We start from the raw sequence: 56,132 nt of genomic DNA on the forward strand, positions 1-56,132 counted from the left end.
GGTACGGCGGTAGTAGGACCATCCGGCCAGTGGCAGCGCGACCGTCCAGGCCAGCAGGAGCGGGAGGCCGATCAGGACACCCGTCGGGGTGAAGATGTCCTGCTCGCTGGTTTGCGACAGCTCGGCGGCGAACTGCCACGGCAGGGTCGCCGAGTAGCCGATCATCAGGGCCGACCCCAGCACCGTCGGCGTCAGCGGCAACCACGGTGGCACCCGGCGTCCGCGCAGCCGCGGCACCCAGCGGGGGAACGTCACCCCCCAGTCACTGACGAGCCCGAGCGCCAGGACCCCGCCGAGCCCGGCGAGGGCGCACAGCAGGCCCAGGTAGAACGCGCCGGCCGGCAGGCCCAGGAAGCCGTCGACCGGGTGGTCCCCGACGCCGGGCCCGCGACCGTGGTACCACTCGCGGAACGGGCCGGGGTTGGCGAACATCGGGATGCCGAGGATCCAGGGGATGTGCAGCGGGATGAACCCCAGTACGGGGGCGACCCACGCCACGAGACCGGCGCGGCGTGCCCAGGGCGGCGGTGGCGGCGTACGGGGCGCTTCGACTGCTTCGGCGGACGTGCTCGGCGCAGGTGGCGTTCGCGTCACGGTGGGAACTCCCCTATCGGTGGTGACCCTCGGGTCTTTCCGGGATCACGCTGCCCGCACGGCGTAACGGGCGGATCCCCGCACCGAGGGAACCGCCTCCCCGCACACGGGTGAACCGCCGCTAGACGATCGCGAAGAGACGGTCGACCGGGTCCACGACGACGGCCAGCACGGCACCGGGCACCAGGGCCGGGTCGTCCGCGCGGATCGTGTCTGCCTCGAACGCCGCGAACCCGGGGCCGCTGATGCGCAGGCGGAGTTCCAGGCCGGGGTCCTCGCCGCCCAGGTGGTGGGCCACCGTGAGAATCTCCGCCGTCGCGGCGACACCAGCCGCGGACAGCCGACGCGCGTCGCGGCGCGAGCGGGTGACCAGCCGCCAGCCGAAGACGCCGAACCCGACGCCGACGATCGTCGCCAGCACGCCCCCGGCGATCAGGCCCCAGAAGTCCGTGGACGATGGCGGCGGGTCCAGCGTCGCGGCGGCGGCGAACAGGACCGGCCCGGGGAGGCAGATGGCCAGGAACACCAGTCGGGAGAGCAGCGCGCCGATCGGGCCGACTCGCGCTTCGGCTTCCCGGGGAGCACTCGTCACCCTGGCACCGTAGTGCAGCGACCACCGCGAATGACAGAGCCGCGGTCGACGTCGACGTCACCGTCGGGCGGTCACTCCACCGTCCAGGCGACGCCGGGCGGCCGGACGCACGCGCTGATTGGCCCGCCTGCGGGGTCGGTCAAGCCGACCCGGCCGACCAGAGTCCCGTTGCCCTCGTGCGCGGCGCGCAGCACCTCGGTCGGGATGTCGGTGAACATCAGCTTCGCTCGCCGGAACATGGCGAAGCCGTCCTCGCTCACCGCGCCCCAGCTCAGATACAGAAACCGTGCTCCGGGGCGCCCGTGCACCCAGGGGCCACCGACGTCGAGCATCCCGTCGATCTCGCGGCTGGACACCTCGAAGCACCAGGTCGCCGTCTCCGCGTCGGCCGGCACCCGATCGACCACCTCGGCCTTGCGCTGGACCCCGACGTGCACGTTGCCGAGCCGCAACGCGTCGGCCTCCGCGCCGACGCGCCGCCCCGGGAGGTCGCTGCCGTCGATCCGGATCCGCACTCGACCGACTCTCGTTGTTCGGCCGGCTCGGGTGCGCCGCCCGTGGTGTCATCGCCCGTGGTGGGGCCGGCCGAGGTGCGCGGCGGCCAGGCGGGTCACCGCACCGCCCAGGACGACAAAAAGCAAAGGCAAGGAGATAACTCTCCCTGCCACTTCTAACGTATATCGCACCCGGGGGCTTGCGGCAAGACCCTGGTCCTGGCGCAGAATCTGCGGCCGGACCAGCATCAAGACGTAACGGGGGCACGACGTGGGTGTGTTGTCGATGGACGGGGACCGCGGCGACCTCGTACCGCTGGTGGACCTTCGAGAGGTTGACGAGACGCAGGTCGCGGTCGTCGGGGGCAAGGCCGCGCACCTGGGCGGGCTGTCGCGGATCGACGGCATCCGGGTGCCGGCCGGGTTCTGCGTGACGACGGCCGCCTTCCGGCGGGTCAGGTCGGAGACACCGTCGATCGACGACCGGCTCGATCAGCTGTCGCGCCTGGGCCCGGACGACCGGGAGGCGATCGGCACGCTCAGCGCCGAGATCCGCCGGAGCATCGAGACGACCGCGATCCCGGACGAGCTGGCAGGCGCGATCACCCGAGCGCTCGCCCGGTTCGGCGACGAGGCCGCCTACGCCGTCCGGTCCAGCGCGACGGCAGAGGACACCCCCACGGCTTCCTTCGCGGGCCAGCAGGACACCTACCTGAATGTGGTGGGGCCGGAGGCGGTCCTGCGGCACGTCAGCCGATGCTGGGCGTCGCTGTTCACCGAGCGGGCCGTCGTCTACCGCCTGCGCAACGGCATCGACCACCGCACGGCGGAGATGGCTGTCGTCGTACAGCAGATGGTTTTTCCGGATGCGGCCGGAATCCTGTTCACGGCCGACCCCGTCTCGGGCAACCGGAAGGTCGCGACCGTGGACGCGAGCTTCGGTCTCGGCGAGGCCCTGGTGTCCGGCCTGGTGAACCCGGACGTCTTCACGGTGCGCGACGGGAAGGTCGTCACCAGGGCGGTCGCCGCCAAACACCGTGCCGTCGCTGCCCTGCCGGGCGGCGGTACGCAGGACGTGGCGGTCGACCCGCAGCGGCAGGAGCAGCCGGCGCTGACCGACGCGCAGGTCGTACGGCTGGTGCGGCTCGGACGACGGATCGAGGCGCATTTCGGCCGCCCGCAGGACATCGAGTGGTGCCTGGTCGACGACGACTTCCAGATCGTGCAGAGCCGTCCGATCACCACGCTGTTCCCCGTCCCGGCGGCCGGTGACGAGGGCAACCACGTCTACCTGTCGGTCGGTCACCAGCAGATGATGACCGACGCGATGAGGCCGTTGGGGCTGTCGATGTGGCAGTTGACGGCCATGGCCCCGATGCTGGCGGCCGGGGGGAGGTTGTTCGTCGACGCCACCCGGCTGCTGGCCTCCCCCGCGAGCCGCGCCGGCTTCCTGACGATGGCGGGGCGCGACGATCCGCTGATGAGGGACGCGCTGGAAACCCTGATCGACCGCGGGGACTTCGTTCCGACGCTCCCGGACAACGGTGGTCCCGGCCGGCCGACGACCGGCGGCGCGTCCACCTCGATCGAGACCGACCCGGCCATCGTGACCGAGTTGATCGAGCGCAGCGAGGCCTCCGTCGCCGCACTGAGGCGCGACATCGCGACGATGACCGGTCCGGCGCTGTTCGACTTCCTGCTGGAGGCCTTCCAGGAGCACAAGCGGATCCTCGGTGAGCCGCTGAACATGCAGGCGATCATGGCCGGCATGGAGGCCACCTGGTGGCTCAACGACCGGTTGCACGAGTGGCTGGGCGAGAAGAACGCCGCGGACACCCTCACCCTGTCCGCTCCCGGCAACATCACCTCGGAGATGGGCCTGGCGCTGCTCGACGTCGCCGACGAGATCCGTCCGCATCCGGAGGTGGTGGCGTTCCTGCACACCGTCGAGGACGACGGCTTCCTCGACGAGCTGCCGAAGCTCGCGGGCGGGGCCGAGGCACGCGCCGTCATCGAGGCGTACCTCGACCGGTACGGCATGCGCGGCGTCGGCGAGATCGACATCACCAGGCCGCGGTGGAGCGAACGCCCCAGCACCCTCGTGCCCGTGATCCTCGACAACGTCCGGCTCTTCGAGCCGGGCGCCGCCCGGCGGCGCTTCGAGCAGGGGCAGCAGCAGGCGCGACAGAAGGCCAAGGAGGTGTTGACGCGCCTGCGGGCGCTGCCGGACGGGCAGCAGAAGGCCGACGAGACCGGGCGGATGATCGACCGGGTGAGGACCTTCGTCGGCTATCGGGAGTACCCGAAGTACGGCATCGTCAGCCGCTACCTCGTCTACAAGCAGGCCCTGCTGGGCGAGGCCGAACGCCTCGTGCGCGCCGGCGTGCTCACCGACGAGGAAGACGTCTTCTATCTCACGTTCGGGGAGTTCCACGAGGTCGTGCGCTCACACCGGGTGGACGACGAGCTGATCCGGCAGCGCAGGGACGCGTTCCGGTCGGACCAGGCGCTCACCCCTCCCCGGGTGCTGACCTCGGACGGCGAGGTCGTCACCGGGGCGTACCGACGCGACGACGTGCCGGCCGGCGCCCTGATCGGTGTGCCGGTGTCCGCCGGGACCATCGACGGACGCGCCCGCGTCATCCTCGACATGGCACAGGCTGATCTCGAAGCGGGTGACATCCTCGTCACGACCCACACGGACCCGAGTTGGACGCCGCTGTTCGTCGGCATCGCCGGCCTGGTGACGGAGGTCGGCGGGTTGATGACGCACGGCGCGGTGATCGCACGGGAGTATGGCCTGCCGGCTGTCGTCAGCGTGCTCGACGCGACCCGGCTGATCCGCGACGGGCAGCGGATCCGCGTGCACGGCAGCGACGGGTACGTCGAGATTCTGCCCGGCTCGCCGGCACACGAGGAGGAACGACGATGAGGATCCCGGGCCGACGTCTGGCGGCGGTCGTGGCGACGGCGTCGACAGTGGTGTCGCTGGCGGGGTGCGGCACCGGCGACGCACCCGGGGCGCGCACGACAACGAGCCCCGCAGCGAGCACGCCGCCGAGCCCCGAGGTGACAGCGTCGCCGGCCGCCGAGCAGGAGTTCCGGCGGCTGGAGCAGACCTTCCAGGCACGACTGGGCGTCTACGCCGTCGACACGGGCACCGGCCGCACGGTGGAACACCGACCCGACGAGCGCTTCGCGTACGCCTCGACGTGGAAGGCGTTGGCCGCCGCCGAGGTGCTGGACGGCACCACCGACGCCGAGCTGGATCGGGTGGTGCGCTATTCGGCGCGGGACCTGGTGTCGCACGCACCGGTCACCGAGAAGCACGTCGCCGAGGGCATGAGCCTGCGTGCCCTCGCCGACGCCGCCGTGCGCTACAGCGACAACACCGCCGGCAACCTGCTGCTGCGTCACCTCGGCGGCCCGCAGGGGTTCGAGAAGGAGTTGCGCGGGATCGGCGACACGGTCACCGACCCGGCCCGCTACGAGACCGCCCTCAACGAGGCGACGCCGGGCGACCGGCGGGACACCAGCACCGCGCGGGCCCTGGCGGGCGACCTGCGGGCGTACACCGTGGGGGATGCCCTGACGCCCGCGGACCGCGACGTGCTGTGCGGCTGGCTGAAGGCCAACACCACCGGCGCGGCGCTGGTCCGCGCCGGGGTGCCCGCCGGCTGGGTCGTCGGGGACAAGACCGGGACCGGAGGGTACGGGACCCGCAACGACATCGCGGTGATCTGGCCGCCCGACCGCGCCCCCATCGTCGTCGCCGTGCTGTCCAGCCGCGACCGGAAGGACGCCGCCCCCGACGACGCTCTCGTCGCCCAGGCCACCAGGGTGGTCGTCGCCCAGCTGTGAGCGCTCGGCCGGCACGCGCTCAGCCGACGAGCAGGAGCACGCTGATCACCAGCATCACCAGGGCCGTGCTCGCGTGGACGCCGTACGCGATCGCCCTGGGCCCCTTGCTGCGCAGCACGATCAGCGCGTCGCCGGTGGGTATGACGGTGGCGGCCAGCATGAACCAGCCCAACAGGACCGGTGTCGCTCCGATCACCAGGACGAAGATGAACAGCCCCGATGCGATGTCCCGCACGCCCTTGACGGTCAGCCAGGCCTGAAAGCTCGGGTCGTCGGTCTGGGTGCCGGGGATGCCGAAGCCGGCTGCGGCCTGGGGCGCCCAGAAGACGCGTGCGCCGATGACGATGATCCCTACGCCGATCAGTGCGGCGAGCACGGTGGCGACGGTGCTGAGCATGGGTTGCCTCCCCTGGTGACGGCAGCGCCCGCAGCAAACTGTTGCCGGCGCTAGTTGTGCTAGCAACGCTAGATCTAGCTGTGACAGGAAGTCAAGCATTGCTAGGATGCAGTCATGTCCGGCATCAACGAGCGCCGCGAACGCGAACGCGCCCACCGTCACCAGCTGATCATCACGGCCGCGCGCGACCTCGCGGAGACCGAGGGCTGGGAGGCGGTGACGACGCGACGCCTCGCCGAACGCGTCGAATACAGCCAGCCGGTGCTGTACAGCCACTTCAACGGCAAGGACGCGATCGTGAGCGCCGTCGCCATCGACGGCTTCGGCGAACTCGCCACCCACCTTCGCCGCGCACGTCTGGCCGCACCCGAGCCGGGGCAGGCCCTGCGCGCCGTCTGCCGCGCCTACCTGGACTTCGCCACCGAACGGCCCGCCCTCTACCAGGCCATGTTCGTCCTGCCCACCAACCTGAGCTTCGGGAGCCCCGAGACACCGCCTGCGCTGCGGGCGGGCTTCGACGAGTTCGTCAACTGCTTCGACCCGGCCGACGAGCGCCGCGAACTGATCGCCGAGGTGACCTGGAGCGCGTTGCACGGCATGGCAGTCCTGTCCGACAGCGGTCGCATCCCCCCGGCCAGTCAGGACGCACGACTCGACTTCCTCGTCACCCAGTTCACCGCGCCCCCGGCCGGCCAGCCACGCAACGAGCGGTAGGCGGAGCGTCGCTCGGACGGCCCTTCGGCCTGACCGTGGACGTTGCCCACCGGTGTCATCATCGGTCGATGAACGTTCGTCGCCTGGCGGCCGTCGACATGTACGGCACACGAGGGACCACCCGCCGACGGCGCATCATCCTGGTCGAGTTCCTGGTCGGCGTGGTTGCCATGGTGGCGCTGGGCGTCTGGTTGCTGGCATCGTCAGACGGCCTCGGCAGCCGGGCGATCGGCGTGTGGTTGACCGGGGCAGGGCTCAACTACGCGCCGCTGTCCCTGCACGCGATCACGCTGATGCGGCCCGGCGCCCTCGACGCAGAGTTGACCGGCGTCCACACCGCTGAGGAACTGCGCCGCTACACCGTCCTACAACTGTGGGTCTTCGTGCCGCTAGCACTGGTCGCGTTCGCCGCACGCGACGCGCTCGCCCGGCGTCAGACCCGCTGACGACCCAACCCCCGGTCCATCAAGGAGTGTGGTGCTCCGCAAAAGCCGTAATCCATCCGCTAGCCGGCACCAGAACTCCATGATCGACGAGTGGAGCCGTGGGTCAGGCCGTTCTTCTCGGCGTGGGGCTGATTCCTGCTACCGCCACGGCGAGTAGCCGGCCGGCGTCGGCGGCGGGGTCCGGATTGTGTTCCGTGGCCAGGGCTATGCCGGTGATCAGCGCGAGCAGATCGCTGATGGTCACCTCCGGTGCCACCGCGCCGTCCGTCGCAGCCCGGCGTACGAGGGGTGCGCCCGCCTCGGTGAGTTGATTGGTGGCGCAGTGCTCGTGCGCCTCGGTGGGCTCGGTGGTGCAGTCGCGGGTCATGGTCATGGCCAGCCCCCTCATGGTGGCGGCGTACCCGGTGACGGTCTCCAGCCACTCCAGCAGCGCGACCCGCGCATCGGCCGCGCCCTCCAGCGCTCGGGCCTGGTCGCACAGGGTTTCGATCAGGCCGTGAAAGACCGCGTCCAGCAGTGCGTGGCGGCTCGGGAAGTGCCGACGCACGGTGGCGGAGCCGACTCCGGCGACGCGGGCGATCTGCTCCAGGGACGCGTCGGCGCCGTGCGTGGCGATCTCCTGCTCCGCCACGGCCAGCAGCCGCGCGTAGTTGCGCCGGGCGTCCGCTCGCTGGGTGTGCATGGCGTCACCTCGGGGTTGCTAAGTGGCGGGGTCCGCCATATCTTAGCGGAGTGCAAACGGCGGGCCCCGCCGTTTAATGCCTGATCCGCGACAGGAGACTCCTGATGTCCACCAATATCGCCCCCGTCCTGGTCACCGGTGCCACCGGGAGGCAGGGCGGCGCCACGGCCCGCGCCCTGCTCGCGGCCGGCGTACCCGTCCGGGCCCTGATTCGTGATCCCGCAACCGACCGGGCGAGGGCGATCGAGGCGCTCGGCGCCGAACTCGTCACCGGCGACCTCGACGATCGCGACTCGCTGGTCACGGCCGCGCAGGGAGCCCGGGCCGTCTTCTCGGTGCAGATGCCCGCGATGACCGGCAACAGCATCGACTTCGACGGCGAGCTGGCCCAGGCCGTCAACCTGATCGAAGCAGCGTTGGCCGCCGAGGTGCCGCAGTTCGTGCACACCTCCGTGAGCGGCGCCGGCCAGCACACCGAGACGCCCGGCTGGGCCGAGGGCCGGTGGGCGGCCATGGCGCCCTACTACGCCACCAAGGCCGGCATCCAGGACCGGGTACGCGAGGCGGGCTTCCCGTACTGGACGCTCATCAAGCCGTGCTTCTTCATGGACAACTTCCTGCCCTCGATGGCATACCTGATCCCCCGTGGCGTCACCAACGGCCTGGCGACCGTCATCAAACCCCAGACGTCGCTCTGCCTCGTCGCGACCGACGACATCGGCCGCGCGGCCGCCGCGGCCATCGCCGAGCCCGACCGTTTCCACCGGGTCGAGCTGGAACTGGCGAGCGACTTCCTGACGATGACGGAGATCGCCAAGGCTCTCTCCGACGCTCTGGGCACCGAGCTGACCGCGCCGGACATGACCGAGGAGGAGGCCATCGCCGCAGGGATGCCGGAGTGGGCCGGCGTCTCCCACGAACAGCGCAACGTGTTCACGCAACCGGCCCGCCCGGAGTACGCGCGAGCCCTCGGCATCCCCCTCACGACCTTCGCAGAGTGGACGCGCGACGCTCTGCGCGAGTCCTCGCGGGCATGAGCACCTGAGGCGGTGAGGCCTCATCGGCCTGACCGGCGTCCACGTTGACCGGAAACGCGCCGCCAAACCGTCCCACAACTGTGGATCTTCTTCGCGCCGCCAGCACCGACCGCCTTCGCCCGCACGCGACGCGCTCGCCCGGCGTCAGGCCCGCCAACCGCCCCAATCCCCCGGTCGATCATGGAGTTGTGGTGCTCCACAACAGCCGCAATCCATCCCCAGGCCGGCACCGCAACTCCATGATCGACGAGTGGGTCCGTTGGTCACGCCGGGGTGCCTCGGCCTGACCACCGCTTCAGCGGGCGGCCTCGTTCGGGAGGGACCGTGGGTGCCGGAAGGCGCCCAGCAGTGCGGTGACGACACCGGCCACCAGCAGGACCATCACCACGTTGAACAGCACCGTGTCAGCTGTGGAGTGGGGTGGGAAGACGTCCTTGACGAGCCAGCCGACGCCCAGCCCCATCCCGAGGCAGGCGTGCATTGCCGCCCGCAGACGCGGAAGCGGCTGCGGGCGGCCGAACATCCTGGGCACCGCCGTGCGGCCACGGCCCTTGACGAGCAGCACGGCGGCCATGGCCAGGTTGGCCACGGCGCACACGACGGCCAGGGCCACGTCCACGGATTCCATGGGGCCAGACGCTAGCGCAGGGATGCTCGCGGGAGGACCCGGCAGCCTCGGCAGCACCCGGGGCCGGCTCAGGCCTGGCAGCCAACGCTGTGGCCCGGCGACTCCTGCCCTAATCTATGAGCATCGATCGTTGCCGCCCTGGCCGCACGACCGGATCCGACCGGACCGGGGCCGACCTCAGGCCCGACCAGTTCGAGGAGAGGAATCCCGATCGTGAACATCGGCAACCGAACCCTTCCGCGACTCCTCTCCATCGTGCTGACCGCCGTGCTCGCCATCGGCCTGTCCCTGGTCGGCGCCGCGCCGGCGGCGGCCGGGCAGACCAGCCTGCGGGCCGCCGACCCGAGCGTGATCCGCGTCGGCGGCACCTACATCTCCGTGCAGTCGGTCAACGGCGGGATCGCCGTCCGGCAGGCGGCCTCCCCCGACGCGCTGGCCGCCGCACCCGCGCGACAGGTCTGGACGGACAGCCGCAACCTCGGCGAGGTCTGGGCCCCGGAGATCGTCACCGACGGCGGTCGCTACTACATCTACTTCTCGGCCGGGCGCGGCACCGCACACCGGATGTACGCGATCCACTCGGCATCGCCGGCCAGCGGCTACACGGCCGAGCGGCAGCTCGCGCTGCCCGACGGCAAGTGGGCCATCGACGGCAGCCTGTTCACCTTCAACGGGCAACGGTGGTTCGTCTGGTCGGGTTGGGCCGGGGACACCAACGTCGAGCAGAACATCTACCTCAGCCGGATGAGTGACCCGCTGACCCCGACCGGCGGCCGGTACGTCATCTCGCAACCCCGCGAGAGCTGGGAACGCGTCGTCGGCAACCCGTTCATCAACGAGTCCCCCGAGGCGATCAGGGACCCCAACGGGCAGCTGCACATCGTCTACTCCGCCAACGGCAGCTGGAGCGACCAGTACTGCCTGGCCGACCTGCGGCTGCGCGCCGGCGGCGACCCCACGTACGTGTGGGACTGGTACAAGTCGAACGGCTGCCTGTTCGGCTCGAACCGGGCCACCATGATGGCCGGCTGGGATCCCACCCTGCACGTGAACGGGCCCGGCCACCACAGCTTCGTGCTGCTCAACGGCGACATCGCCACCAGCCCGCCCGCCGGGCCGAGGTTCCCGCTGATGTACCACGGCGTGCCGAAGGGCACCCCGTACTCGTGGGCGAACCGCTACTGGTACACCGGCACCTTCTGCTGGTGGGGCAACACCACCTACCGTCGCGCCAACGTGCCCGGCCCGACGGCCGACACCGGGTTCAGCATCAAGTTCTTCGAGTGACCCGCGGAGTCGCGTCCCGAGCCAGCGGGGGTTCCTGGCCAGCGGGGAGATCGACTCGGTTTCGGTGAAATCGGGGTGTCCGAGGAGCCGGGACACCCCGATTTCCGCGAAGGCGAGTGGATCAATCTCGGCGATCACCGTACGCGCCGACACCGAACCTCAGCCGGCGCGACGCTGTCCGCGCCATCAGGGCCAGCGTGGCCCCGAGCAGGTCACCCATCCGGAGCAAGGCCCGTGCGCCCGCTGCATCCCGTCACTCCCCCGCCACGCGCCGAACGACGTCATCTTAAGAAAGTTAAGATCAACCTCTTGGAAGTTAAGATTTCCTGAGCTACACATTGAGGTATGACCGAGCAGGCGATGGACTGGCAGGAACTCACCAGCCTGACGCGAGGGCAGCCGTTCGTCGTCGAGCGGGTGCGCCTGGCGAGCAACGGCATCGCGATCGAGGGCGAGTTCGAGCCACCCCAACTGGCTCAGCTCACCATCGAGGACCAGGTCTTCGTCACAGCGTTCGTGCGCTGCCACGGCTCGATCAAGGAGATGGAACGCATCTTCGGGGTGAGCTACCCGACGATCAAGTCACGACTCAACCGGATCACGCAGCTGCTCGACTTCGTCGAAACCGACCCGGCGCCCCCGCGGGCCGACATCATCGACCGGTTGCGCCGCGGTGAGATCACCGCACAGCAGGCACTGTCCGAGCTGGAGGGCCGGACGTGATGCCCCGGTTGGTGACCGTCCGGGTCAACCGCCCGGATCGCCGGCCCGTCCGCGTCTGGGTTCCGGTGCTCCCCGTGGTGCTCGTGCTCTTCCCGGTCGTGGTCCTGGTCGTGCTGGCGGCGATCGTGGCCTGCGTCGTGTTCCGCATCGGTGTGGTGCGCGCACTCGGCGCAAGTTGGCGTGTCATCTCCGCGCTGCCCGGCGCCCGTTTCGACATCGAGCAGGGCCGCACGGCCGTGCTCGTGGCCATCCGATAGGAGAGGTTCGCATGACCGAACAACGCAAGGACATCCTCGACATGCTGGCCGCCGGCACGATCAGCGCGGAGGAGGCGGAGCAGCTCATCGCCGCCCTCGAACGGGACCAGGCACCGGCGCTGGCAGGTCACGACGCCCGACCGAAGGGCAAGGTGAAGTACCTGCGGGTGATGGTGGACGCCACCGACAACGGCGAGCCGTCGCGGGTCAACGTGCGGGTGCCACTGCAACTGCTGCGGGCTGGCGTACGGCTGGCGGCGCTGGTCCCGCCGCAGGCCCTGGTCAAGGCCAATGCCTCGCTCAGCGACTCGGGTGTGCCGATCGACCTGACGCAGCTCAAGCCCGAGCAGTTGGAGGCGCTCGTGGAGCACCTCGACGAGATGACCGTGGAGGTGGACTCACCCGACGCCACCGTGCGGGTCTTCTGCGAGTAGGCGCCGTCCGATGGGACGGCCCCCTGCGCCCGCCGCAGTGGAGCGCCGGAGACGAAGGCATGTCGGCAATCTGTCGTTGTCCGTGCGCCGGGCGGCTCCGTAGCGTCGCGACTACGGACCGATGCCCAGCGGAAGGACCCTCGTGACCGAACTCGTCGCTCCGCAGCTCGTCGTGAACAGCAGAATGATCTACTTCGGTTGGCTGCCGGCCGACCCCGACGCGGTGGCCGCCCTGGTGCCCGACGGGCTCGAGCCGGCACCGAACCACCAGGTCTTCATGAACCAGTACGTCGTCGACGACGCCGGGCAGACCTCGGGCTTCGGCGCCTACTCCCTGACGTACATCGGGCCGGATCTCTCCGGGGTCGACGCTCCCGACGGCGTCACGCCCGGTCGCTGGTGGACCCATTACCTCAATTCCAGCCCGGCCGTCCGGGCCTACGCCGCCGCCCGGGGCGTGCCGGCCACCCCGGGAAGAACCACCATCGAGGTACGCGGGCATCGGCTGATCGCGACCACCGAGGCCGACGGCGTACCCGTGATCAGGACGACGGCCCGCGTCGGGCGCACCGGCGACGCCGTCAACCAGGGCCAGTTGCGCTACCTCACCCGGCTGGACGGCAGGCTGCACAGCGGCAACTACCCGTTCGTGGCCGAGCCGGTCGACCCGTTCGAGGTCGAGTCGCTGGAGTTCCTCGAACCCGACCACCCGGTGTACGCGCTGCGCCCGGCCGATCCGCTGGAGATCGTCTGGGGCTTCTACTCACCGCGCGCGTCGTTCGCCTATCCCGGCGGCGAGTCCGTCCTCGACTGAGCCCGCCCGTCGTCGGCCCAACGGCTCTGAGAAGAGCCCGGGCACTGTTCTTTCCCAGCCGGTTCGGGCACCGTGTGACCGTGAGCGAGTACTCCGCAGCGGGCATCACCGTCCTGGAATTCGACGAGTCGGTCCGCCGTCGGCCGGGCATGTACTTCGGGGCTGATCCGCACCTGGCAACCACCGTGCTGACCGCCATCGTCATCGCGTCCCTGCACCCGGGCCCGAAGGTCGCGCCCGCCGGCCCACCCGACGTCACCGCGGAGATCCTCGGCGACCTCGCATTTTCGATCACCGACAACTGGCCCACCGGCCCGGACGGCTCAGTCGCCGGCTACCACGGGTCGCTCCTGACCTCCTACCGCTGGGTCCATGCGGCAGCCGCCGCGGTGAGCACCCACACCACGATCGAGACCTGGCACGTAGGCCACGCCCTTCAGCAGACCCTCGCCGGCCTACGCCCCACCGGGCCGCCCCGCGGTCTCGACGGACCAGATGGCACGGGCACCACGTTGACCTATCACCTCGACCCGTCCTCGTTCACACCGTCCACCCTCGACAGCCCGATGCTCGACCTCCACGCCGAAGGCTGCTGCGACGTCCCTGGCCGGTTCCGCCTCCGCGACAGCCGCCCCTGAGGTCGGTCGCCCATCCGGGTCAGGGTGGTTCGATCAGCGGGTGAGTCCGACGAGCGTCGCCAGGCGCGCCACGCCGGCCATCTGGGTGGCTCGCCTGCTTCCGCCCGTTCAGCTCTTGGCCTGGCTGCGACGGGCCCGCCGACGGGGCTTGTCGTCGCCGCCGGCAAGCCGGGTGAAGGTGAGCATGTTCGCCAGCGCCACGGCGATGATCGCGACGCCGACCTGGATCGCGAGCACGACCCAGTCCCAGCGCAGCACCCACACCTTCACGCCGGCTCCGTCGTCGATGTCAAGCGCCCTGGCGACCACGGTGCCCAGCACCGCCGAGCCGACGCCGATGACGAACGTGGCGAAGAAGCCGATCCGCTGCCTCCCGGGCAGGATGAGTCGGCCGAGCAGGCCGACGAGGGCACCGATGAGCACCGCGCCGAGATAACCAGTTACCAGCATTGCCGTCTCTCCCCTCCAGCAGTGCCCAGGTACATGCCCGAATCTCACGTTCCCGGAAACCCCACCTGATCGCGGTCTGGCCGAGGGCCTGCGGGCCACTGGTCGCTCGCGCAGGCTCAGCGCGCAGCGCACGCCCATGATCAGCCCGTGGGCGTGTCGGCTCGACCCACTACGCTGGTGGAACTTTCACACGTGAACGAAGGACGCACATGGCCCGCCCCTACAGCCCCGGACCGAAGCAGTTCGTCTTCGCTGTCGGTGACGGCAACGACCAACACGTCTCGGTGGGCGACCCTCAGGAGGCTTACGTGGCGTTCGCTGCGTTCTTCCGGGGCCGAGAGTCGGACACGTACCTCATCAAGGACGAAGCGGCGAGGCAGAGTTTGGCCCTCATGCCCCCTCGGGGTGTGATCTCCCGGATCAAGGATGCGGGCCAACCTCGGTCGGAACACCTGCGGGTCGACAGGGGCAACCGCTATCTTCCGGGCGCGATGCTGTTCTTCGAGAACGGATATGCCGGCCTCGACCACTTCGGCCAGTGGTTTCCTGACCTCGCCGACCTCGACGCGTCACCGGAGACCCGCGGTGCCGCCCGCGCCGCCACGTTCACGACGGAAGCAGCGGCAGTCGAGGAAGTCGCTCGGATCTGGGCGGATTCGGGCTGTGTCGACCCGAGCGACCAGTACTACGTCTTCTTCGACGCGCATGATGTCGACGATGACCGAGCCGAACGAGCCGAACTGCTCCAGTTGATCGAATTCCTCGGTCTCGAACGGGTCGACCCCCCGGCCGGGGCCGTCGGCGGCGAGGTCTGGGTGCGCACCGACCCACGCCTCGAGGTCGAATGTGCACGGTGGTCGTGACCAGATGAGCGACGTCGTCTTCACCCGTAGCAGCGGCTGGATGCCGAAGGTGATCCGCGAGGACGGCGAGCTGAGGCTGATGCTCGCCGCCGGGGCCGACGCCAACCATGAGCCTCGCACGTTCACGTTCCCGCTCGGGGAAGCCCATCTCGCGGTGATCCGGGAGGACCTGGCCAGGCACCTGCTGCTGTGGAGTGCGGTCCTCCCGCTGTGCACCGCCGCCGGCACCCGGGGCCGGCTCGACGAGAACGCCGCCGTCGCGCTCCTGGACCCGATCCTGCTCTCCCCGGCCCCGGACGTCGACGCGCTCTTTGGGCGCATCAAGTGGGACAGGCCCCGGCTCGTTGCCCACGGCGCCGACGTCGATCTCCTTGAGCGCGGTCAGGTCTGCGAGGCGATGCGCGCGGCGACCGAGGGGTCGGATGAGAAGCGCGCTCAGGAGCATCACGCGAACCGCCGTCGCGCCGAGCGCGGAGTGGTCCTCGGGCCACTCGACGCCGAGATTCTGCGATACACGGGCCAGTATCTGCATGGCTCGACGGTTCCGCGGCGCTTGCCCGATGCCGTCGACCCCGCACTGCTGCCCCAGGTCATGCGGGTGATCGCCACGGCCCAGCAGGCGTGCGCCGGGATGCGGATCGGCCTCGATCCGCGGCGGGGAAAGCGGGCCACGGACAAGCGCGACTGGGACCGGATGGCGGCGACGGTCGACGCGGCGGTGCGCCGCGCGTACCCCGAACTCGTGGATGACGCGGTGCGGACGGTGAGCTTTCTGATGTGCTCGGAGGCCACGGACCGCTCCCGGAACACACCGGTGGAAGACGACGACGAGGCTGCCGGCGACCACGCCGACCTCGGTCAGAGTGCGAGAAAGACGGCCCTGTCGTTCACCGACGACAAGGGCGGCGAGAAAAAGTGGGAACGGGACGGTCCTCGCACTGCTTCCGCCGAGTTCTGGGAGTTCGTCGCCGATCGCTCCTCCGGGAACAACAACGTGTTCACCATCGAGGACGAGACGATGGGCGAGGGGATCCAACTGCACTTCTACGCCGACTCCATCGCCCGGATCACGACGGTGCGACACAAGGCTGGGTCGGATCCGCAGTACCAGGTGGAGTACAGCCTGGTCGACGGGATCGGCGGGTACCGAAAGCTGGTGAGCGCCTTCGTCCGCGGCGGGTGCGCCGCACTCGAACAGCACGGTCCCTGGATGTCGGATGTCGCCGAGTTCGAGCGCGCACGTCGCCGGCGCGACGCCCGGTAGTCCCAGGGGGCACCGTCGCTGAGACCATGGCGTTGCCCTTCAGCGTCGACAGGAGAACGACATGAACCGTCCGCCACGGTGGTTGCTCAGTGCCCTCGCCGTTCCGCTGGCACTGCTCGCTGGGTACGGCGTTGCCCGGGTGGGCCACGCGCCAGCGCAGCCCGCGGCCGAGCCGGTGCCCGACGTGGCGGAGTACCCGTCGATGACCGCGCTGCGCAAGGTCGAGCAGGCGGGCGTCGCGTACGACCTCACCTGGGCGATCACCGGGTCACCGCTGGTCGTCGTGGCCCCGCACGGTGGCGCGATCGAGTCACGCACGAGCGAGATCGCGGGTGTGATCGCCGGCACCGAGCACTCCCAGTGCCAGTTCAGGGGCAAGTTACCGAGTGGACAGAACTACCCACGGCTGCACGTGACCAGCACCAACTGGGACGTCGAGGAGTGCCTGATCCTGATCGCCCAGCGCCGGCACGCACTGGCCGTCCACGGCACCTCCCTACCGAACAAGGTCGCCTACGTCGGCGGACGGGACGTCACCACGGGTGCCGCGCTGGCGACCGCCCTGCGCGCCGCCGGCTTCACCGTGGTGCAGCCCGCACCTGCCGAGATCGCCGGCACGTCGGTCGACAACTTCGTCAACAAGGATGCCGACGGTGCCGGTGTCCAACTCGAACTGACTCTCGATCTGCGGATGGAGCTGTTTCCGACGAAGGAGGGCCCGCCGTCGACGCGCGGGCAGGCCTTCGTCGACGCCGTGCGGAACGTCTACGCCTAGCGAAGCGCATTGATGACGGTCGTCTAGCCTGACGTCTCTCCACAGTGGACGACGGAAGGCCCCTGATGAAGCGCAAACTGATGACCAGCCTGGTCGCGATGCTCACCATGATCACGGCGACGCTGGTCGGCACCGGCAGCCCGGCGGCGGCTGCCGCCTCCGGCCCCTGGATTTTGCAGGCCTACACGAACGACTACTGCATCCACCCCGAGGCGTTCTCGTCGGCGCTCAACGTGGTGGTCGATCAGCATCTGTGCCAGAGCGGGGCGAACCGCGACTGGACCTTCACCACGACCAGCTCGGGCTACTACTGGATCTCCTACCGCAACGGCGGAAAGTGCATGGCCGTCCGTGACTCGGCGCACACCGATCGGGCCAAGATCGTCACGCAACTGTGCGGCAATCCCAACCAGAACGACCAGTGGCTGCCAATCAGGATCTTCACCCACCAGGGTGCCGACCACTACCAGCTCAAGAACCGGCACAGCAACAAGTGCATAGCCGTAGAGGGCAACTCGAGGGGGAACGGCGCCGACATGATGCAGTTCACCTGCTACACGACGTCAGAGAACCAGGCCTTCACCTGGTTCGCCCCGTAGGCAACACCGTTCAACCGCGGCGGGACCTCTCCGGGGCCCGCCGCGGTTCTGCTTCCGGGCCAGCGTCCGCCGTGGGGTGTCGGCGGCGGCTTCGATCAACCGGGCCCGGGGGCTAACCCCACGCTGCTCACTGGCGTCAGCTTCATCACCAACAGATATGCCAGCCGGAGCGCGTAAGCGACCAGGATCCCGAATGCTCGGACAGGTACACCAGCACCCTCTTCCGTCAAAGGATCCTCATGTCCCGCACCCCCCGCAAGCACCGGTCCACGTATCGCGTTCTGTCGTCTCTCGCCGTCCTGACCCTGGCTGTCGGTGGCGTCACGGCGTGTGGCGACGACGGTTCCTCCGCCACCTCGAAACCCCCCACATCGTCGGCCTCGCCGTCGACCAGCCAGGTGCCCGCAGCGAAGCTGCACATGGTCGACAACGGAGGACATCGCCTGGCCTTCTACGTCACGCAGGGCAGCGGTTCCACCATCGTCCTGGACTCGGGCGGGGGCGAGTACTCCTCGCAGTGGAAAGACATCGCCCCCAAGATCCACGCGGCCACCGGTGCCACCGTCATCACCTACGACCGGGCCGGCCTCGGCGAGAGCGACGTGGTGCCCGGCGCGTGGAGGGTCGAGAACGCGGTCAGCGACCTCACGGCAGGCCTCAAGCAGCTCGGCGTCACCAAGGACGTAACCCTGGTGTCCCACTCCCAGGCCGGCGAGATCGCGAACAACCTTGCCCAGGACAACCCGGAGATGCTCTCCGGCGCGGTCCTGGTCGACGCCAACCTCCCCCAGTTCTTCACCGACGAGCAGATCCCCCGCCTCGTGGCCGCGGGCCAGCCGGACGTCGACGCGGCGAAGAAGGATCCCGAGAAGCCTGCGAACCGCCAGCTCATCTCCACCGCGGAAGGCTTCGCCGCCGCCCACCAGACCTTCCACACGGTGAAGTGGCCCGCCTCCGTGCCGGCCACGGTCATGGTGTCGGAGAAGACCCCCTTTGCCGGGTCTCCCGAGGACGCCCAGCGCTGGCGCGACGCCGCCGCCTCATTCGTCAAGGAAGCCCCCAACCGCACGCTCGTCACCGCCGAGGGCACCTCCCACGAGATCCCGACAGATCGCCCCGACCTCGTCATCAAGGCGGTCGAAGACATGTTCGCGGCGCAGCACTGACCGCAAGGAGAGGCACTCCACCGGCGGGGCGGGTTCCAGGGGTCGTCGCAACACGAGCATCGCTCTGGATGGGCAAGGATCCGTCGGCGTCGGGCTCATCCGGGCGCCCTCCCGCAGGTCGATCACCGGGTGAGGCCGACGAGCGTCGCCAGCCGCGCCACGCCGGCTGGTGCCGGGTCCGCGCGGGCGATCTCGGCGATCACGGTACGCGCCAACGGCCGGCACCGAACCTCAGCCGGCGCGACGCTGTCCGCGTCCACCAGGGCGCGGGCGGCCCCGCGCAGGTCACCCACCTGGAGGTACGCCCGCGCGACATCCACCAGGTACGCGCCCCGATACTCGGCCGGCAACCGCCGCCATGCCTCCCGCCGCACCACGGTCGAGTGTCTGTGCAGCGCCTCGTCGGCGTCACCCCGTTGCGCCGCCGACAGCACTCGCGCCAGGTCGACGGCGACCGGCCCGAAGCTGGTGCGGTGCGTGTCGTCGTACCCCCGAAGGTTTGTGGCGACCCCCGCGGCCCGGTCGGTCAGCTCGTCGGCGCGGCGGGCGTCGCCGCAGCCGGCGGCGGCCAGCGCGGCCTGGATCAGCAGCGTCCCGCCCACGGCCCGCTCTCCCGCCAACCACCCCCGGCCCGCGCCCCCGCGATCAGGCTCGTCAACCTCATGATCATCGGTGCGGTACGGGGTCGGGTCGGGGGTGGGCGGGAGGATGCGGTTCGCGGCCGTGAGGGTCGCGGCCAGGGCGAGGCGGTCGCGGTTGGAGGCGCGCAGCGCCTGGGCTACCGAGATGGCCGCCGTTGCCGCCAGGACCCGGTCGTCACCGGCGGCGGCCATCGCCCGGTCGGCCGCCAGCCACCCGAGGTCGGCCTCGCCGAGCTTCACCAGCAGCGACGAGGTGATCCGGTACGCCTGCACCAGCACCTCCGCCGACCGCGCACCCTGGGCGGCGTCGAGCAGACCCGGCACCACCCGCACCAACTGCCCGTAGTGCGCGTGCTGGTAGGTCAACCAGGCGTACCCGACGTGTCTCCTCACTTCCTCCATCGTCTCGGTCGGGGCCTGCGGGAGGTCGTAGCGGGCGAGCGCGGCCCGGACGTCGTCCACCCCGTCCGGCGGGCCGGCAGGCGCCGGCCGCTGCTCGCCGAGCAACACCTCCGGGTCGACGCGCAGGACGTCGGCCAGTTCCTGGATCACCGAGTACCGGTCCAGGGCGCGCACGCCCCGCTCGACCTTGTCCACCCAGCTCTTCGACCTGCGCAACCGGTCGGCAAGCATCTGCTGCGTCATCGACCGCCGCACCCGCCAGCGGGCCACCCGGCGGCCGATCGGGAGGTCATCGCTGGTCACGCCGCCACCGCCGGTCCGGGACCGCGCGAGTCGTGTCCTCCACGGGTACGCGGTCTGCCTCGGCCTGGGCGAGGAGGCGCTGCTTGGCGGCCTCCCGCTCGGCCGCCTCATGCGTATTCTCCGGAGCGCTATCGTCCTGACTGCTCATCCCCGCCTCCTCCGGTGGAGACCCAGCAGCTCAGGATCGACCGTTGCCGCGCTGGGCCATCAGGACGTGCTCACGTCCCAAACCGGACAGTAGGGCGGATTCGTGATGCTGTGATTACTGGCAGTTATGCGGCCAGGTTGATGCCGATGCGGCCGGCGAGCAGCCGCAGTTCGTCGGGGATGGCGCGGCGCTGGGCACGCTGCGCCAGGGTCACCACGGCATCGCGGGCGAGGGGGTTGATAGCGAACGGGATCGGTGCTGCCCGCTCGGCCTGCACGAATGCTGCCAGCGCCTCAGCGTCGCGGCGACCGCCGTCCGCCAGAGCGCGACCGAGGTCGAGCCAATAGGACTGTTGGCGGATGGAGGCTGCGAGCACCTGCGGCCGGACCGTCCGGGCCAGCTCGATGACGCGGCCGGACTCTCCCTGCTCGGCCGCGATCGACATCTCCCACAGTCCGACGTTGGTTGGTCCGAATCCACAGCCGTTGAATCCCGCGCCGTCGACCGGATCCCCGAGGGTCGCCGCCTCACGGGCCGCCTCTACGAGGTGATCACGAGCTACGTCCAGGCGACCGCTGACCGTCGATGTCAACGCGGCCGAGAGATGGAGCTGTCCGAGCATCTGTCGCACCCGCTTGTCGGCGGCGTCAGCTTGCAGCTCGGTTAGTGACCGGTCGGCGGCACGGGCCGCGACGGGTGCGGACTCAATCGGCAGGCTTTGTGCATAGGCGAAGCGGGAGGCCGCGATCCATGCCGGGTCCTCGGTGTCTTCGGCGACCGCCCCAGCGAGTCGGGCGGCGTTGAGGGCCAGATGGCGGTAGCCGAGATTTCGCAGGCAGGTCGCGGCCTGGTAGGCGACCTGGACGAGCACGGTGCCGCCTACGGCGGCGGCCTCAAGCAGGAGGTTGGGCAACATGCGAGCCATCGCCGGGTAGTTGCACGAGGTACGGAGCTGCTCGGCGCGGGCAATCTCGGCCGCCAAGTGATCCGTTGTGTAGGTCGACGGGCGGCGCTCGCCGTCCTCGACCTCGATCAGAGCCGACCAGATCGCCGGCACGCATTCGGCGGCGCTCTCACGGGCCGGATCACCGGACTCGGTGCCCTGGCCGAGCAGGTCAGCCACCGTGACCTGGAGTGCGGCGGCGAGAGCGACCAGAGTGGAGCGACGGTCGATGGTCTTCCGACCTGACTCAACCTGCGACACGTACGACTGGGTGACACCAGCGAGCCCCGCGAGGACGGCCTGAGTCATGCCGCCACGGCGCAATCGCCAGTACCGGATCCTGGCACCGATGGTGCCCCGCTCACTCACCATGCCTTCGCCCACTCCCAAGTAGAGGACTGGAAAGCGGCCGGGGACGAAAACCCCCGCACGGGTGGACGGTACACCGAAAAAGCGTGCCAGTAGTGACGCTGACCACCTGCGAAACTTCGCAGGCATCATGCGTCCAACGCACTGTGTCAGCGTTGACTATCGTCACTGGCATGACGTGGACAGATCCCACGACCTGGTACTCCAATCTCGCAGCCTTCCACGCCGCCGCAGCCGCCTTCATGACAGACCCGGCGGGCAACGTGCTGCTCGTCAAGCCGACCTATCGCGACTACTGGGCCTTCCCTGGCGGCTATGTAGACGCAGGCGAGCACCCACATGAGGCTTGCGCTCGCGAGATTCGCGAGGAATTAGGGCAGACGGTTGTGGTGGGCGACCTGCTCGTTGTGGACTGGGCACCCCCTGCCGGGCAACGACCCCGAGCCATCATCAACTTCATCTTCGACTGCGGCACCCTCGCCAGCCTCGATGGAATTGGGTTCCGGAAGGAGGAGATAGAAGCTGGCGGGTTCTTCTCAGCAGAGGAGGCAGCGCGGCGTCTTCCCAGCAAAGTTACTCCGCGAGTCTATTGGGCAACGTACGCGCAAAGGCGTCAGACAACGGCCTTCCTCATCGACGGCACGGCCAAGAGCCAACCGCCAACCGACGTTGCGGGCGGCTGGGAATCCCGGGCCAAACCCCTAGAGCCATAAGGCCGAGTCCACGCCGGTCGACCTCCGCACATCTCTCAGCTCACCACAAGTAGTTGACACCGCCGACACAAGAGGTGTGTCAAGAACGCGACGATTAGTCACCGGAGACCGAGCGACTAAGTACAGTAGCCAACCATCGTGCAGCCACAGGATCTGGATCGGCGAAACGAAGGATGGTACGAAGTGGGCAAATCTACCCCGAACGCTATCACAAATCGGCGGATCCAGAGCGATTTTAATCTTGGTGGCGGCGCGGCAGAGGCCGACGGCCTGCTCCAAGAAGCCTTCTTCGAAACGGGCCATTACAGGGCCATAGTTAGCCGCAGGGAGCGGAAGTGTTTTCTTGTCGGACGCACTGGCAGCGGAAAGTCAGCCGCCCTGCAGAAGGTCGAAGAAGAACACCGATCTCACGTCATTCGCATCAATCCCGAAGACCTGTCTCTTCCCTACATTACTGACCTTGGCGTAGTTCGGTATCTCTCATCCCTTGACGTCCACATGGACCCGTTGTTCATCGCATTGTGGAAGCACGTACTTTTGATCGAAATAATCAAGCATCGTTACAACGTTGATTCCCCGGGCGCAATGCAGCGGTTTATGTCTATCCTGATGGATCGCATCAAAAAGGACCGGAGCAAGCAAGCGGCTCTAGAGTACCTTGAAGAGTTCGAGGGCCGATTCTGGTGCGAGACAGACGAGCGGGTGAGAGAGATAACCAAACGGTTCGAGAGTCAGATCGAGGCGGAAGCTGGCGGCAAACTGCCGGGCACGGTCGGCATCAAGTCAAGCGGCAGCTCAACCAAGACGGTGGAAGAACGAGCCGAGATGGCTCAACGTTTTCAGCGCATTGTTAACGAAACTCAACTTCCGCGACTGAACAAGATGATGACAGTGTTAGACGACGACATCCTCGACTCACCTCAACATTACACTTACATCGTAATCGACGACCTAGATCGTGACTGGGCTGACGAGAAGGTCAAGAACGACCTCATCCGATGCCTCTTCCGGACAGTGGCCGAGCTGGTGCGGGTCGACAATTTGAAGATTCTTGTGGCCCTGCGGACCAACATTCTTGAATCTTTGGATTTCGGCCAGACAGGCGGGCAAGAGGAAAAGTTCCGTGCGCTTAGCTTACGGGTTCGTTGGACCAGAGGCGACTTACATGAGTTGCTCGACGGCAGAACCCACGTAGCTGCCGAACGGCATGGACTAACACATATTCAGTCGCTCGCCGACTTGCTGCCTGCGCCTACGAAGAACCGACCGGACCCACTAGGCGTCATCCTAGCTAGAACGTTGATGCGCCCCCGCGACGCGATCGCATTCCTCAACCAGTGCCTAGAGAATTCAAGCGGCGAGGAGCGCATTACATGGGAAGCAATTCATTCCGCTGAGCAATCCTACTCCGCAGACAGGCTGTTAGCGCTACGCGACGAGTGGAAGCCAACTTACGCAGGGATCGACCGTGTCTTGCAGAACTTCACTGGCGCCCCGCGGATCATGAACTCTGACGAGCTGATTATCCACCTGGACAACTGCATCCTCCTCTCAACAGATCCCGATTTTTCCGGCAATCGGTGGATGGCCGAGGTTGGCAATGCAGCTCTATACGGCTACGGCGACTGGGCCGAGATGTATCACCCACTGGTGAAGCTTCTCTATAATATCGGCTTCTTAGGTTGCTCTCTAGGAAAGAAAAATCCCATGATCTACAGCCACGACGACATTGACTTTATGAACAAAGCGGCCACACTACGAGAAATCGCGTCTTTCGCAGTCCATCCTGCATTCCAGCCAGCACTCGATGTCTTCTAGTGGGCAAGAACCTGTATTCTTGCACGGACTGATCCCGAAAGGGCCGAGAGTACACGACTGAACGGGAGGACTACGTGGTCCGCTTGAAAGGGATCCCTAAGGGCTAGGTGAACCCGCCGGAGCGACGTAAATTTGGCCCGCTGCCTCCATGCCCATCGGCAGGACCGGAGCTTCCGCCTCAAGCTCGTTCGCCGTAATAGTCTGGACTTGGATCACGGCACCGTCGACACATTTCCACTTCCCATCGGCATCACTGCCGGACCCGACGGCCGCACTAATATCTCCTCTGTTAGTCAACTCCATTTTGCCGCCGTAAAACTGGACGGGACCAAGGTCGAAGCGATGCCCCGCGAACACCATTGCGAAGCTGCCGAATCGACCTACAACAGCACCAGATGCGTTAAAGAAATTTGATCGCACGACTTCCTCCAGAGCGTCCGCACGGAAGCTCATTCGGATCGTCTTATATGGCCATTCGGCGTGGCCGTCTCGCACCAACGCGCCCAGTGCCTCTAGTTCGCGTAAGTCGTTTCCAGTCAACCCTTCAGGCAGCGGCCACTCTTGCTCGAAGTACTCCTGAACATCATCGAGCGCAATGATAAGTCGCGCGAGCTTCTGTTCGTACGATGAAAGCGCCCCCGGGACGGTGGCCTTGGCGAAAGTAGAGCGCCCTCGCTTGAACTCGATCTCACGTCCTTCGGCAAGGGCGAGCATTAGTTCAGCTGTCGGCCGTAAATCGCACGGTAGACTGCCGAACGGGGAGGCAAAGTTGAAAGTAAAGTTGCAAGAACCGTCAATGTTATCGTGGATGAGTCTGACGCTTAGAAATCCCCCGGCATCTTGCCCTGAGAGGGTGACCCCGCGCGCTCCACTCACGCGATTCGTGAATTGAAAGGGCACGACCGCGACTCGGCTTCCAGATCGAGCTCGAAGCTCCAGTGTGCAAGCAAGCGGCAAGCCCTCGCCGTTCTCCCTCGTTCGGATCTCGAGCGCGTGTGTATCCTGTGGTCTATCGAACCCAAGAGCCCGCTGCTCCTCCTCAGGAAGATTAATGTTGAGGTTCTCAACATAGCGGCCAGGTATGGTGGCTTTGCCACCATAGTTCTTTACTTGCCACCACTGCATCTCGAAATGCTGCGCCTCGGGATCATCTGACGGGAAAGCAAACGTCGGCTCGTACGCGAACGGGTGCTCCTTGGCCGCTCCGGGATACCGCTCCCGAAAGGAGAAGACCAGTCCCTCGGGGGTGCGCGCGGGGTCCGCTACCCAGTGCAAGGAAAGAGTGTCCCCGAGGGCGGTGAGGGCTGCGAGCCGCCCGGCATAGTCCCGAAGTCCCCCAGCCAGCACCTCCTGTTCATGCTTGTACTGCCTCGCCAATTCGAGAAGATGGCCGCTCTCTCCCTCAAGCGCGCGGCGGAGATGCTGACGCCTCTCGAACTGACCGTCGAGCCAGTCAATTCCGCGCCATTCAAGTACGATCGGCGCGAAGTCCTCCCGCAGCCGATCGAACCAAGAAAGCTCACTCGGCGACGGATTGAGAGGAATAACCAAGATCCATAGATCGGGGTCGTGCTTCCTCGCGACCTTCAGCGACTTCCCAATCTGTCGCTTGTGGCTGTTTGTCAGCCGTCCGGCCATCGACTTGATCTCGAAGATCTTTCTGCCGTCGGCCGTCCGCCACGTTCTGCTGTCCTGACCACCGTCCCCGCCCGAACCATCAATCGCCTCAGCTCCAGGCTCGTCCTCTCGAATCATCGCCTGAATCACGCGCTCAAACCGTCGCGGGTCCTCCGGTATCCGGTGCCACTGGATCACGACTACTCCTGAAGGGACGTACTGCGCTAGACGGCGAACACCGTACTGTGCTGGTACGACAGTAGGCGCATGCGTCGTGCGAATCCGATCCATCTGGCTTCGAACCGACTCGGGTCCTTAGGCCAGTTGGCAAGAGCCGCACGGCCCGCCGTCGGCATGAGCCCAACCGCCGGCTTCCCCCATCCAAGGTCGAGGTGCCGCCGTCAAAGCCATCGCGGTCGGCGAAGTTTAGAAACTGATCCTGCGATGGGCCGGATAAGCAGCCAGAGCTCCGCTACACATTCATCGACGAGCGTTAGCGTAGGCAGAACCCGGAACGCACGCCTGCCAACGCTGCTTTCTGTCACAGCGCCACGATCGCAGCAGTCTCCGCAGGCAGTTGGATCCGGTCCCGCATAACGGTGACCCCCTCCCCCGTAGCCAGCAGCACCCGCCGTGCCACCCCAGGCAGCGACACCCCCTGCCCCCGCCCAGCCAGGTTCGCCACCACCAGCGTGTCCCCTCGCCGCATCACCAGGAACTGGTCCCCGTGCTGCACAGAAACCTCGTTCAGCCGAGGATCCGACAGATCAGGCAGCGACCGCCGCAGCCCAATCAGCCGCTGGTAGAACGCCAACATCTCCCGATGCTCAGGCTTGTCCAGCTCGGCCCAGTCCAACCGCGACCGTACGAACGTCTGCGGGTCCTGCGGATCCGGCACGTCCCCCTCGGGCCACCCGTGCGACGCGAACTCCCGCCGCCGCCCGGTGCGCACCGCAGCCGCCAATTCCGGCTCCGGGTGCGACGTGAAGAACTGCCACGGCGTAGAAGCAGCCCACTCCTCCCCCATGAACAACATGGGGGTGAACGGCGCGGTCAGCAGCAACGTGGCCCCGACGCGCAGCAGAGAAGGCGACAGCGAAGCCGAGATCCGGTCCCCGGTGGCCCGGTTCCCGATCTGGTCGTGGTTCTGCAGGTACGCCACGAACCGGTGCCCCGGCACCCGAGGATCGACGGGCCGCCCATGGTGCCGGTTACGGAAGCTCGACCAGGTGCCCGCGTGGAAGAACCCGCCGGTCAGCACGTCCGACAGCGTCTCCAAAGACCCGAAGTCCCCGTAGTACCCCTGCCGCTCCCCCGTCAGCAACGTGTGCAGCGCGTGGTGCGCATCGTCGTTCCACTGGGCGTGCAGCCCGAACCCACCCGCCTCGCGCGGCGTGATGAGCCGCGGGTCGTTGAGGTCGGACTCGGCGATGAGCGACAACGGCCGCCCCAGGTGCGTCGACAACGACTCGACGGAAACCGCCAGCTCTTCCAAGATCGGCACGGCCCGCGAGTCGGGCAGCGCGTGCACGGCGTCCAGGCGCAGCCCGTCGACGTGGTAGTCGCGCAGCCACATGAGCACGCTGTCGATGATGTAGCGGCGTACCTCGTCGGAGTGCGGGCCGTCCAGGTTGACCGAGCGGCCCCAACTGTTGCTCTGCTCGGCGAGGTAGGGCCCGAACTGCGGCGCGTAGGCCCCGGAGGGCCCGAAATGGTTGTAGACGACGTCGAGGATCACCCCCAGACCGCGAGCATGGGCAGCGTCGACGAACCGTTTCAGGCCGTCGGGGCCGCCGTAGGGCTCGTGCGGGGCATACCAGCAGACGCCGTCGTACCCCCAGTTGTGTTCGCCGTTGAAGGCGTTGACCGGGAGCAGCTCGACCAGGTCGACGCCCAGCGACACCAGGTGGTCGAGGCGGTCGATGGCCGCGTCGAAGGTGCCTTCCGGGGTGAAGGTGCCGATGTGCAGCTCGTAGAGGATGCTGCCGGGCAGTTGCCGGCCGGTCCACGAGCTGTCGGACCACGCGAAGGCCGCGTGGTCGTAGCGTCGGCTCGGCCCGTGCACCCCCGCAGGCTGCCACGGCGACCGGGGGTCGGGCAGCGGGGTTTCGTCGTCGTTCAGCAGAAAGGAGTAGTCGAGGCCGGCGTCGGGGACGTCGACTCGCCACCACCCGTCGGCGGCGGCGCGCATCTCGTGGTCGGCGTCGCCGGCCAGGCGCAGCCGGACGCGGGTGGCGTCCGGGGCCCACACGGAGAATTCGGTCATGAAGCAGCCTCCACGGAAGCGGTGGGAGGAGCCAGCAGTGCGACGGGATAGTCGGCCAGGATTTCGTCCAACGGCGTCTCCCCGCCACTGTAGACCCGGCCGGTGAACAGGTCGGTAACCTCGTTAACGGGAAGCGACAGGGCGGTGTCACACCAGCCGCCGGCGCGGGCCAGGCCCAGCGGCAGCCGGGTCGCCACGCTGATCGCGCCACCCCGGTCGAACGCCACAACGTGCCGGCCCACCGGGCCGTGCGCCGGCACCGGCCGGTAGCCGGTGAACAGCTCCGGGTGCGACCGCCGCAACCGCAGGGTCCGCGACACCACCAGCAGCTTGGCGGCGCCGTCGGTGTCGATCGGGGGCCGCCAGCCGCCGTCGATCCGTGCCAGCAACTCTCGGCGTACGTCGAAGTCGACCGGGCGGCGATTGTCCGGGTCGACCAGGGAGTTGTCCCACAGCTCGGTGCCCTGGTAGGTGTCCGGCACACCGGGCATGGTGAGCTGCACGAGCTTCTGCCCGAGCGAGTTGCACCAGCCGGCGGGGGTGATCGCGGCGGCGAGTTCGGTCAGCTCGTCGTGCAGGCTCGGGTCGTCGTACATCCGGTCAACCACGGCGTGCAGGGCCTGCTCGAAGGCCGCGTCCGGGTCGCCCCAACTGGTCGAGGCCCCGGCCTCCCGGGCGGCCTTCTCCACGTACGCGTGCAGTCGCTCCCGTTCGATCGGCCAGGCGCCGACGGCGGTCTGCCACAGCAGGTGGGCGAACGACGGGTCGGGCAGTGGGGCGTACTCCATCCAGGCAGTGACCTGCTCGGCCCAGCGGCCCGGCAGCTCGCTGAGCACGGCGAGGCGGGCGCGGACGTCCTCGCCGCGTTTGGTGTCGTGGGTGGAGAGGGTGGTCATGCTGGCGGGCCAGCGCACCTGGCGGGCGGCGGCGAAGCGGTGGAACTCCGCCGGTGGCACCCCGAAGTGGGCGGGGCTGTCGCCGACCTCGTTGAGCGCCACGAACCGGCTCCACCGGTAGAACGCGGTGTCCTCCACGCCCTTGGCCATGACCGCGCCGGTGAGCTGCGGGAATCGTTGGCCCAGCTCGTCGTCGGGGTCGCGCAGCCGGCGGGTGATCGCGTCCAGGGAGGCCGCCAGGTCGGGGCGGCGGCGGCCGGCCTCGGAGCGGGCGGCGGCGAGGTGACGGGCGCCGTGCGGCGGGTAGCCGCGGTAGACCGGGAACGCGGCGGCCAGCTCGGCGAGCGCCGCGCGGGCCTGCTCGCTGGGCACCTCAGGGGCGAGGGCGGCCAGCCGGGTCAGCTCGGCAGCGAGGAGCTGGGTGGCGGCGGCCAGCTTCGTGGTGTGGGTCAGGTCCTCCCAGGACGTGTGCTGCCCGGTGAGTCGGTTGTCCAGGGCCGTGAAGTCGCCCTCGGCGTCGGTGTCGACGAACAGCCCGCCGACCGCTGCCAGGGCGTCGTAGCCGGTCGTGCCGTCCACCGGCCAGTCCGGCAGCTCCTCGCCGTACTCCAGGATCTTCTCCACCACGAGCCAGGCCTGCGGCGCGGCGGCCCGCAACCGGGTCAGGTAGCCGGCCGGGTCGCGCAGGCCGTCCGGGTGGTCGACGCGGATGCCGTCGACCTCCCCGGCAGCGGCCCAGCGCAGGATGAGGTCGTGGGTGGCGGCGAACACCGCCGGGTCTTCCACGCGCAGACCCGCCAGGCCCGCGATGGCAAAGAACCGGCGGTACGTCAGCTCGGCGTCACCCCGACGCCAGGAGACCAGCTCGTAGTGCTGCCGGTCGTGCACGTCCGCCGCGCTGCCGTCGCCGGTGCCGTCGGCGATCGGGAAGCGGTGCTCGTGGTAGCGCAGCTCGTTGTCGACCACCTTGAGGTCGTCCAGGGCGGCCGGGTCGTCGCCCAGCACCGGCAGCAGCAGTCGGCCCCGGTCCCAGTCGATGTCGAACCAGTCGGCGTACGTCGAGTCGCGCCCCCGGCGCAGCACGTCCCACCAGGCGGGGTTGGCCGCGGGGACGGCAACCCCGGCGTGGTTGGGCACGATGTCGACAACCAGCCCGAGCCGCCTGTCGCGCAGCGCGCGCAGCAGCCGCTGCCGGGCGGCCTCCCCGCCCACCTCCGGGTTGACCTCCCGGTGGTCGACCACGTCGTAGCCGTGCTGCGAGCCGGGGGTGGCCGTCAGCAGCGGGGCGCTGTAGAGGTGACTGACACCGAGGTCGTCGAGGTAGTCGACGATCGCGGCGGTGGCGTCCAGATCGAAGCCGGGGCGGACCTGGACGCGGTAGGTGGCCTTGGGAGGGGTGGCCGACATGTCAGATCGTCCTTTCCAGCACCACCAGGGAACGGTCCGGCACCCGGATGGTGCCGCCCGCGCTGATCACCGTGGCGTCGCCCGGCTCCGGTTCGGCCGTGCTGATCACCCGTTCCCACTTCTGGCCGTACTCGCTGCCGGGCATGGTGAAGTCCAGCGGCGCGTCGTGGGCGTTGAAACACAGCAGGAACGAGGCGTCGTGGTGTTTCTGGCCGTACTGGCCGCGCTCGCGGATACCCTCACCGTTGACGAACAGCGCCACCGAGCGGCCGAAGTCGTTGCCCCAGTCGTCGCCGGTCATCTCCCGCCCGTCCGGGGTGTGCCAGGCCAGGTCGGGCAGCGGCTCGTCGCTGCCACGCCCGCCCACCGGCAGGCCGGTGAAGAACCGGCGGCGGCGGAACACCTGGTGCCGTTTGCGGAACGCGGTCAACGTCTGCACGAACTGCAACAGGTGCTCGTCGACGTTGTCCCAGTCGACCCAGGCCAGCTCGCTGTCCTGGCAGTAGACGTTGTTGTTGCCGTGTTGGGTGCGACCCAACTCGTCGCCGTGGCCGATCATCGGCACGCCCTGCGACAGCATCAGCGTGGCCAGGAAGTTGCGCCGCTGCTTGGCCCGCAGCGCGAGCACCGCCTCGTCGTCGGTGTCGCCCTCGACGCCGCAGTTCCAGGAGCGGTTGTGGCTCTCGCCGTCCCGGTTCTCCTCGCCGTTGGCCTCGTTGTGCTTGTCGTTGTACGACACCAGGTCGTTGAGCGTGAACCCGTCGTGCACGGTGACGAAGTTGATGCTGTGGAACGGGCGACGGCCGTCGTCCTGGTAGAGGTCGGCGGAGCCGGAGATCCGCGACGCGAACTCGGCGAGGGTGGCCGGCTCACCGCGCCAGAAGTCCCGGACCGTGTCGCGGTACTTGCCGTTCCACTCCGTCCACAACGGCGGGAAGTTGCCCACCTGGTAGCCGCCGGGGCCGACGTCCCACGGTTCGGCGATCAGCTTCACCTGACTGACCACCGGGTCCTGCTGCACCACCTCGAAGAACGTGGAGAGCCGGTCGACCTCGTAGAACTCGCGGGCCAGGGTGGCGGCCAGGTCGAAGCGGAAACCGTCGACGTGCATCTCGGTCACCCAGTACCGCAACGAATCCATGATCAGTTGCAGCGAGTGCGGGCTGCGTACGTTGAGGCTGTTGCCGGTGCCCGTGTAGTCGACGAAGTAGCGGCGGTCCTCCTCGCTGAGCCGGTAGTAGCTCGGGGCGTCCACACCCTTGAAGCTCAACGTCGGCCCGAGGTGGTTGCCCTCGGCGGTGTGGTTGTAGACCACGTCGAGGATGACCTCGATGCCGGCCGCGTGCAGCGCCTTGACCATGCCCCGGAACTCCTGCACCTGCTGGCCGGTCCGGCCCAGCGCGGAGTAGCCGTGGTGCGGGGCGAAGAAGCCGATGGTGTTGTAACCCCAGTAGTTGCGCAGCCCCAGGTCCACCAGACGGTGGTCGTGCACGAACTCGTGCACCGGCATCAACTCGATCGCCGTCACCCCGAGCCGGGTCAAATATTCGATCATCGGCGGGGAGGCGATGGCCGCGTACGTGCCGCGCAGCTCCTCCGGGATGTCCGGGTGGCGCATGGTCAGCCCGCGCACGTGCGCCTCGTAGATCACCGAGTGGTGGTAAGGGGTGCGCGGCGGCTTGTCGTTGCCCCAGTCGAAGTACGGGTTGACCACCACCGACTTCGGCATGAACGGCGCCGAGTCGGCCTCGTTCATCCGCTCCGGCTCGCCCATGTCGTAGTCGTAGACCGCCGGGTCCCACTGGACGTCACCGTCGATGGCCTTGGCGTACGGGTCGAGCAGCAGCTTGTGCGGGTTGCAGCGCAGCCCGTTCGCCGGGTCGTACGGGCCGTGCACCCGGTAGCCGTAGCGCTGGCCCGGCTCGATGCCCGGCAGGTACGCGTGCCACACGTAGGCGTCCACCTCGCGCAGCTCCACGCGGCGCTCCGCGCCGGTGTCCCACTCGTCGAAAAGGCACAGCTCGATCCGCTCGGCCACCTCGGAGAAGATGGCGAAGTTGGTGCCCATCCCGTCGTAGGTGGCGCCCAGGGGGTACCGCTCGCCCGGCCAGACCTGCATGTCGCTCCTTCAGACCATGGTCGTGTGCACACCGCGCCACGAACGCGCCGGGCGTGAGGCCGCCCCGCGCGCACGCGGGTATTGCCCCCGGCCCGGGCGCGCCAATCCATCCTTTCAGGCGATGGGCAAAAACCACCTGTCTGATGGGCGCTACACCCTTCAGGTGTCCTCCGTCACGATGACCCCATTCAAGGTGCGTTCTTGGGCCGAATGGACTTTCCTTGACCGGGGACAAGCGTTCGCGTGTGCCCGCCAGGCCCTCGGCCACCCCTTACACCTCTTACTCCGCCGCCACTGACGCCGGCGCGTATCCCCATGCATGGACGGAGATTGATGTGACCCTGCGGGTCGACGAGCAGCTCGCTGCCACCAAGGACCGGGCCCACCGGCCCACCCTGACCTCCCGGCCCCAGCTCCCCGCGCAGCCCGGCCCGACAGCGCAGCCCGGCACGCCCGCGCCGACGCCGTCCAGCTCCGGGATGCCCCCGCAGACCCGTCGCATCCTCATGCTGTCCTGGGAGTACCCGCCGGTGCTCGTCGGCGGCCTCGGCCGACACGTGCACGCCCTCTCCGTCGCCCTCGCCGCCGCCGGCCACGAGGTCACCGTCGTCACCCGCCACAGCGAAGGCGCACCCCTGGAGGAGTACGCCGACGGCGTCCGCATCCTGCGCGCCCCCGAAGACCCGGTGACCTTCCCCCTCGCCACCGGCTCCCTGCTGGCCTGGACCATGGCCTTCAACCACACCCTCACCCGCACCGCCCTACGCGCCACCCAGGCCGGCTCGTACGACGTCATCCACGCCCACGACTGGCTCGTCGCGCACACCGCGATGACGTTGCGCGACCACCTGGACATCCCGCTGGTCAGCACGATCCACGCCACCGAGGCCGGCCGGCACCAGGGCTGGCTGCCGGAGGAGATGAACCGCACCATCCACGGTGTGGAGCAGTGGCTCACCAGTGAGTCCGGCCGGGTGATCGTCTGCTCCGGCTACATGCGCGACGAGGTGAACGCGCTCTTCGGCGTACCGGCCGGACGGGTCGACGTGGTCGCCAACGGCGTCGAGCCGCACCGCTGGCGGGTGCCCGCCCGCGCCGTGGCCGCCGCCCGGGCCCGCTTCGCCGGGGACGGCCCGCTGGTCACCTTCGCCGGCCGCCTCGTGTACGAGAAGGGCGTCCAGCACCTCATCGCCGGGCTGCCCCGACTGCGCGAACGCCACCCCGGGCTGCGCGCCGTCATCGCCGGCGACGGCCCGTACCGTGCCGAGCTGGAGGCCGAGGTGCACCGCCGCGGCCTCGGCGGCATGGTCACCATGCCGGGCTTCCTCGGCGGCACCGACCTGCCGGCGCTGATGGCCGCGTCCGACTGCTTCGCCGTGCCGAGCATCTACGAGCCGTTCGGCATGGTCGCCCTGGAAGGCGCCGCGGCCGGCGCGCCCCTCGCCGTCGCCGCCACCGGTGGCCTCGCCGAGATCGTCGAGCCGGGCGTCACCGGGATGACCTTCCGCCCGCACGACCCGGACGGGCTCACCGACGCCGTGGACGCCCTGCTGTCCGACTCCGACCGCGCCCGCGTCATGGCCCGACGCGCCCGCCGGATGGTCCACGACCAGTACGGCTGGTCGGCCATCGCCCAGCGCACCGCCGCCAGCTACGCCGCCGCCATCACCTCGGACGCCACGTTCACCGCCCAGCGCGCCGAGCAGCGCATGTCCCAGGGTCGTGCCCTCCCGGCGCTCCCCGAAGGCAACCTGCTGGCCGCCGCCGGTCTGCGCTGAGCCGCCCCGCTTTTTCCTTGATCGACTCGGTTTCCTGGAAGTCGGGCCATCCCCCGGCTTGATCGACTCGGCTTTCAGGAAATCGGGCCATCCCCCGGCTTGATCGACTCGGCTTTCAGGAAATCGGGCTTTCCAACGCGCCCGGACACCCCGACTTTCACGAAACCGAGTCGATCAAGCGCCAGCCCCACCGGCCGGGGGCCGACCAGGGCGACCACCGTCGACGCCGGACACGCGGCAGGCCGTCGACCTGGATCGGTCGACGGCCTGCCGATGGTGCAGAAAACCGATGGTGCGGGAGAGCGGGTGGAGACAGACGTCAGCGGTCGGCGAAGGGGACGTAGTCCCGCTCGGCGGAGCCGACGTAGACCTGCCGCGGACGGCCGATCTTGGTCTCCGGGTCGTTGATCATCTCGCGCCACTGGGCGATCCAGCCGGGGAGCCGGCCGAGCGCGAAGAGGACCGTGAACATCTTGGTCGGGAAGCCCATGGCCTTGTAGATCAGGCCGGTGTAGAAGTCCACGTTCGGGTAGAGCCGCCGGGAGACGAAGAAGTCGTCGGCGAGCGCGATCTCCTCCAGCTCCATGGCGATATCCAGCAGCGGGTCGGGCTTGGCCATCCGGCCCAGCACGTCCTGCGCGGCCTTCTTGACGATCGCCGCCCGCGGGTCGTAGTTCTTGTAGACCCGGTGGCCGAAGCCCATCAGCTTGACGCCGTCCTCCTTGTCCTTGACCTTGCGGACGAAGGACCGGACGTCGCCGTCGCCGGCGTGGATCTGCTGGAGCATCTCCAGCACCGCCTGGTTGGCGCCGCCGTGCAGCGGGCCGAACAGCGCGTTCACGCCGGCGGAGACCGAGGCGAACAGGTTGGCGTTGCTGGAGCCGACCAGGCGGACGGTCGACGTGGAGCAGTTCTGCTCGTGGTCGGCATGCAGGACGAAGAGCATGTCCAGCACCTTCGACATCACCGGGTCGACCTCGTACGGCTCCGCCGGCACGCCGAACGTCATCCGCAGCAGGTTGTCCACGTACCCCAGCGAGTTGTCCGGGTAGAGCAGCGGCTGCCCGATGGACTTCTTGTACGCGTACGAGGCGATGGTGGGCACCTTCGCCATGAGCCGGACCGTGGAGATCTCCACGTGCTCGGAGTCGAACGGGTCCAGGCTGTCCTGGTAGAAGGTGGACAGGGCGCTCACCGCGGAGGACAGCACCGCCATCGGGTGGGCGTCCCGGGGGAAGCCGTCGAAGAAGCGACGCATCTCCTCGTGCAGCAGCGAGTGCCGCCGAATCCACTCGGTGAACTCGGTCAGCTGCTGCTCGCTCGGCAGCTCACCGTAGATGAGCAGGTACGAGACCTCCAGGAAGGAGGACTTCTCGGCCAGCTGCTCGATCGGGTATCCCCGGTAACGCAGGATCCCCGCGTCGCCGTCGATGTAGGTGATCGCGGATGAGGCAGCGGCGGTGTTGACGAAACCGGGGTCGTACGTGGTCATCCCGGTTTCCTTCAGCAGCTTGCTCACCCCGATACCGGCGGGGCCCTCGACCGCGGGATGTACCGGCATCGACAGCTGCCCACCGGGGTGATCGAGCTTGACTTCCGTCATGTGGTTCCTCGCTTCGCCGGCAGATCTACGTTGAATTGCCTTCGCTTCTACCGTAATTGCGGCTCGGGGGACAACGCCCGCCGTGGTTCGGCGGTGAGGCCTGCGTCACCCCGGTTCCCGACCGGGCCGCCGGGAAACCCGACATCCCGCTGGGCGGGACACGGACGACACGGACCCGGGAGCCACGGCGACACCCCTGACCGAGCAGGTCACGAGAGGGCAAGGCGTCGCAGCGTACCGTCCGTCGCCACCTCGTAGACGTCGAGCTGGTTGGTGCCGGCGCGAAACAGCCTGTCGTCGGTGAGCAGCGCGGCGAACCGGCGTCCGTCGGGGTCGGCCGGCACGACCGGGACGACGGCCCCGATCCGGCCGTTGACGGCCACCGCCAGCAGGGTGCCGTCCGGGATCCGGTCCGGGACGTCCCCCCAGACGAGCGCCGGAAGGGTGCCCGTGTCCGGGTCCATGGCCGTGAACGCGGCGAGGTCGGCGACGCGGGCGCTGCCGGCGGCCGGGCCGGCGCGCACCTCGGTGCCGACCAGGGGGTGCGGTGTCGGCAGCGGCGGCGGGGTGGGCACCCCGCCGGGGAAGGTGACCGGTTCACCGGGGCGGTCGTAGAAGTGTTTCGTGCCGTCGGCGCGCGGGGCCTGCCGGGCGGAGCGGCCGTCGACGCGCCAGGGCAGCCGGATGTTGGCCTCGTCGGCGACGGTCGGCAGCAGGTCGACGTGTTCCCAGTTGCGGTCGTCCACGCGCCCGGTCTGCTGGCGGGGTTCCTTGACGAACATCGGCACCCAGGCGACCTCGCCGGCGGCGGCCCTGATCGCGTCGATGCCCCGGCCCTGTGCGCCGGGGCGGAAGCTGACGCCGTGGTCGGCGGTCACCACGACGAGGGCCTGGTCGTAGAGGCCGCTGGCGCGCAGGGTCCGCAGGGTCTCGCCGATCAGCCGGTCGGTGTAGCCGAGCTGGGCCAGGTGCCGCTGCCGGGCCAGGTCGACCCAGCCGGGGCCGTCGTTGGGCAGGTCCTCGGGGGCGTCGTAGCGGGCCCCGGACGGCAGGTACGCCCACGGTGAGTGCGGCATCAGCAGGTGCAGGAAGTGCAGGGTGGGCCGGGGCGTGGGCTTCAACCCGGCCAGGAAGCTGGTGAACCGGGCCGGCTGGTTGTCGTCCAGGCTGTCCCAGCGGAACTTCGGGTCGGCGGGCACCGGCTCGGCGGCGTCCAGGCCGGCCTCGGCGCGGGTCTGCTCGCGGTAGGAGTCCTCCGGGTCGACCGCGCTCTCCGTCGGCCCGGCGATCCGGCCGAGCAGCCTGCCGGTCTCCCGGGCCAGCACCCCGAGCCCCTGCTCGGGGGTGACCGGCTGCTCGCAGCGGCTGGGCGGGCACAGCCGGGTGATGCTCTCCTCGGCGCGGATGTCGTACAGGCCGCCGAAGGCGGTGAAGATGTTGTCCGGGTACTGCGAGTAGTGCGGGGCGACCGGCTTGGCCGGGTAGCGGCCGGTGAGCATCGCCGGCAGCGCGTTGGGCGTCCACCCGCTGACGCCGGTGGCGTTGCGGTACCAGGTCGAGTCGCCGGCAAGCTCCGCGAAGTGCGGGTACCGGGTCGCGTCGATCCGCCCGTCGGCGCCAAGCAGGCTGACCAACGGCAGCTCGTCGAGGATCAGCATCACCACCGGCGGGTGCACGCCGCTGCCCTGGGCGGTGCCGGCCGCGCCGCCGTCGCCGCGCGGCAACACCACCGCCGAGGTGGGCGAGGCCAGCAGGAAGAGCGCCAGGAAGGCGACCGGTCCGGCGGCGGCCAGTCGCAGCACCCGGCCCGGCGCCCGCCACCGCCGGTGTGCGGCCGCGCCGGCGGCCCCGGCCAGCACGGCCACCAGCAGCAGGGGTACGCCCCGAAGCGGCGTCACGTGTCGACCCACCTGCACGGCGAGGGCGGCCAGCAGCAGGCCGACGAGCCCGGTGTGGGTGAGGGCGCGGGCGGTCCGGCCGGCCAGGCGGCTGAGCGCGCCGAGCAGCGCCACCGCGATGGTGGGGAGCACCGCCACCAGGGCGACCAGCAGCAGGATCTGGGCCGGGTCGGCACGGTGGAACAGGAAGAAGTCGGGGCTGCGTCCGAGGACGTCCAGCAGTGGCTGGGTGACCACCAGGCCGACCAGCGCCACCACTTCCAGCAGCCGGCCCAGCTCGCTCCGCCAGCCCTGGTACCACCGCGTGGAGGCCGCGGGCGGGTCGGCGGCGGCCGGTTCAGCCACCCATCACCGCCCGGTAGAGCGTGCGGGTGCCCGAGGGCAGTTCCAGTCGTTCGGTGATCCGGCCCCGGGCGGCCAGCAGCGCCTCGAAGGTGTCGCGCCGGTAATCCGGGAAGAGGCCGGCGGGCTTGTTGGCCAGCAGCCGGGTCGCCATCGGGTCCTCCGGGTGGACGAACTCCACCACCACCGCGCCACCCGGCGCGGTCAGCCCGGCCAGCCAGTCGATGACCTCCGGCAGCGGCACGTTGCGCCCGATCGCCAGGTGGTGCACGACGGCCAGGGCGAGCACCACGTCGGCGGATGCCCGTTCGGCGAAGCCGGCCCTCTCGACACCCCGCCAGCCGCCGCCCGGTGACGGGTCGGCGAGGTCCAGCACCAGGGGCAGGATCCGGCGCTGCCCCTCGGAGCGCAGCTTGCGGTACAGCTCGTCGACCACGGCCGGGTCCTGCTCGACGGCGACCACGTAGTCGGCGTGCCCGGCCGCCAGCCGGGAGTACCGGCCGTCGTTGGCGCCGAGGTCGAGCACCAGGCGGGGACGGGCACCGGCGGCCACCGAGGTGGCGACGAACTGCTCCTTCGCCACCCGGTCGCGTGCCGAGTAGCCGCAGGTGTTCTGGTAGTCCGACCAGTGCGTCCCGGCCGGGCGGTGGTCCAGCTTGCGGACCAGTTTCTCGATGCCGCGTACGGTGGCCAGCAGCAACTCCCGGGAGAAGCCGGCGGCCCGCAGTTGGTCGCGGACGTCGCTGGTGCTGGCGGCGGCGTTGCGCTGCTGCATGGCGCCGTGCAGGTGCAGGTGGGTCAGCACGCCGGGGCGCAGCCGGCGGGCCCCGCCGAAGAGCGGGCGCAGCTCGTCGGCCTCGATGCCGTCGACGCGGGCGCGCAGCCACGGTTGGAAGTCGACGCCGAGGTGGGCGGTGAGCATCAGCGGGTAGAGCACGGTCTGGCAGAACTGCTGGTAGCCGGCCCACGGTTCGCCCTCTCGGGCCGGCTCGAAGGAGCCGATGTCGATGAAGACCGGGTCGGTACCGTGCCACTGGAGGTTGTACGCCGACCCGTCCTTGGTGATGAAGCCCTCGCCGAGCGCGGCCCGCAGGATCTCCACGTGCAGCAGCGCGGCGTCGCGCAGCATACTGAACGACCACTCGTACGGGTGGGAGACGAACGGGATGCGCTCGTGGCGCAGCACGGCGGCCCACGGCTTCCCGGTCGAGGCGGGCACCAGTGTCGACGGGGCGTCCTCGGTGGCGCAGACCTTGCCCGCGGCGACGAGCGCCGGGAAGAACGTGCTGGCGGTCAGCGCCCGCCAGTGCTCGGCGGCCTGGGTGTCCAGCCCGCGCAGCACCTCGTCGCCGACGTGGAAGACCCGGTTGGCCGGGTCACGGAAGGAGGCCGGCTCGGGCCGTACCTGGGTGGGTGAGATCGCCATCGCCGGGACCGGCCCGCTCACCGCTGGTCGGTGGGCTGCCGGCGGAACCGGTCGACCAGCCGTCGCCAGTAGAGCTTGGCGGCGACCGCGGCGCCGGCCACCCCGCCGACGACCGCCTGCACGATCAGGCTGCCGGATCCCGCGTCCAGGTAGGCCAGATGTTCCACCGATCGCTCCTTGCCCTCGCCGTCTCGACACCGGCGTCCCGGCCGTACACCGGTGAGGCTTTTGACCCAGAAAGCCGGACTTGTCCCTCACCGTACGCCGGTCGTCAGCGCCGTCGCGGCCACATCGGCGGACTCCCAGCCTCGCCACAGAATGTGGCCGGACACCTCCGGCCCCGCCGGTACGCTGCGGACGTGCGCTGGACGGTCGTGGACGCTCCGCTGGACTCCTCCGGCGCCGGGCGCGGTGAGGAACGGGCCCCCGCCGCGCTGCGCGACGCCGGCCTGCTGGACGCCCTGGCCGCCGACGACGGTGGCCGGGTGGACGAGGCGTTCCTGAGCGATGCTGCCCGCGACCCGGCGAGCGGGGTGATCGGCGCCGCCGGCCTGGTCCGGGCCGGCGCGGCCATCACCGCCCGGATCGTGGCGCTGATCGCCGACGGTCGGCGGCCGTTGGTGCTCGGCGGCGACTGTGCCATCCTGCCCGGCATCTGCCGTGCCCTGCCGCCGACGACCGAGCTGTGGTTCGTCGACGCCCACCCGGACTTCCTCGACGGCGTGACGTCGCCGACCGGCGAGGCCGCCGACATGGACCTCTCGGTCGTCACCGGGCACGGCCCGGTGGCCGCCATCGGCTGCGACGGCCCGCTGCTCGACCCCGGCCGGGTCCACCTGCTCGGGCACCGCCCGGCCACCGACGACAGCAGCCGGGCCGAGGCGGCCCGGATCGACCCGGCGATCCACCAGGTGCCCGCCGCCGAACTGCTCCGCCGGGGCGCGGGCACGGTCGGGGCGAGCCTGGCCACCGGCGGCGACGGACCGGCCTGGCTGCACCTCGACCTGGACGTGGTGGACCCACGGGACCTACCGGCGGTGACCTACCCCGAGCCGGACGGCCCCCGCTGGGCGGACCTGATCGCGCTGGTCACGCCCCTGGCCCGCGCCGACCGGCTGCTCGGGATGAGCGTGACCGACCTGAACACCGACGAGGACCCCGACGGGCGTCACACGCGACGCGTCGTCGAGGTCCTCGCCGAGGTGCTGGGCCGCTGACCAGGCGGTGCCGCAGCCGCGCCGGCTGGATGCCTCAGCCGCGCGGCGGCTACGCGTCGGAGGTGGGATTCGGCAACCGGACGGTGAACACGGTCCGCCCCGGGCGGCTGTCCACCTCGACCGTGCCGTGGTGGGCCTCCACCACGGCCGCCACGATCGCCAGACCGAGGCCGGTGCTGCCGTGCGCCCGGGACCGGGAGCTGTCGCCGCGCGCGAAGCGCTCGAACATCTCCGGTTGCAACTCCGCCGGCACCCCGGGCCCGTCGTCGGCGACGGTGAGCACGGCACTGCCCGTGTCGACGGCGAGTGTGGTGGTGACGGTGCTGCCGGGTGGGGTGTGCACCCGAGCGTTGGCCAGCAGGTTCGCCACCACCTGGTGCAGTCGGGCGGCGTCACCGGGAACCCGGATCGCCACCTCGGGCAGGCCGAGCTGCCAGCGGTGCTCGGGGCCGGCGACGTGCGCGTCGCTGACCGCGTCCACCACCAGGGCGGTCAGGTCGACCGGGTCGACCGCGAGCGGCCGACCGGTGTCGAGGCGGGCCAGCAGCAGGAGGTCGTCGACGAGGCTGGTCATCCGGGTGCTCTCCGACTCCACCCGACGCAGCGCGTGCGCCACGTCGGGGGGAACCTCGTCGCGGCCACGCCGGGCCACCTCGGCGTAGCCGCGGATCGCGGCCAGAGGAGTCCGCAGCTCGTGGCTGGCGTCGGCGACGAACTGGCGTACCCGGGTCTCGCTGGCCTGCCGGGCGGAGAGCGCGTCGGCGACGTGGCCCAGCATCCGGTTGAGCGCCGCGCCGACCTGACCGACCTCGGTGCGCGCGTCGGTGTCCGCGGCCGGGACGCGGACGGCGAGCGCCACCTCGCCGCGGTCCAGGGGCAGCTCGGTGACGCGGGTGGCGGTGGCGGCGACCCGGTTGAGCGGGCGCAGCGTGGCCCGGACGATCAGCGCGCCCGCCACTCCGGCGAGCAGCAGCCCGACGGCGGCCACCCCGGCCTGGGCGGCGACCAGCGCCCAGATGGTCTCCTGAACGCCGGCCAGGGGGATCGCGACGACGCGTACCCGGCCGTCCCAGTACTGCCGGGCCACGGCCCGGTAGTCGCCGCGCGCGCCGAGGTCGACGGTGCGTGGTTCGGCGCCGACCGGCAGGTCGGCCAGGGTGGCGACCTCACCGACCGGGACGGACTGCTCGTCGGGGAACGGGTCGTCGCTGGACGGGCTGCTGGTCAGGGTGCGCGCGCCGGTCACCCGACCGCCGGTGATCTCGGCGACCACCGTCCCGGACGGCGATCCGGCCGGGATGGCCGGCCCGGTGCCCGGAAACGCCGGCCGCCCGGGACGGTCACCCCGCATGACCGTCGGGGCCAGTTGGGCGTCGAGTCGCTCGATGAGGAAGTGCCGCAGCGCCACCGTGGTCAGGCCGCCGATGGCGACGCTGACCACCGCCAGCAGCGCGAGAAGGGCAAACACCAGTCGGGTACGCAGGGAGCGGCCGGCCAGCCAGCGGCGGGCGGCACGCAGGGGCCGGCGGTTACTCGGCGGGCCTGAGGACATAGCCCGCGCCGCGCAGGGTGTGGATCATCGGTGCCCGGCCGGCGTCGATCTTCTTGCGGAGGTACGAGATGTACAGCTCCACCACGTTGGCCTGACCGCCGAAGTCGTAGTTCCACACCCGGTCGAGGATCTGCGCCTTGCTGAGCACCCGGCGGGGATTGCGCATCAGGAAGCGCAGCAACTCGAACTCCGTCGCGGTGAGGGTGATCAGTTGGCCGTCCCGGCGCACCTCGTGGCTGTCCTCGTCGAGGCTGAGGTCGCCGACGGTGAGGACCGCGTCCTCCCGGGTGGCGACCGCGAAACCGGAGCGGCGCAGCAGCGCGCGCAGCCGGGCGATGACCTCCTCCAGGCTGAACGGCTTGGTGACGTAGTCGTCGCCGCCGACGGTCAACCCGGCGATGCGTTCCTCCACCGCGTCGCGGGCGGTCAGGAAGAGCACCGGCACGGTGGGGGCGTGCTCACGCAGCCGGCGCAGCACCTGGAAGCCGTCCAGGTCGGGCAGCATCACGTCGAGCACCACGGCGTCCGGCTGGAACTGCCGGGCGGCGCTCAACGCCGCCATGCCGTTGCCGGCGCTGCGGACCTGCCAGCCCTCGTAGCGCAGGGCCATCGACAGCAGGTCGGTGAGGGTGGGTTCGTCGTCGACCACCAGCACCCGGACGGGTTCACCGTCGGGGCGACGCAGCTCGATCCGGCTCGGCGCGGCCTGCCCGTTCATGACCATGCCACCCATCGTGGACGCGACGGCTGTGCCGCGCCCCTGTGGAGGCTGTGCGCCAGCTGTGCGGCCGGGTCGACGGGACGCCGGCGTCGCCACCGGTCAGCCCCGCCTCGTGGTCACTCGGACACCCCGTACGCGTCGGTGCGCACGAAGCGCATGCTCCAGCCACCCGCGTCGTCGGGTCGGTCGCGTTCGTAGAGGTGGTCGGGGCCGGGCTGGACCGGGCCGGTGCCGTCCGGGTGCCGCATGATCCAACGCTGTGGTGGGGTGCCGTCCGCCCCGGCCGGCAGCAACCGGACCAGGCCGTCCGCGGGCCCGCCGACGAAGCGTACGGTGACCTCGCTCATCGCAGCGCCCTCTCGGGTGACCGTGCCGGCACAATCGGTGACACCGGCTCTGGCTCGCAAGCTACCGCACCCACCGCCGTCGGCGCAGCGCGCTGCGCGCGAGGGGTCGCCCGAACACCGCTGCGGTTTGCCCAGCTTGGAGCCCGGGTACCGCGATCGGTGCACCCGTCGTCGGCGGGGCGGGGACGAGGAGTGGTCGATGCGCACGCTGGACGGGCGGTATCAGCTCGAGGAGCGCATCGGCGTGGGCGGCATGTCCGAGGTGTGGCGGGCCCACGACCAGGTGCTGGACCGGCAGGTCGCGGTGAAGCTCATCCTGCCCGGCCCGGACGGCCCGGACGACCAGGACGGCCCGGTGGACCGGATCCGCGCGGAGGCCCGGTCGGCCGCCCGCCTGGTGCACCCGAACGTGGCGAGCGTGCACGACTTCGGCACCTCGTCGAACTGGTTCGGCGGGCCGGTGCCCTACATCGTGATGGAGCTGGCCGAGGGTGAGACGCTCGCCGCGCACCTGCGGGCCGGGCCGCTGGACTGGCGGATCTCGGTGCGGGTCTGTGCGGAGGTCGCCGCGGCGCTGGCCGCCGCGCACGCGGAGGGCATCGTGCACCGCGACGTCAAACCGGCCAACGTCATGCTCACCCCCGCGGGGGTGAAGGTGCTCGACTTCGGCATCGCCATCCCGGCCGGCGCACCGGACCCGCTGCCGACCGGTGTCGTGCTGGGCACCCCGGCGTACCTGGCGCCCGAGCAGCTGGACGGGGAGCCGGCCACCCCGGCCGCCGACATGTACGCCCTCGGCGTGCTGCTCTACTACAGCCTCACCGCTCGCCTGCCGTACCACGCGGTCAGCGCCAGCGAACTGATCGGCGTACGCCGACGTCAGCCACCGGAGCCGCTGCCCGAGATCGACGGGCTCCCGCCGGAGGTGGTCGAGTTGTGCCACTCCTGTCTCGCCGACGAGCCCGGGCAGCGCCCCACCAGCCTGGTCGCCGCGCTGCTGCTGGCCGAGGCGGTGGACGCCCGGGTGTACGTGCCGATGACGATCCCGACCGCCCGCCAGCCGGCCCCCACCTCACCGTGGACCGAACGGGCCGCGGCGGAGCCCACCGAGGCGGTGGCGGTGTTCGAGGAGCCCTACCGCGGGGCCGGTCGCTGACGCGCCGGTGGGCCCCACGGCGTTTCGCCGGCAGGAGGCCGGGTAGCCGAGCCGGTGAGCGACGGGAGAAACGCGATGCCGGAAAAGAGTTCCTGGCTGCGTGAGGCCACAGCGACCGCCGAGGGTGGTCACGTACGCACCGACGATGGCGGGCTCTCCACCGCGCTGGCTTCACCGCTGGCGCCGCACTGCACCGGGTTGACCCCGGAACAGTTGCTGGCCGCGGCCTTCGCCTCCTGCCTGCACCACGCGGCGGTGGAGGTGGCCGGGGAGATCACCGACGAGGCGCACACCGTCCAGGTCCGGGCGGAGGCGAAGCTGGGACGCGACGACGACGGCCGCTACCGGGCCGACGTGCACGCGGAGATCTCGTCCGCCGGCCTCAGTCGGGACCAACTGGCCGACCTGGTCGAGTACGCCGACCGGCTCTGGCCGTTCTCCAGCGGCGACGCCAGCCGGCACCGGCTGACGGTCACGCCGGCGGAGAACGGTCGACACTGAGTTTCGGGGCTTAGACGCCTGCCCGGAGGTGACGGCCAGGCATGATCGCGCTCAATCCTGGTTGTAGTGGCATCGCGCGTGGTCGAGGGCCCTACTTCCCGGATCGAGCACGATCATGCGTGTGCGGTCGGCCCTGGGTGTGCGGTGGGTCCTGGGTGTGCGGGCGGCCCTGGGTGTGCGGGCGGTCCTGGGTGTGCGGGCGATCATGGGTGTGCGGCCGGCCCTGGATGTGCGGTCGGTCCTGGGTGTGCGGTCGGTCCTGGGTGTGCGGTCGGTCCTGGGCGTGCGGGCGAGGCACCGCCGTCCGACCGACGGACCTGGCACTGGCCGTTCGGCTGAGCCTGGCGCGCGGCCGAATGCGGGGCGGGAATCGCGGTGGCGCGGTCGCATTCACCCAGCAAATCGGTAATAACCGTCTGGCCCGATCCGCGAGGTTGATCGCAGTTGTGGCACCTTCGCCCCCGGAAATCCCCAAGATCGGGGCAAATTGTGGCGCAGGCCACCGTACCGGCGGGCGATAACGAGCAATTGGGTCTTTAGCCTCGTCAGGTGCATCCCGACGACCCCTCCGACCAGAAGCTGACCGACGCGCGCCCGAGCACCCCATCGGACGACGCCGCATCAACCGAACGGACGATCGGCCGTCACCGCGTCCCCGAACCGTCCCGGCGTCCCCTGCTGGGCTCGACCCCGGTGCGGGTGGCCCTGGCCACCGGTGTCACCTGCTGCCTCAGCCTCGTCGCGGTGGCCACCGCCCGGGGCAGCGACGACACGCCCCGCCCGGTGGAGCCGCTCGCCGAGGCGGTGGCCGACCGTGCCGCCATCGCCGACGAGCGCGCCTCCCGGTCGCTGGACCGCGACCTCGCCCCCGCACGGGTCCTGCCCAGCCCGACGGCGGTGCCGCCCACCCCGCGCCCCACCGCCGTCCGCAAGGCGCCCAAGAAGCCCGTCAAGCCCCGCCGACCCCGACCGGTCGCCGGCCTCGACCAGGCGCAGATGGACAACGCGAAGATCATCGTGGACGTCGGCCTGGACATGAAGATGCCGCGCCGCGCCCTCGTGGTGGCACTGGCCACCGCGATGCAGGAGAGCAACCTCTACAACCTGGCCAGCGACGTCCTGCCGGAGTCGGCGAACTACCCCAACCAGGGCAGCGGCTCCGACCACGACTCGGTCGGGCTGTTCCAGCAGCGACCCAGCAGCGGCTGGGGCACCGTGGCCGAGCTGATGCGCCCGTCGTACGCCGCACGGGCCTTCTACACCGCGCTCAACGAGATCCCCGGCTGGCAGGACATGAGCGTCACCTCCGCCGCCCAGTCCGTGCAGATCTCCGCCTACCCCGACGCGTACGCGCAGCACGAGGACCGGGCGACCACCGTCGCGACGGCACTCACCACCTGAGCCGGGCACCCACGCCGCCGCCCACCGGTGTCAGCGACGGCCGGGCGGCGGCTCCGCGCCCGCATCCAGCCCGCCGACTCCCACCCGGCTTCCCGGTACGCCGGCAGCCGCGGTCGGGGTGTCGGCGGGCACCTGGTCCACCGTCACCTGGCTGAGGATCTCGTCCACCCGCGCCTCACGTCGCCGACGGAGGTACAGCGCCGCCTCGAAGTCGCGCCGGGCCTGCACGGCGTCGGCGTACGCCCGCTCGCGCACCTGCCGTGCCTCCTCGCGGGCCTCGGCCAGCTCGGCACGGGCCTGGGCCCGCAGGTCGGCCGCCTCGCGACCCACGGTGTCACCGGCGTACCGGCCGCCGGCGGTGTCGCCCAGGTCCAGCCGCCGCAGGAGCCCGCTGAGCCACGTGGCCTCCTCGCGGATCTCGTCCCACTCCCGGGTCGCTCCGGCGGCACCCTGCGCCCGCGCCGCGAGGCGGGACAACCGGATCCCCAGTTCGTCCAGGCAGGAATCCACCTGCCGCTGGTCGTAGCCGGTCTCAACGACGGAGAACCTCATACTGTCGCCCCCCCCAGGCAGCCGCTGTTACTTCCCCACCTGGATCCTCGGCCCAGACCGCGACGGCCGAGGGGGTTCGGGAAAAATGTTCAGCATGCGTGCGCGGGGGCCCGCCTCAGACGCGCTTGGGCAGCACGACCACTCGGCCGAAGAACTCGTCGATGCGGCGCACCACGTCGTTGAAGTCGTCCAGGTCGATCGGCTTGGTGACGTACGCGTTGGCCTGGAGCGTGTAGCTGCCGACGATGTCGGTGTCGGCGTTGGAGGTGGTCAGCACGACGATCGGGATGGTCCGCAGATCCTCGTCCTGCTTGACCGCGCCCAGCACCTGCCGGCCGTCCATGCGCGGCATGTTTAGGTCGAGCAGGATCACGTCCGGCCGGCGGGCGTGCTCGTGCCGGCCCTCGGCGCGGAGAAACTCCATCGCCTCCTCGCCGTCACTGACCACGTCGATGACCTTGTCGACGTCGGAATCCGCCAACGCCTCCTCGATCATGAGCACGTCGCCCGGGTCGTCGTCGACCACCAGGATGCGTACCGGCTGCGCGCTGTCTGAGCCCATCACTACCTGCCTCGGGTCGGCGTGGACGGGACCGGACGGTCACCGCGCTGGCGGGGAAATGTAGCCCATCAGGAGGCGCTGCGCGACGCGGGGTCAACCGACTCCGGTTCGTAGCGCAGCACGTCGGCCAGGCCGGTGACCCGCAACACCCGCTCGACACGCCCGCTGGCGCCGGTCAGCCGTAGCCAGCCACCGTCGGCCGCCGCCTGGTTGTCGCCCCGGACGAACACGGCCATGCCGGTGGAGTCGCAGAACGTCAGGTCGGTGAGGTCGAGCAGCAACCGGGTCTCGCCCGCCGCGGTGAGCCGGTCGATCGCGGCGCTCAGCTCGGGGGCGGTGCTCAGGTCCAGCTCGCCCGTGAGGCGCAGACAGGCGCCAGCGCCGTCACGCTCGACCTGGCGGACGCTGAACGTCACCGTTCTCCCCCTAGCTCCACCCGGGGGTGGGACGTTTGCAGTGCGACAAGTATACGCAGAGTCGGCGCAACCGCCGACCGGCGCGGTGATCAGCTCGGGGCGACCGGCGACGGGTCCGTCAGCGGTCGGCGGCGGGCAGCGCGGCGCGGCCCAGGGCCAGCACACGCCCCGCCCGGGGGAAGTCACGCAACGCGACGCCGAAGTGATCCAGAGGCCGGGCGACGGCGCCGGCGGGCACCCCACGGCTCAGCAGGATCTCCGACAGCCACTCCACGAACTCGGTGAACAACGAGGGATCGTCGACGTAGACCGCCGCGGCCAGGAAGTCCACGATGTGACCCAGGTCGCTCACTGTCGCGTCCAGCTGCGTGGGGCTGTAGGCCCGTGCCGCCGGCACCCGGTCCCGCAGGTCGGCCAACGCGCTGTCGATCAGCTCACCACGACGCCGCACCAGACTGGCGTACTCGTCGTCGGCCAGGTGGGTCAGCCGCGCCGGCGGCACCCCACGCAGCGCCCGCTCGTCGGCGATCAGCTCGGCCGCCGCGGGCGCGTTCGGCGCCCACGCCACCCCGAGCCGACGCGCCCACCGGCCGTCCGCGCCGAACCCCCGCCCACCGACCACCACCGGCACGTCGGAACGACGGCAGGCCTCGATCATCCGGTGGGCGTGCGGCAACCGCATGGGCAACGCGCACGCCAACGCGACCGCGTGGGCGTCGTAGCGGTGCAGGTACGACACGAGGTGCGCCGCCGGCACACTGGCACCCAGGAAGGTCACCTGCCAGCCGCGCAACCGCAGCACCTCGGCCACCAGCCGGGGCGGCAGCGCGTGCCACTCGCCGTCCATGCAGGCGACCACGACCCGCCCGCCGGTCGGGCGCGGGTTGGCGTGCGCGGCGACCGCCGCCACCACCTGCTCGCTGATGTGGGTGGCCGCGTGCTCCTGGGCGACGCTCCACTCGTTGCGCGCCCAGCGCTCGCCCACCTCGGCCTGCGCGGGCGCGACCAGGTCGAGCAGCACCCGCTCCGCCGGCACTCCCGCGTCGAGCAGGCCGATCGCCACGTCGATCGCGGCGTACTCGTCGGCGTCGGCCAGGCAGTCCAGGTAGCCGACGTACGCGTCGGTCGGGTCGACGGCCGTCATGGCAGCGGTCACGCGTCGGTCTCCCTCTGTCGGTCGGTGCCGGGCTGCGCGGGCACCGAGTGCAGGTGCCGCGACCCACGCCCACCCGGACCGATCGCCCGCAGCGCCAGCACCGCGATGTCGTCGTGGTCGCCGTGCGCCAACCAGTCGCAGGTGACCTGCTCGACCCGCTCGGCCAGGGCCGGCGCGGGCATCCGCTGGCAGCCGGTCACGGCGGCGACCAGCCGTTCCGTGCCGAACTGCTCGTCGCCGCGGCGACCACCCCGGGCCTCGGTCACCCCGTCGCTGTAGAGCAGGCAGGTCTCCCCCGGCGCCAGCCGCACGGTCACCTCGCCGACACGGGGGTCGGGCACCACACCGATCAGCATCCCGCTCAGCGGCACCGACTCCACCTCACCGGAGGTGCGCAGCACCAGCGGCGGCAGGTGCCCACCGCCGGCCAGGGTGAGGGTCAGGCCGCCGTCGCGCTGTGGGCGTGCCACGCCCAGCACCATCGTGGCGAAGCGGCCCTGGCCGTGCGCCTGGGTGGTTTCCAGCAGGGCGTCGTTGAGCAGCCGCAGCAGCCGCCCGGGGTGCGACTCCAAGCGGTGCAACGCCTGGAGGCACTGGCGCAACTGGCCGGTGAAGACGGCCGCCTCGACGCCCTTGCCCGACACGTCGCCGAGGAAGAACACCGAGCCCCCGTCGGTCAGACGGTGCGAGCCGTAGAAGTCGCCGCCGATGCGCAGCCCCGCCTGGGCCGGCCGGTACGCGGTGCCCCACTGCACGCCGGGGGCCTCGGCCGGCTCGACCGGCAGCAGGCTGGCCTGGAGGGTGTCCGCCACCTCCGCCTGGTCGCGGTAGAGCAGAGCGGTGGTCAGCGCCGCGCCGGCACGGGCCGCGAACGCGCGAGCCAACTCGACGTCGGCCTCGTCGTACCAGCGGGCGGCGCGGCGGGCCACCAGCAGCACACCGACGGGCGCGTCGCGGCCGGGCAACGGGACGACCCGGGCAGCGCTCTCGGTGCCGGCGAGCCCGGGCAGCCAGCCGGCGTCGACCGCCTGCTCGACCAGCCAGTCCACCGCGTGCGGCTCGACCCCGGTCAGCCCGTCGGCGATCGCGGTCGGCAGGTCGCCGCCGGCCAGCACGCCGCTGTCCACCGTCGGGACCTCGTCGTCGGTGCGCGAGGCCCGCCACCAGCGGGCACGACCGCCACGCGGGGCGAGCACGAGCACGGCCACCTCGGCCAGGGTCGGCACGGCGAGGCGGACGACCGCGGCGGCGGCCCGGTCGGGGTGCAGGGGGTTGCCGAGCTTGTCGCCGACCACGGCCAGGAACGCCGAGCGGGCCCGTTCGGCGAGCAGCGCGTCGGCGCGGCTGACGCTGTCGGTGATGTCTTCCACGTACCAGCAGCAGCGGGCACCGGAGAGGGGCACCTGGCGGGCGGTGAGTCGGCGCCCGCGGTGGGTGAAGCCACCGGCGTCTCCGTCGCTGAGCCCGGGCACACCGGCCGCGCTGAGCAGCTCGCCGGGCGTCACCTCGGGCAGCAACCGCTCGGCCACCGGGCTGACGTGTCGCACGACGCCGTCGGCGTCGCAGACGACCAGGCCCTCCCGGAAGTGCTCGACGACCTCGAACCAGTCGGGAGCGGCCAGATCCCGGTCGGGGGCGAGCGGCGGCAGCGCGGCGGTGGATCGGGGCGTGACGTCGGCGGACCACGCCGGGGACCGTGTCGTACTCGGCGTGGGAAGCCGTCCGTCGCCCGGGTCCCAGTCCCTGACGTCGGAAGCAGTCACCAGCTGAGCCTCACTCCTTGTCGTCCACCCGAACCCGTGCCGGAACCGGCGTCAATGGTCAAAACTCTTCCGACCACCCTACGCCGACACCCGGAAAGCGGCACCTCAGAGCCGCTGGCGAGCACCGCCACCACCGTCTGAACAGCACCGGACAGTCGACCGTCCGGCGCGTACGACGCCCCCCGCTTTGCGTTCTCCCGCTCAACTGGGAACATGGTGGGATGTCGGAGCAGCTGTTGACCATCGAGGCGACCCGGCTCGACGCCGGGCACGTCCGGCTCCGGCTGACCGGCGAGCTGGACTACGACACCGCGCCCGACCTGACCGCCGTGGCGGCCGACCTGCGCGGCGACGAGGTGCTGATCGACCTGGCCGGTGTGAGTCTCTGCGACTCGTCCGGTCTCAGCGCGCTGCTGGTGGTGCAGCGCAGTGCCCGGGCGATCCGGCTGACCGGGGTCAGCCCGCAGTTGCAGCGGATGCTCGACCGCACCGGCCTGGCCGAGTTGCTGGCCGTCGAGCAGGCCGACGACGACCTCCGCGCCACCGGCTGACCTTCGCCCCACCGGCTGACCTCCGGCCACCCCCGAGACGGGGTGGCCCCCGACCCTGGGACCTGGGGTCGGGGGCCGGAGGAATGTCTAGGGTGCCGTCATCGGCTGGAGCCGGGGGCCCTTCTCGCGCAGTTCGCCGGTCGAGGGCGGCTCGATGTCCTCGGGCTGTCCCGAATCGGGCGTCTGGTACAGGTAGCGGACGAACCGCCCACCCGCCTCGTTGTCGTCCGCGCCGGGCCACTGGCCGATGCAGTCCATGCCGACCACCTCGCGGCCCGTCCCGTCGGCCTCCTCCAACAGCGCCCACAGGCTCACCGAGTAACACCTCGTGACCTCGGGCGTGAGCTGCCAGCGCGCGTACCAGCCGGGTCGGGCGGGGACGATCTCGACGATCTGCTTCATGACGACCTTCCTTCCGCGTACCTCGGAAGAACTCCGGTCCTGAGCCGATCGTGCGGGCCGTGCGGGTGAGCACCCCTCACCCCCGCCGGATGAAGCGTCCCAGAAGCCGGGCCGACCCGGCGAGCAGCGTCCGTTTCGCCTCCCAGGACGACGGGAACGCGACTGGAGCAGCCACTATCCCCAGCGGAAGGGATGCCAGCATGCGCAAGCAGATGGAAGGCGACAACCAGCGGCGCCGGGCCCTGGCCCGGCAGGCACGCGAACAGAATCGCCAGCCCAGCGAGATCGGCGCCAGCCTGAGCGCCTCCAAGCAGCTCAAGAGCCTCGATGCGGGCAAGCGTGCCGGCCCGCCGTCGGCCGGGCCGCACAAGCCGGACAGCACGCGGGGCGGGCCGGCGCCGCCGCCGGTCGGCAGCGCCGACAACCCGAGGCCGCAGCCGTCCCCGCCGAGTGGCGCGGCCGGCGTGAGCAGCATGGGCTACCACCAGTTGGTCGACGAGGTCGGGCGTCGGGCCGGGGTCGACTTCAAGACGGCCAAGGTGGGCACCGAGGCGACGGTGCTGGTCCTCGCCTTCGCGCTGGAGGCGGCCGAGCGCCAGCGGCTGCTCGCGGCTGTGCCCTCGTCCCTGCACGACGTGCTGCCCGTCGACGGCATCGAGCGGCACCAGGACCTGCCCGGCTTCCTGGCCGAGGTGGGCCGGATCAGCGGCAACACCCCGGAGCAGGCCCGTTACCAGGCCGAGGCGACGATTGCCGCCCTCGCCCAGCAGGACGGCGACCTGGTCGAGTCGTTGCACGTGCCCGACGGTCTGCGTGACCTGCTGAACCCGCCGGAGGTCGGTGGCGGCCTCGTGGGCGCCTCTACCACCACACCCACCCTGGACGCGGACGAGATCAGCGCGGCACTGGACGACCTGCCGTACTGGACCGGCGACGGCCAGGGCCTCTACCGGGTGGTCGCGCTGCCACCGGACAACCTGGACCGGGTGCTCGCCCGGCTCGACCGGATGCGCCAGGACAGCGGCCGTGGCCCGAGCATCGGACGCCCCGGCGACACCGCCGCCGTGTTGACCGTACGGACCAGCCAGGCCGACGGGGTGACCGCGCTCGACGTGGACCTCGCCCACCAGATCGACGACGCGATCGACGAGGTGGGGGCCGGGATGGCCGGCGGCTGACCGGCAACCGTGACCCGGGCGGGCCGGCGGGCGGGGACAAACCCCGCTCCGCCGGCCCGTCGGCCGTGCCGGGCCACCGGCGTCGCGAGCCATGGGCTCGGTGGCCTGGGGGCCCAGGGGCTCGGCTAGCGTGCCCGTCATGAGCCGCGCCGCCGACCGGCTGGAACTGGTCGCCGACCCGGTCCGCCCGACCGGGCGGACACTGCTGTCCGCCGGGGTCGAGCAGTCGTACGTGGACGTCGCCGATCCCCGGCACCTGCACTTCGAGTACGTCCGACGGATCGCCGCGGCGGTGGACGTGGCGGCCCCGGCCGGCGTGCCGTTGAACGTGCTGCACCTGGGCGGCGGCGCGTTGACGCTGCCGCGGTGGCTGGCCGCCACCCGGCCCGGTTCCCCGCAACGGGTCGTCGAGCGGGACCCCGCGGTGGTGGACCTGGTCGCCCGGGAGCTACCGCCGCTGCCGCCGCAGGTGCGGGTGGAGGTCGCCGAAGCCCGGGACGCGCTCACCGCCACCCCCGCCGGTTCCCACGACCTGGTGATCGCCGACATCTACCGGGCGGCCCAGATGCCCCGGCACGTACGCACCGTCGAGTTCGCCGCCGAGGTGGCCCGCATCCTCCGCCCGGACGGGACGTACCTGGTCAACGTCACGGACCTGCCACCACTGGTCGGCACCCGGGCGCAGGTGGCGACGCTGCGGGCGGTCTTCGCCGACGTGTGCGTCGTCGGCGACCGGCGTATGCTGCGCGGCCGCCGGTACGGCAACCTGGTGCTGGCCGCGACGTCCCGCCCCGGTGGCCTCCCGGTGGGCCGGCTGGCGGTGGCGGCCCTGCGTGACCCGGTGCCCGGTGGTCTGCTGCACGCCGCCGCGCTCGACACGTTCGTCGCCAGCGCCCACCCCGTCACCGACGACGCCCGCTGAGCATCCTTCGGCACGCGAGTGACCCTCGTCCGCAATGCCGGGTTTCCGACGGCGAGCGCGGGGAAGGCGCGGCGGATGAGCAACGCCGACGATCGGGTGACCGCCCGGCACACCCTGGTCGTGATCGGTCTGGTCCTCGCGACCGTGTTCGCGCTGGCATTCGTGTACGCGACCCGCCGGGTGCTGGTCTGGGTCGTGGTCGCCGCGTTCTTCGCCGTGGCGCTCAAGCCCCTGGTGGACCGGCTGCAACGGCGTCTCGTGCGGCGTCGGTCCCTGGCCACGCTGCTGGTGTTCCTCGCCGCGTTCGTGCTGCTGGCGCTGCTGGCCGCGCTCATCCTGGTGCCGTTGTCCGGGGAGCTGGGCCGGTTCGCCGACCGGGCGCCCGAGCTGCTGCGCGACGCCCGCGCCGGCCAGGGCCCGCTGGGGCAGCTGCTGGAGCGCACCGGCGCGCGCCGTTACGTCAGCGAGCACTCCGACCAGTTGCGTGACCTCGGGACCCGACTGCGTCAACCCGCGGTGGGCGTGCTGCGCGGCGTCGTGGAGACGGTCGCCGGGCTGGTCACGGTCATCGTGCTGGCGTACCTCATGGTGTTGGAGGCGCCGCGGATCACCCGCGGCCTGCTCGCGACGGCCGGGGACGGTCAGGGCGACCGCCTGCGCCGGGTGGGCCGGGAGGTGTCGCGCACCGTCACCGGCTACCTCACCGGCAACCTCCTGATCAGCGTGATCTGCGGGGTGTTGACCTACGTGGTGCTGGCCCTCACCGGGGTGCCGTTCGCGGCCGTGATCGCCCTGCTGGTGGCGGTGGCCGACCTGATACCGCTGGTCGGCGCGACCTTGGGCGCGGTGATCGCGGCCGGGGCCGGCTTCCTGCACTCCCCCACCGCCGGGATCGTGGTGCTCGTCTTCTTCGTGGTCTACCAGCAGGTGGAGAACCACCTGCTCCAGCCGCTCATCCTGTCCCGGGCGGTCCGGCTCAACCCGCTGACCGTGCTGGTCAGCGTGCTGCTCGCCGCGGAGCTGGCCGGCCTGCTCGGCGCGCTGCTGGCCATCCCCGCCGCCGGCATCGTGCAGACCCTGCTGCGCGAGTACGGGCCACGCCGCCTCCGACCCGCCCCGCCGGCCGCTCCCGCAGGGCCGTCACGCCGACCGGCCGGCCCCGCCCCGCAGGGCTGACCGGCCGGGTGGGTGGTGCGTGCTCAGCGGGCCCTGGTCGCGACCTCGGGTGTGGTGCTCTCCAGCGGCACCGCGTTGGCCGGCACCAGCCCGAGCTGGACCGCCGACCGGGTCAGCGCGGCGTCCAGCGCCCAGTCGGCGGTGACCCGCGTACGGTTTCCGGGCATCGCCATCAGGTGGTACGCGCGGGTGACCGCCTTGGCCGGCAACCCGGCCAGGTTGACCTGCAACGGGTTCGCCGCCGCGTCCTTGCCACCCAGGTCGACGACCCAGCCGAGGTCGTGGTGCTTGTACGGCTTGCGCTTGCCGAAGCCGTACGACGCGGCGATGTTGTGTGCCACGCGCTTGCCCTGGCGCTGCGCGTGCTGGGCCGTCATCCCGCAGATCTGCCCCGGGTTGACCAGGTCGGGCACCGCGGCGGCGTCGCCACAGGCGAACACCTCCGGGTAGCCGGGGACGTTGAGGAACTCGTCGGTCACCAGCCGGCCCCGGTCGGTGCGCAGACCCAGCTCGTTGACGAACGGGTCGGGGCGCACCCCCACACACCAGACGAGGGTGCAGGTCGGCACGTACTCGCCGTCGGTGAGCTTCACCCCGTCGGCGGTCGCCTCCGCCACCGAGGTGCCCATCCGCACGTCGACGCCACGGCGGTCGAGCACCTTGTGCGAGGTGTCCGACATCCGCTTGTCCAGCTCCGGCAGCACCCGCTTTGCGACGTCGAGGAGCATCCAGCGGGGGCGGACGGTGAGCCGGGGCCGCTGGGCGTGCAGCGCGTCGGTGAACAGCTGCCCGTGCGCGGCGACCTCGGTGCCGGTGTAACCCGCGCCGACCACCACGAAGGTGGCCCGGGCCTGCTGCTCGGCCGGGTCCTCGGCCTGCTCGGCCAGTTCGATCTGCCGGACGATGTGATCGTGCAGGTAGACGGCCTCGGGCAGGCCGCGGAAGCCGTGCGCGTACTCGGTGACCCCCGGGATGGGCAGCAGCTTGTTGACGCTGCCCACGGCGAGCACCAACCGGTCGTACGCCAGCCGGTTCTTCTCCCCCTCGGCCTGGGTGAAGCCGACCCAGCGGTTCTGGAGGTCGACGTGGTCCGCCTCGCCGATCACCACGCGTACGCCCTTGAGCGTCCCGGTCAGCGGCACCGCGATCCGTTTG

54 protein-coding genes (2 of these 54 cut by a window edge) are annotated in these 56,132 nt (G+C 70.5%); 27 read left to right on the forward strand and 27 right to left on the reverse strand.

Annotation, left to right across the window (positions count from 1 at the left end; translation table 11 throughout):
• The 3 genes from LADH09A_RS12235 to LADH09A_RS12245 all read right to left on the reverse strand — a co-directional run.
• Positions 1–594 carry the 5' portion of a hypothetical protein gene (locus LADH09A_RS12235; protein ID WP_238645004.1) on the reverse strand. 72 nt of this gene lie to the left of the window's left edge, so only the first 594 of its 666 coding nucleotides appear in the window; it begins with the start codon at positions 592–594; its stop codon lies beyond the left edge, outside the window.
• Positions 595–715: 121 nt separating this feature from the next.
• Positions 716–1,186 carry a hypothetical protein gene (locus tag LADH09A_RS12240; protein WP_238645005.1) on the reverse strand — a complete coding sequence of 157 codons (471 nt, stop codon included), beginning with the start codon at positions 1,184–1,186 and terminating at the stop codon, positions 716–718.
• A gap of 71 nt (positions 1,187–1,257) precedes the next feature.
• Complete coding sequence (locus LADH09A_RS12245; protein ID WP_238645006.1) at positions 1,258–1,701, reverse strand: DUF5990 family protein; 444 nt, start codon at positions 1,699–1,701, stop codon at positions 1,258–1,260.
• Between the two features lie 265 nt (positions 1,702–1,966).
• Here LADH09A_RS12245 and rph point away from each other — a divergent pair, with 265 nt between their 5' ends.
• Positions 1,967–4,612: a rifamycin-inactivating phosphotransferase gene (gene rph, locus LADH09A_RS12250; protein WP_238645007.1), complete on the forward strand. Its 2,646-nt coding sequence runs from the start codon at positions 1,967–1,969 to the stop codon at positions 4,610–4,612.
• The gene (gene bla / locus LADH09A_RS12255) at positions 4,609–5,541 is read left to right on the forward strand and encodes a class A beta-lactamase (RefSeq protein WP_238645008.1); all 933 of its coding nucleotides are present in this window, start codon (positions 4,609–4,611) and stop codon (positions 5,539–5,541) included. Before rph ends, bla begins: the two co-directional genes overlap by 4 nt.
• Before the next feature lie 19 nt (positions 5,542–5,560).
• Here bla and LADH09A_RS12260 read toward each other — a convergent pair whose 3' ends face one another.
• Positions 5,561–5,938 (reverse strand): DUF4267 domain-containing protein, encoded by a 378-nt coding sequence (locus LADH09A_RS12260; protein ID WP_238645009.1) that lies wholly within the window; start codon positions 5,936–5,938, stop codon positions 5,561–5,563.
• Between the two features lie 114 nt (positions 5,939–6,052).
• Here LADH09A_RS12260 and LADH09A_RS12265 point away from each other — a divergent pair, with 114 nt between their 5' ends.
• Both LADH09A_RS12265 and LADH09A_RS12270 read left to right on the forward strand, forming a co-directional pair.
• On the forward strand, positions 6,053–6,652 hold the full coding sequence (locus LADH09A_RS12265) for a TetR/AcrR family transcriptional regulator (RefSeq protein WP_238645010.1): 600 nt from the start codon (positions 6,053–6,055) through the stop codon (positions 6,650–6,652).
• 68 nt (positions 6,653–6,720) lie between these two features.
• Positions 6,721–7,098 (forward strand): hypothetical protein, encoded by a 378-nt coding sequence (locus LADH09A_RS12270; RefSeq protein WP_238645011.1) that lies wholly within the window; start codon positions 6,721–6,723, stop codon positions 7,096–7,098.
• A 103-nt stretch (positions 7,099–7,201) separates the two neighbouring features.
• Here the strand turns inward: LADH09A_RS12270 and LADH09A_RS12275 are convergent, their stop codons facing one another.
• On the reverse strand, positions 7,202–7,780 hold the full coding sequence (locus tag LADH09A_RS12275; protein ID WP_238645012.1) for a TetR/AcrR family transcriptional regulator: 579 nt from the start codon (positions 7,778–7,780) through the stop codon (positions 7,202–7,204).
• 104 nt (positions 7,781–7,884) lie between these two features.
• Here LADH09A_RS12275 and LADH09A_RS12280 point away from each other — a divergent pair, with 104 nt between their 5' ends.
• On the forward strand, positions 7,885–8,817 hold the full coding sequence (locus tag LADH09A_RS12280) for an NmrA/HSCARG family protein (protein WP_238645013.1): 933 nt from the start codon (positions 7,885–7,887) through the stop codon (positions 8,815–8,817).
• Positions 8,818–9,112: 295 nt separating this feature from the next.
• Here the strand turns inward: LADH09A_RS12280 and LADH09A_RS12285 are convergent, their stop codons facing one another.
• Positions 9,113–9,445, reverse strand: coding sequence for a hypothetical protein (locus LADH09A_RS12285; RefSeq protein WP_238645014.1), 333 nt, complete (start codon positions 9,443–9,445; stop codon positions 9,113–9,115).
• A 213-nt stretch (positions 9,446–9,658) separates the two neighbouring features.
• Here LADH09A_RS12285 and LADH09A_RS12290 point away from each other — a divergent pair, with 213 nt between their 5' ends.
• The 6 genes from LADH09A_RS12290 (at position 9,659) to LADH09A_RS12315 (ending at position 13,598) form a co-directional block, all read left to right on the forward strand.
• Entirely contained in the window at positions 9,659–10,732 is a 1,074-nt protein-coding gene (locus tag LADH09A_RS12290) for a glycoside hydrolase family 43 protein (RefSeq protein ID WP_238645015.1), read from the forward strand.
• A 345-nt stretch (positions 10,733–11,077) separates the two neighbouring features.
• Positions 11,078–11,455: a DUF2089 domain-containing protein gene (locus LADH09A_RS12295; RefSeq protein WP_238645016.1), complete on the forward strand. Its 378-nt coding sequence runs from the start codon at positions 11,078–11,080 to the stop codon at positions 11,453–11,455.
• Entirely contained in the window at positions 11,455–11,712 is a 258-nt protein-coding gene (locus LADH09A_RS12300; protein ID WP_238645017.1) for a hypothetical protein, read from the forward strand. Before LADH09A_RS12295 ends, LADH09A_RS12300 begins: the two co-directional genes overlap by 1 nt.
• Before the next feature lie 11 nt (positions 11,713–11,723).
• Entirely contained in the window at positions 11,724–12,146 is a 423-nt protein-coding gene (locus LADH09A_RS12305; RefSeq protein WP_238645018.1) for an SHOCT-like domain-containing protein, read from the forward strand.
• Positions 12,147–12,288: 142 nt separating this feature from the next.
• Positions 12,289–12,960: an acetoacetate decarboxylase family protein gene (locus LADH09A_RS12310; RefSeq protein WP_238645019.1), complete on the forward strand. Its 672-nt coding sequence runs from the start codon at positions 12,289–12,291 to the stop codon at positions 12,958–12,960.
• Positions 12,961–13,040: 80 nt separating this feature from the next.
• Entirely contained in the window at positions 13,041–13,598 is a 558-nt protein-coding gene (locus tag LADH09A_RS12315) for a DNA topoisomerase IV subunit B family protein (protein WP_238645020.1), read from the forward strand.
• Positions 13,599–13,706: 108 nt separating this feature from the next.
• Here the strand turns inward: LADH09A_RS12315 and LADH09A_RS12320 are convergent, their stop codons facing one another.
• A complete protein-coding gene (locus LADH09A_RS12320; RefSeq protein ID WP_238645021.1) occupies positions 13,707–14,048 on the reverse strand; it encodes a GlsB/YeaQ/YmgE family stress response membrane protein in 342 nt (113 codons plus the stop codon).
• Positions 14,049–14,455: 407 nt separating this feature from the next.
• On the opposite strand from LADH09A_RS12320, the gene LADH09A_RS12325 reads away from it, so the two are divergent.
• From LADH09A_RS12325 to LADH09A_RS12345, 5 genes are all read left to right on the forward strand, one after another.
• Complete coding sequence (locus tag LADH09A_RS12325) at positions 14,456–14,911, forward strand: hypothetical protein (RefSeq protein WP_238645022.1); 456 nt, start codon at positions 14,456–14,458, stop codon at positions 14,909–14,911.
• A gap of 4 nt (positions 14,912–14,915) precedes the next feature.
• Complete coding sequence (locus LADH09A_RS12330) at positions 14,916–16,175, forward strand: DUF6357 family protein (protein WP_274529406.1); 1,260 nt, start codon at positions 14,916–14,918, stop codon at positions 16,173–16,175.
• Positions 16,176–16,236: 61 nt separating this feature from the next.
• Entirely contained in the window at positions 16,237–16,950 is a 714-nt protein-coding gene (locus LADH09A_RS12335) for a poly-gamma-glutamate hydrolase family protein (RefSeq protein WP_238645024.1), read from the forward strand.
• Positions 16,951–17,015: 65 nt separating this feature from the next.
• Positions 17,016–17,549: an RICIN domain-containing protein gene (locus tag LADH09A_RS12340; protein WP_238645025.1), complete on the forward strand. Its 534-nt coding sequence runs from the start codon at positions 17,016–17,018 to the stop codon at positions 17,547–17,549.
• 419 nt (positions 17,550–17,968) lie between these two features.
• On the forward strand, positions 17,969–18,715 hold the full coding sequence (locus tag LADH09A_RS12345; RefSeq protein ID WP_238645026.1) for an alpha/beta fold hydrolase: 747 nt from the start codon (positions 17,969–17,971) through the stop codon (positions 18,713–18,715).
• 122 nt (positions 18,716–18,837) lie between these two features.
• Here the strand turns inward: LADH09A_RS12345 and LADH09A_RS12350 are convergent, their stop codons facing one another.
• Both LADH09A_RS12350 and LADH09A_RS12355 read right to left on the reverse strand, forming a co-directional pair.
• Positions 18,838–20,061, reverse strand: coding sequence for a helix-turn-helix domain-containing protein (locus tag LADH09A_RS12350; RefSeq protein ID WP_238645027.1), 1,224 nt, complete (start codon positions 20,059–20,061; stop codon positions 18,838–18,840).
• Positions 20,062–20,333: 272 nt separating this feature from the next.
• The gene (locus tag LADH09A_RS12355) at positions 20,334–21,524 is read right to left on the reverse strand and encodes a helix-turn-helix domain-containing protein (RefSeq protein WP_238645081.1); all 1,191 of its coding nucleotides are present in this window, start codon (positions 21,522–21,524) and stop codon (positions 20,334–20,336) included.
• 170 nt (positions 21,525–21,694) lie between these two features.
• On the opposite strand from LADH09A_RS12355, the gene LADH09A_RS12360 reads away from it, so the two are divergent.
• Complete coding sequence (locus tag LADH09A_RS12360) at positions 21,695–22,234, forward strand: NUDIX domain-containing protein (protein ID WP_238645028.1); 540 nt, start codon at positions 21,695–21,697, stop codon at positions 22,232–22,234.
• Positions 22,235–22,417: 183 nt separating this feature from the next.
• On the forward strand, positions 22,418–24,052 hold the full coding sequence (locus tag LADH09A_RS12365; protein WP_238645029.1) for a P-loop ATPase, Sll1717 family: 1,635 nt from the start codon (positions 22,418–22,420) through the stop codon (positions 24,050–24,052).
• 96 nt (positions 24,053–24,148) lie between these two features.
• Here the strand turns inward: LADH09A_RS12365 and LADH09A_RS12370 are convergent, their stop codons facing one another.
• The 4 genes from LADH09A_RS12370 to glgX form a co-directional block, all read right to left on the reverse strand.
• Positions 24,149–25,867, reverse strand: coding sequence for a hypothetical protein (locus tag LADH09A_RS12370; protein WP_238645030.1), 1,719 nt, complete (start codon positions 25,865–25,867; stop codon positions 24,149–24,151).
• Between the two features lie 343 nt (positions 25,868–26,210).
• Positions 26,211–27,935, reverse strand: a complete 1,725-nt coding sequence (gene treZ, locus LADH09A_RS12375; protein ID WP_238645031.1) for a malto-oligosyltrehalose trehalohydrolase — start codon at positions 27,933–27,935, stop codon at positions 26,211–26,213.
• Complete coding sequence (treY, locus tag LADH09A_RS12380; RefSeq protein ID WP_238645032.1) at positions 27,932–30,238, reverse strand: malto-oligosyltrehalose synthase; 2,307 nt, start codon at positions 30,236–30,238, stop codon at positions 27,932–27,934. The genes treZ and treY overlap by 4 nt, the downstream gene beginning before the upstream one ends.
• Before the next feature lies 1 nt (position 30,239).
• Positions 30,240–32,357: a glycogen debranching protein GlgX gene (gene glgX / locus LADH09A_RS12385; protein ID WP_238645033.1), complete on the reverse strand. Its 2,118-nt coding sequence runs from the start codon at positions 32,355–32,357 to the stop codon at positions 30,240–30,242.
• Positions 32,358–32,836: 479 nt separating this feature from the next.
• Here glgX and LADH09A_RS12390 point away from each other — a divergent pair, with 479 nt between their 5' ends.
• Complete coding sequence (locus LADH09A_RS12390; RefSeq protein ID WP_238645082.1) at positions 32,837–34,135, forward strand: glycosyltransferase family 4 protein; 1,299 nt, start codon at positions 32,837–32,839, stop codon at positions 34,133–34,135.
• 319 nt (positions 34,136–34,454) lie between these two features.
• Here LADH09A_RS12390 and LADH09A_RS12395 read toward each other — a convergent pair whose 3' ends face one another.
• The 4 genes from LADH09A_RS12395 to LADH09A_RS12410 form a co-directional block, all read right to left on the reverse strand.
• On the reverse strand, positions 34,455–35,738 hold the full coding sequence (locus LADH09A_RS12395; protein ID WP_238645034.1) for a citrate synthase: 1,284 nt from the start codon (positions 35,736–35,738) through the stop codon (positions 34,455–34,457).
• Positions 35,739–35,947: 209 nt separating this feature from the next.
• Positions 35,948–37,981, reverse strand: coding sequence for a sulfatase-like hydrolase/transferase (locus tag LADH09A_RS12400; RefSeq protein WP_238645035.1), 2,034 nt, complete (start codon positions 37,979–37,981; stop codon positions 35,948–35,950).
• Complete coding sequence (locus LADH09A_RS12405) at positions 37,974–39,404, reverse strand: class I SAM-dependent methyltransferase (protein WP_238645083.1); 1,431 nt, start codon at positions 39,402–39,404, stop codon at positions 37,974–37,976. Before LADH09A_RS12405 ends, LADH09A_RS12400 begins: the two co-directional genes overlap by 8 nt.
• 17 nt (positions 39,405–39,421) lie before the next feature.
• Positions 39,422–39,571: a hypothetical protein gene (locus LADH09A_RS12410; protein WP_165947858.1), complete on the reverse strand. Its 150-nt coding sequence runs from the start codon at positions 39,569–39,571 to the stop codon at positions 39,422–39,424.
• Between the two features lie 192 nt (positions 39,572–39,763).
• Between LADH09A_RS12410 and LADH09A_RS12415 the strand changes: the two genes are divergently transcribed.
• Entirely contained in the window at positions 39,764–40,621 is an 858-nt protein-coding gene (locus LADH09A_RS12415) for an arginase family protein (protein WP_238645036.1), read from the forward strand.
• Between the two features lie 49 nt (positions 40,622–40,670).
• Here LADH09A_RS12415 and LADH09A_RS12420 read toward each other — a convergent pair whose 3' ends face one another.
• From LADH09A_RS12420 to LADH09A_RS12430, 3 genes are all read right to left on the reverse strand, one after another.
• Positions 40,671–42,173 carry a sensor histidine kinase gene (locus tag LADH09A_RS12420; protein ID WP_238645037.1) on the reverse strand — a complete coding sequence of 501 codons (1,503 nt, stop codon included), beginning with the start codon at positions 42,171–42,173 and terminating at the stop codon, positions 40,671–40,673.
• Positions 42,151–42,891, reverse strand: a complete 741-nt coding sequence (locus LADH09A_RS12425) for a response regulator transcription factor (RefSeq protein ID WP_372492262.1) — start codon at positions 42,889–42,891, stop codon at positions 42,151–42,153. The genes LADH09A_RS12420 and LADH09A_RS12425 overlap by 23 nt, the downstream gene beginning before the upstream one ends.
• 119 nt (positions 42,892–43,010) lie before the next feature.
• A complete protein-coding gene (locus LADH09A_RS12430) occupies positions 43,011–43,241 on the reverse strand; it encodes a DUF8847 domain-containing protein (protein ID WP_238645039.1) in 231 nt (76 codons plus the stop codon).
• A 199-nt stretch (positions 43,242–43,440) separates the two neighbouring features.
• Here LADH09A_RS12430 and LADH09A_RS12435 point away from each other — a divergent pair, with 199 nt between their 5' ends.
• The 3 genes from LADH09A_RS12435 to LADH09A_RS12445 all read left to right on the forward strand — a co-directional run bounded on the left by LADH09A_RS12435 (position 43,441) and on the right by LADH09A_RS12445 (position 46,299).
• Positions 43,441–44,397: a serine/threonine-protein kinase gene (locus tag LADH09A_RS12435; RefSeq protein WP_238645040.1), complete on the forward strand. Its 957-nt coding sequence runs from the start codon at positions 43,441–43,443 to the stop codon at positions 44,395–44,397.
• Between the two features lie 75 nt (positions 44,398–44,472).
• Positions 44,473–44,898, forward strand: a complete 426-nt coding sequence (locus LADH09A_RS12440) for an OsmC family protein (RefSeq protein WP_238645041.1) — start codon at positions 44,473–44,475, stop codon at positions 44,896–44,898.
• 549 nt (positions 44,899–45,447) lie between these two features.
• A complete protein-coding gene (locus LADH09A_RS12445) occupies positions 45,448–46,299 on the forward strand; it encodes a hypothetical protein (RefSeq protein ID WP_238645042.1) in 852 nt (283 codons plus the stop codon).
• 30 nt (positions 46,300–46,329) lie between these two features.
• On the opposite strand, the gene LADH09A_RS12450 is transcribed toward LADH09A_RS12445, so the two are convergent.
• The 5 genes from LADH09A_RS12450 to LADH09A_RS12470 all read right to left on the reverse strand — a co-directional run bounded on the left by LADH09A_RS12450 (position 46,330) and on the right by LADH09A_RS12470 (position 50,748).
• Positions 46,330–46,851 carry an ATPase gene (locus LADH09A_RS12450; RefSeq protein ID WP_238645043.1) on the reverse strand — a complete coding sequence of 174 codons (522 nt, stop codon included), beginning with the start codon at positions 46,849–46,851 and terminating at the stop codon, positions 46,330–46,332.
• A gap of 115 nt (positions 46,852–46,966) precedes the next feature.
• The gene (locus LADH09A_RS12455) at positions 46,967–47,413 is read right to left on the reverse strand and encodes a response regulator (RefSeq protein ID WP_238645044.1); all 447 of its coding nucleotides are present in this window, start codon (positions 47,411–47,413) and stop codon (positions 46,967–46,969) included.
• Positions 47,414–47,481: 68 nt separating this feature from the next.
• Positions 47,482–47,829 (reverse strand): STAS domain-containing protein, encoded by a 348-nt coding sequence (locus LADH09A_RS12460; RefSeq protein WP_238645045.1) that lies wholly within the window; start codon positions 47,827–47,829, stop codon positions 47,482–47,484.
• Positions 47,830–47,947: 118 nt separating this feature from the next.
• On the reverse strand, positions 47,948–48,985 hold the full coding sequence (locus tag LADH09A_RS12465) for a cobalamin B12-binding domain-containing protein (RefSeq protein ID WP_238645046.1): 1,038 nt from the start codon (positions 48,983–48,985) through the stop codon (positions 47,948–47,950).
• Positions 48,982–50,748, reverse strand: a complete 1,767-nt coding sequence (locus LADH09A_RS12470) for a PP2C family protein-serine/threonine phosphatase (RefSeq protein ID WP_238645047.1) — start codon at positions 50,746–50,748, stop codon at positions 48,982–48,984. The genes LADH09A_RS12465 and LADH09A_RS12470 overlap by 4 nt, the downstream gene beginning before the upstream one ends.
• Before the next feature lie 221 nt (positions 50,749–50,969).
• On the opposite strand from LADH09A_RS12470, the gene LADH09A_RS12475 reads away from it, so the two are divergent.
• Positions 50,970–51,299: an STAS domain-containing protein gene (locus LADH09A_RS12475; protein WP_238645048.1), complete on the forward strand. Its 330-nt coding sequence runs from the start codon at positions 50,970–50,972 to the stop codon at positions 51,297–51,299.
• Positions 51,300–51,386: 87 nt separating this feature from the next.
• Here the strand turns inward: LADH09A_RS12475 and LADH09A_RS12480 are convergent, their stop codons facing one another.
• Entirely contained in the window at positions 51,387–51,701 is a 315-nt protein-coding gene (locus LADH09A_RS12480; protein WP_238645049.1) for a hypothetical protein, read from the reverse strand.
• A gap of 200 nt (positions 51,702–51,901) precedes the next feature.
• Between LADH09A_RS12480 and LADH09A_RS12485 the strand changes: the two genes are divergently transcribed.
• The 3 genes from LADH09A_RS12485 to LADH09A_RS12495 all read left to right on the forward strand — a co-directional run bounded on the left by LADH09A_RS12485 (position 51,902) and on the right by LADH09A_RS12495 (position 54,977).
• Complete coding sequence (locus tag LADH09A_RS12485; protein ID WP_238645050.1) at positions 51,902–52,879, forward strand: DUF2267 domain-containing protein; 978 nt, start codon at positions 51,902–51,904, stop codon at positions 52,877–52,879.
• 139 nt (positions 52,880–53,018) lie between these two features.
• Positions 53,019–53,801, forward strand: a complete 783-nt coding sequence (locus LADH09A_RS12490) for a spermidine synthase (RefSeq protein ID WP_238645051.1) — start codon at positions 53,019–53,021, stop codon at positions 53,799–53,801.
• Positions 53,802–53,876: 75 nt separating this feature from the next.
• Positions 53,877–54,977 carry an AI-2E family transporter gene (locus tag LADH09A_RS12495; protein WP_238645052.1) on the forward strand — a complete coding sequence of 367 codons (1,101 nt, stop codon included), beginning with the start codon at positions 53,877–53,879 and terminating at the stop codon, positions 54,975–54,977.
• A 23-nt stretch (positions 54,978–55,000) separates the two neighbouring features.
• Here the strand turns inward: LADH09A_RS12495 and LADH09A_RS12500 are convergent, their stop codons facing one another.
• Positions 55,001–56,132 carry the 3' portion of an NAD(P)/FAD-dependent oxidoreductase gene (locus LADH09A_RS12500; RefSeq protein ID WP_238645053.1) on the reverse strand. It continues 170 nt past the right edge of the window, so only the last 1,132 of its 1,302 coding nucleotides appear in the window; the start codon falls outside the window, past its right edge; the stop codon is at positions 55,001–55,003.

Origin of the sequence: Micromonospora cabrerizensis (assembly GCF_022230955.1) — a bacterium.
GTDB classification, from domain to species: Bacteria; Actinomycetota; Actinomycetes; order Mycobacteriales; family Micromonosporaceae; genus Micromonospora; species Micromonospora cabrerizensis.

What these genes read in the sequence shown, in the direction of transcription:
- LADH09A_RS12285 (WP_238645014.1), bottom strand. Translation starts at nt 9,445, where the DNA reads ATGGAATCCGTGGACGTGGCCCTGGCCGTCGTGTGCGCCGTGGCCAAC.
- LADH09A_RS12280 (WP_238645013.1), top strand. Translation starts at nt 7,885, where the DNA reads ATGTCCACCAATATCGCCCCCGTCCTGGTCACCGGTGCCACCGGGAGG.
- LADH09A_RS12480 (WP_238645049.1), bottom strand. Translation starts at nt 51,701, where the DNA reads ATGAAGCAGATCGTCGAGATCGTCCCCGCCCGACCCGGCTGGTACGCG.
- LADH09A_RS12490 (WP_238645051.1), top strand. Translation starts at nt 53,019, where the DNA reads ATGAGCCGCGCCGCCGACCGGCTGGAACTGGTCGCCGACCCGGTCCGC.
- LADH09A_RS12430 (WP_238645039.1), bottom strand. Translation starts at nt 43,241, where the DNA reads ATGAGCGAGGTCACCGTACGCTTCGTCGGCGGGCCCGCGGACGGCCTG.
- LADH09A_RS12405 (WP_238645083.1), bottom strand. Translation starts at nt 39,404, where the DNA reads ATGGCGATCTCACCCACCCAGGTACGGCCCGAGCCGGCCTCCTTCCGT.
- LADH09A_RS12295 (WP_238645016.1), top strand. Translation starts at nt 11,078, where the DNA reads ATGACCGAGCAGGCGATGGACTGGCAGGAACTCACCAGCCTGACGCGA.
- LADH09A_RS12455 (WP_238645044.1), bottom strand. Translation starts at nt 47,413, where the DNA reads ATGGGCTCAGACAGCGCGCAGCCGGTACGCATCCTGGTGGTCGACGAC.
- LADH09A_RS12475 (WP_238645048.1), top strand. Translation starts at nt 50,970, where the DNA reads ATGTCGGAGCAGCTGTTGACCATCGAGGCGACCCGGCTCGACGCCGGG.
- LADH09A_RS12340 (WP_238645025.1), top strand. Translation starts at nt 17,016, where the DNA reads ATGAAGCGCAAACTGATGACCAGCCTGGTCGCGATGCTCACCATGATC.
- LADH09A_RS12395 (WP_238645034.1), bottom strand. Translation starts at nt 35,738, where the DNA reads ATGACGGAAGTCAAGCTCGATCACCCCGGTGGGCAGCTGTCGATGCCG.
- LADH09A_RS12355 (WP_238645081.1), bottom strand. Translation starts at nt 21,524, where the DNA reads ATGGTGAGTGAGCGGGGCACCATCGGTGCCAGGATCCGGTACTGGCGA.
- LADH09A_RS12440 (WP_238645041.1), top strand. Translation starts at nt 44,473, where the DNA reads ATGCCGGAAAAGAGTTCCTGGCTGCGTGAGGCCACAGCGACCGCCGAG.
- LADH09A_RS12265 (WP_238645010.1), top strand. Translation starts at nt 6,053, where the DNA reads ATGTCCGGCATCAACGAGCGCCGCGAACGCGAACGCGCCCACCGTCAC.
- LADH09A_RS12330 (WP_274529406.1), top strand. Translation starts at nt 14,916, where the DNA reads ATGAGCGACGTCGTCTTCACCCGTAGCAGCGGCTGGATGCCGAAGGTG.
- LADH09A_RS12305 (WP_238645018.1), top strand. Translation starts at nt 11,724, where the DNA reads ATGACCGAACAACGCAAGGACATCCTCGACATGCTGGCCGCCGGCACG.
- glgX (WP_238645033.1), bottom strand. Translation starts at nt 32,357, where the DNA reads ATGCAGGTCTGGCCGGGCGAGCGGTACCCCCTGGGCGCCACCTACGAC.
- LADH09A_RS12435 (WP_238645040.1), top strand. Translation starts at nt 43,441, where the DNA reads ATGCGCACGCTGGACGGGCGGTATCAGCTCGAGGAGCGCATCGGCGTG.
- LADH09A_RS12485 (WP_238645050.1), top strand. Translation starts at nt 51,902, where the DNA reads ATGCGCAAGCAGATGGAAGGCGACAACCAGCGGCGCCGGGCCCTGGCC.
- LADH09A_RS12270 (WP_238645011.1), top strand. Translation starts at nt 6,721, where the DNA reads ATGAACGTTCGTCGCCTGGCGGCCGTCGACATGTACGGCACACGAGGG.
- treZ (WP_238645031.1), bottom strand. Translation starts at nt 27,935, where the DNA reads ATGACCGAATTCTCCGTGTGGGCCCCGGACGCCACCCGCGTCCGGCTG.
- LADH09A_RS12420 (WP_238645037.1), bottom strand. Translation starts at nt 42,173, where the DNA reads ATGTCCTCAGGCCCGCCGAGTAACCGCCGGCCCCTGCGTGCCGCCCGC.
- rph (WP_238645007.1), top strand. Translation starts at nt 1,967, where the DNA reads ATGGACGGGGACCGCGGCGACCTCGTACCGCTGGTGGACCTTCGAGAG.
- LADH09A_RS12300 (WP_238645017.1), top strand. Translation starts at nt 11,455, where the DNA reads ATGCCCCGGTTGGTGACCGTCCGGGTCAACCGCCCGGATCGCCGGCCC.
- LADH09A_RS12260 (WP_238645009.1), bottom strand. Translation starts at nt 5,938, where the DNA reads ATGCTCAGCACCGTCGCCACCGTGCTCGCCGCACTGATCGGCGTAGGG.
- LADH09A_RS12360 (WP_238645028.1), top strand. Translation starts at nt 21,695, where the DNA reads ATGACGTGGACAGATCCCACGACCTGGTACTCCAATCTCGCAGCCTTC.
- LADH09A_RS12450 (WP_238645043.1), bottom strand. Translation starts at nt 46,851, where the DNA reads ATGAGGTTCTCCGTCGTTGAGACCGGCTACGACCAGCGGCAGGTGGAT.
- treY (WP_238645032.1), bottom strand. Translation starts at nt 30,238, where the DNA reads ATGTCGGCCACCCCTCCCAAGGCCACCTACCGCGTCCAGGTCCGCCCC.
- LADH09A_RS12335 (WP_238645024.1), top strand. Translation starts at nt 16,237, where the DNA reads ATGAACCGTCCGCCACGGTGGTTGCTCAGTGCCCTCGCCGTTCCGCTG.
- LADH09A_RS12425 (WP_372492262.1), bottom strand. Translation starts at nt 42,891, where the DNA reads ATGAACGGGCAGGCCGCGCCGAGCCGGATCGAGCTGCGTCGCCCCGAC.
- LADH09A_RS12495 (WP_238645052.1), top strand. Translation starts at nt 53,877, where the DNA reads ATGAGCAACGCCGACGATCGGGTGACCGCCCGGCACACCCTGGTCGTG.
- LADH09A_RS12390 (WP_238645082.1), top strand. Translation starts at nt 32,837, where the DNA reads ATGCCCCCGCAGACCCGTCGCATCCTCATGCTGTCCTGGGAGTACCCG.
- LADH09A_RS12320 (WP_238645021.1), bottom strand. Translation starts at nt 14,048, where the DNA reads ATGCTGGTAACTGGTTATCTCGGCGCGGTGCTCATCGGTGCCCTCGTC.
- LADH09A_RS12345 (WP_238645026.1), top strand. Translation starts at nt 17,969, where the DNA reads ATGGTCGACAACGGAGGACATCGCCTGGCCTTCTACGTCACGCAGGGC.
- bla (WP_238645008.1), top strand. Translation starts at nt 4,609, where the DNA reads ATGAGGATCCCGGGCCGACGTCTGGCGGCGGTCGTGGCGACGGCGTCG.
- LADH09A_RS12275 (WP_238645012.1), bottom strand. Translation starts at nt 7,780, where the DNA reads ATGCACACCCAGCGAGCGGACGCCCGGCGCAACTACGCGCGGCTGCTG.